Source organism: Pseudoalteromonas sp. GB43 (genome assembly GCF_054923805.1).
The window spans coordinates 3239458-3297128 of record NZ_JBPCHJ010000001.1 but is presented as its reverse complement, the minus strand read 5'-3'; the positions used below and the strand labels follow the sequence as shown (position 1 = coordinate 3297128).

37 protein-coding genes, 10 tRNA genes, 3 rRNA genes and 13 pseudogenes (2 of these 63 only partly in view) are annotated in these 57671 nt (G+C 41.6%); 24 read left to right on the top strand and 39 right to left on the bottom strand.

Features of this window, described 5'->3' with window-relative positions; translation table 11 throughout:
• The 3 genes in view from trpCF to trpA are tightly spaced (at most 7 nt apart) and all read left to right on the top strand, a layout consistent with a single transcriptional unit that may run on beyond the window.
• Positions 1–671: the 3' portion of a bifunctional indole-3-glycerol-phosphate synthase TrpC/phosphoribosylanthranilate isomerase TrpF gene (gene trpCF / locus ACRWSG_RS15715; protein WP_462166677.1), read on the top strand. Its footprint begins 694 nt before the window's first position; only the last 671 of its 1365 coding nucleotides appear in the window; its start codon lies off the left edge, out of view; its stop codon occupies positions 669–671.
• A 7-nt stretch (positions 672–678) separates the two neighbouring features.
• Positions 679–1863, top strand: coding sequence for a tryptophan synthase subunit beta (gene trpB / locus ACRWSG_RS15710; protein WP_138619900.1), 1185 nt, complete (start codon positions 679–681; stop codon positions 1861–1863).
• Positions 1860–2672 (top strand): tryptophan synthase subunit alpha, encoded by an 813-nt coding sequence (gene trpA, locus ACRWSG_RS15705; protein WP_058584766.1) that lies wholly within the window; start codon positions 1860–1862, stop codon positions 2670–2672. Before trpB ends, trpA begins: the two co-directional genes overlap by 4 nt.
• A gap of 60 nt (positions 2673–2732) precedes the next feature.
• Here trpA and ACRWSG_RS15700 read toward each other — a convergent pair.
• Positions 2733–3304: pseudogene (locus ACRWSG_RS15700) on the bottom strand (type 1 glutamine amidotransferase domain-containing protein).
• Positions 3305–3441: 137 nt separating this feature from the next.
• Positions 3442–3711: an HU family DNA-binding protein gene (locus tag ACRWSG_RS15695; RefSeq protein ID WP_054561225.1), complete on the bottom strand. Its 270-nt coding sequence runs from the start codon at positions 3709–3711 to the stop codon at positions 3442–3444.
• Between the two features lie 194 nt (positions 3712–3905).
• Between ACRWSG_RS15695 and ACRWSG_RS15690 the strand changes: the two genes are divergently transcribed.
• Positions 3906–4493: an inner membrane-spanning protein YciB gene (locus ACRWSG_RS15690; protein WP_054552912.1), complete on the top strand. Its 588-nt coding sequence runs from the start codon at positions 3906–3908 to the stop codon at positions 4491–4493.
• Positions 4494–4551: 58 nt separating this feature from the next.
• Positions 4552–5190 (top strand): CPBP family glutamic-type intramembrane protease, encoded by a 639-nt coding sequence (locus ACRWSG_RS15685; protein ID WP_054552911.1) that lies wholly within the window; start codon positions 4552–4554, stop codon positions 5188–5190.
• A 55-nt stretch (positions 5191–5245) separates the two neighbouring features.
• On the opposite strand, the gene ACRWSG_RS15680 is transcribed toward ACRWSG_RS15685, so the two are convergent.
• Positions 5246–6670 (bottom strand): sodium-dependent transporter, encoded by a 1425-nt coding sequence (locus tag ACRWSG_RS15680; protein WP_462166676.1) that lies wholly within the window; start codon positions 6668–6670, stop codon positions 5246–5248.
• Positions 6671–6846: 176 nt separating this feature from the next.
• Here ACRWSG_RS15680 and ACRWSG_RS15675 point away from each other — a divergent pair, with 176 nt between their 5' ends.
• The 5 genes and pseudogenes from ACRWSG_RS15675 (at position 6847) to ACRWSG_RS15655 (ending at position 9959) form a co-directional block, all read left to right on the top strand.
• Positions 6847–7146 carry a YciI family protein gene (locus ACRWSG_RS15675; RefSeq protein ID WP_054552909.1) on the top strand — a complete coding sequence of 100 codons (300 nt, stop codon included), beginning with the start codon at positions 6847–6849 and terminating at the stop codon, positions 7144–7146.
• A 151-nt stretch (positions 7147–7297) separates the two neighbouring features.
• On the top strand, positions 7298–7549 hold the full coding sequence (locus tag ACRWSG_RS15670) for a PepSY domain-containing protein (RefSeq protein WP_054552908.1): 252 nt from the start codon (positions 7298–7300) through the stop codon (positions 7547–7549).
• A 2-nt stretch (positions 7550–7551) separates the two neighbouring features.
• Entirely contained in the window at positions 7552–8226 is a 675-nt protein-coding gene (locus tag ACRWSG_RS15665; RefSeq protein ID WP_054552907.1) for a response regulator transcription factor, read from the top strand.
• Positions 8220–9556, top strand: a pseudogene (locus ACRWSG_RS15660) (ATP-binding protein). Before ACRWSG_RS15665 ends, ACRWSG_RS15660 begins: the two are co-directional and overlap by 7 nt.
• Positions 9543–9959, top strand: a complete 417-nt coding sequence (locus ACRWSG_RS15655) for a hypothetical protein (protein ID WP_054552905.1) — start codon at positions 9543–9545, stop codon at positions 9957–9959. The pseudogene ACRWSG_RS15660 and the gene ACRWSG_RS15655 overlap by 14 nt, the downstream one beginning before the upstream one ends.
• Positions 9960–10169: 210 nt before the next feature.
• Here ACRWSG_RS15655 and ACRWSG_RS15650 read toward each other — a convergent pair whose 3' ends face one another.
• Positions 10170–11207, bottom strand: a complete 1038-nt coding sequence (locus ACRWSG_RS15650; RefSeq protein ID WP_462166674.1) for an AI-2E family transporter — start codon at positions 11205–11207, stop codon at positions 10170–10172.
• Between the two features lie 152 nt (positions 11208–11359).
• Here ACRWSG_RS15650 and ACRWSG_RS15645 point away from each other — a divergent pair, with 152 nt between their 5' ends.
• From ACRWSG_RS15645 to ACRWSG_RS15635, 3 genes are all read left to right on the top strand, one after another.
• Complete coding sequence (locus tag ACRWSG_RS15645; protein WP_462166673.1) at positions 11360–11950, top strand: hypothetical protein; 591 nt, start codon at positions 11360–11362, stop codon at positions 11948–11950.
• A gap of 63 nt (positions 11951–12013) precedes the next feature.
• Positions 12014–12919: a M14 family metallopeptidase gene (locus ACRWSG_RS15640; protein ID WP_194442429.1), complete on the top strand. Its 906-nt coding sequence runs from the start codon at positions 12014–12016 to the stop codon at positions 12917–12919.
• A gap of 185 nt (positions 12920–13104) precedes the next feature.
• Positions 13105–13521 (top strand): hypothetical protein, encoded by a 417-nt coding sequence (locus ACRWSG_RS15635; protein WP_054552903.1) that lies wholly within the window; start codon positions 13105–13107, stop codon positions 13519–13521.
• A gap of 37 nt (positions 13522–13558) precedes the next feature.
• On the opposite strand, the pseudogene ccoG reads toward ACRWSG_RS15635, so the two are convergent.
• From ccoG to ACRWSG_RS15590, 9 genes and pseudogenes are all read right to left on the bottom strand, one after another.
• Positions 13559–14940 (bottom strand): annotated as a pseudogene (gene ccoG / locus ACRWSG_RS15630) (cytochrome c oxidase accessory protein CcoG).
• A gap of 151 nt (positions 14941–15091) precedes the next feature.
• Positions 15092–16499: pseudogene (locus ACRWSG_RS15625) on the bottom strand (sigma-54 interaction domain-containing protein).
• A 111-nt stretch (positions 16500–16610) separates the two neighbouring features.
• Positions 16611–17167, bottom strand: a pseudogene (locus tag ACRWSG_RS15620) (DUF1439 domain-containing protein).
• 54 nt (positions 17168–17221) lie between these two features.
• Positions 17222–19903: a DUF349 domain-containing protein gene (locus tag ACRWSG_RS15615; protein WP_462166672.1), complete on the bottom strand. Its 2682-nt coding sequence runs from the start codon at positions 19901–19903 to the stop codon at positions 17222–17224.
• Positions 19893–20174 carry a YeaC family protein gene (locus tag ACRWSG_RS15610; protein ID WP_054552899.1) on the bottom strand — a complete coding sequence of 94 codons (282 nt, stop codon included), beginning with the start codon at positions 20172–20174 and terminating at the stop codon, positions 19893–19895. The genes ACRWSG_RS15615 and ACRWSG_RS15610 overlap by 11 nt, the downstream gene beginning before the upstream one ends.
• Position 20175: 1 nt before the next feature.
• A complete protein-coding gene (locus ACRWSG_RS15605; protein ID WP_054553080.1) occupies positions 20176–20502 on the bottom strand; it encodes a hypothetical protein in 327 nt (108 codons plus the stop codon).
• 163 nt (positions 20503–20665) lie between these two features.
• A pseudogene (locus ACRWSG_RS15600) lies at positions 20666–22029 on the bottom strand (alanine/glycine:cation symporter family protein).
• A 453-nt stretch (positions 22030–22482) separates the two neighbouring features.
• Positions 22483–23612, bottom strand: a pseudogene (locus ACRWSG_RS15595) (M14 family metallopeptidase).
• A 202-nt stretch (positions 23613–23814) separates the two neighbouring features.
• Positions 23815–25257, bottom strand: a complete 1443-nt coding sequence (locus tag ACRWSG_RS15590) for a glyceraldehyde-3-phosphate dehydrogenase (RefSeq protein ID WP_054552896.1) — start codon at positions 25255–25257, stop codon at positions 23815–23817.
• A gap of 174 nt (positions 25258–25431) precedes the next feature.
• Between ACRWSG_RS15590 and ACRWSG_RS15585 the strand changes: the two are divergent.
• Positions 25432–26237, top strand: a pseudogene (locus ACRWSG_RS15585) (DUF2989 domain-containing protein).
• A gap of 64 nt (positions 26238–26301) precedes the next feature.
• On the opposite strand, the gene ihfA reads toward ACRWSG_RS15585, so the two are convergent.
• From ihfA to ACRWSG_RS15545, 8 genes and pseudogenes are all read right to left on the bottom strand, one after another.
• Positions 26302–26601, bottom strand: coding sequence for an integration host factor subunit alpha (ihfA, locus tag ACRWSG_RS15580; protein WP_002960690.1), 300 nt, complete (start codon positions 26599–26601; stop codon positions 26302–26304).
• 2 nt (positions 26602–26603) lie between these two features.
• Entirely contained in the window at positions 26604–28991 is a 2388-nt protein-coding gene (gene pheT, locus ACRWSG_RS15575; RefSeq protein ID WP_462166671.1) for a phenylalanine--tRNA ligase subunit beta, read from the bottom strand.
• Positions 28992–29006: 15 nt separating this feature from the next.
• Positions 29007–29987, bottom strand: coding sequence for a phenylalanine--tRNA ligase subunit alpha (gene pheS / locus ACRWSG_RS15570; RefSeq protein ID WP_062568835.1), 981 nt, complete (start codon positions 29985–29987; stop codon positions 29007–29009).
• Between the two features lie 77 nt (positions 29988–30064).
• Positions 30065–30776, bottom strand: a pseudogene (hda, locus tag ACRWSG_RS15565) (DnaA regulatory inactivator Hda).
• Positions 30776–31831, bottom strand: a complete 1056-nt coding sequence (locus ACRWSG_RS15560; protein WP_138618828.1) for a DUF2066 domain-containing protein — start codon at positions 31829–31831, stop codon at positions 30776–30778. Before ACRWSG_RS15560 ends, hda begins: the two are co-directional and overlap by 1 nt.
• Before the next feature lie 618 nt (positions 31832–32449).
• Positions 32450–32564, bottom strand: a 5S ribosomal RNA gene (gene rrf / locus ACRWSG_RS15555).
• A gap of 157 nt (positions 32565–32721) precedes the next feature.
• A 23S ribosomal RNA gene (locus ACRWSG_RS15550) occupies positions 32722–35700 on the bottom strand.
• A gap of 282 nt (positions 35701–35982) precedes the next feature.
• A 16S ribosomal RNA gene (locus ACRWSG_RS15545) occupies positions 35983–37523 on the bottom strand.
• The 16S, 23S and 5S rRNA genes sit together here, the layout of an rRNA operon.
• A gap of 576 nt (positions 37524–38099) precedes the next feature.
• Between ACRWSG_RS15545 and ACRWSG_RS15540 the strand changes: the two genes are divergently transcribed.
• Positions 38100–39518, top strand: a complete 1419-nt coding sequence (locus ACRWSG_RS15540) for an alanine/glycine:cation symporter family protein (protein ID WP_462166670.1) — start codon at positions 38100–38102, stop codon at positions 39516–39518.
• A gap of 17 nt (positions 39519–39535) precedes the next feature.
• Here ACRWSG_RS15540 and ACRWSG_RS15535 read toward each other — a convergent pair whose 3' ends face one another.
• From ACRWSG_RS15535 to ACRWSG_RS15475, 13 genes and pseudogenes are all read right to left on the bottom strand, one after another.
• The gene (locus ACRWSG_RS15535; RefSeq protein ID WP_462166669.1) at positions 39536–39982 is read right to left on the bottom strand and encodes a hypothetical protein; all 447 of its coding nucleotides are present in this window, start codon (positions 39980–39982) and stop codon (positions 39536–39538) included.
• Positions 39983–40154: 172 nt separating this feature from the next.
• Positions 40155–40241: transfer RNA gene (locus ACRWSG_RS15530), tRNA-Leu, on the bottom strand.
• Between the two features lie 35 nt (positions 40242–40276).
• Positions 40277–40350: transfer RNA gene (locus ACRWSG_RS15525), tRNA-Cys, on the bottom strand.
• A gap of 18 nt (positions 40351–40368) precedes the next feature.
• Positions 40369–40444: transfer RNA gene (locus ACRWSG_RS15520), tRNA-Gly, on the bottom strand.
• Between the two features lie 104 nt (positions 40445–40548).
• Positions 40549–40635: transfer RNA gene (locus ACRWSG_RS15515), tRNA-Leu, on the bottom strand.
• 39 nt (positions 40636–40674) lie between these two features.
• A tRNA-Gly gene (locus ACRWSG_RS15510) sits at positions 40675–40750 on the bottom strand.
• Between the two features lie 59 nt (positions 40751–40809).
• Positions 40810–40896, bottom strand: a tRNA-Leu gene (locus tag ACRWSG_RS15505).
• A gap of 34 nt (positions 40897–40930) precedes the next feature.
• Positions 40931–41004 (bottom strand) — tRNA-Cys (locus ACRWSG_RS15500).
• A 12-nt stretch (positions 41005–41016) separates the two neighbouring features.
• Positions 41017–41092: transfer RNA gene (locus ACRWSG_RS15495), tRNA-Gly, on the bottom strand.
• A gap of 139 nt (positions 41093–41231) precedes the next feature.
• Complete coding sequence (pgsA, locus tag ACRWSG_RS15490) at positions 41232–41777, bottom strand: CDP-diacylglycerol--glycerol-3-phosphate 3-phosphatidyltransferase (RefSeq protein ID WP_062566986.1); 546 nt, start codon at positions 41775–41777, stop codon at positions 41232–41234.
• Positions 41778–41819: 42 nt separating this feature from the next.
• Positions 41820–43642: pseudogene (gene uvrC / locus ACRWSG_RS15485) on the bottom strand (excinuclease ABC subunit UvrC).
• A gap of 8 nt (positions 43643–43650) precedes the next feature.
• Positions 43651–44301: a UvrY/SirA/GacA family response regulator transcription factor gene (gene uvrY / locus ACRWSG_RS15480; RefSeq protein WP_054553647.1), complete on the bottom strand. Its 651-nt coding sequence runs from the start codon at positions 44299–44301 to the stop codon at positions 43651–43653.
• A gap of 107 nt (positions 44302–44408) precedes the next feature.
• Positions 44409–45562: pseudogene (locus ACRWSG_RS15475) on the bottom strand (dicarboxylate/amino acid:cation symporter).
• A 214-nt stretch (positions 45563–45776) separates the two neighbouring features.
• On the opposite strand from ACRWSG_RS15475, the gene ACRWSG_RS15470 reads away from it, so the two are divergent.
• The 4 genes and pseudogenes from ACRWSG_RS15470 (at position 45777) to ACRWSG_RS15455 (ending at position 49866) form a co-directional block, all read left to right on the top strand.
• The gene (locus ACRWSG_RS15470; protein ID WP_462166668.1) at positions 45777–47573 is read left to right on the top strand and encodes a carbohydrate binding family 9 domain-containing protein; all 1797 of its coding nucleotides are present in this window, start codon (positions 45777–45779) and stop codon (positions 47571–47573) included.
• A gap of 20 nt (positions 47574–47593) precedes the next feature.
• On the top strand, positions 47594–48109 hold the full coding sequence (locus ACRWSG_RS15465; RefSeq protein ID WP_462166667.1) for a hypothetical protein: 516 nt from the start codon (positions 47594–47596) through the stop codon (positions 48107–48109).
• A 194-nt stretch (positions 48110–48303) separates the two neighbouring features.
• A pseudogene (gene cysK / locus ACRWSG_RS15460) lies at positions 48304–49271 on the top strand (cysteine synthase A).
• Between the two features lie 154 nt (positions 49272–49425).
• Positions 49426–49866 carry a hypothetical protein gene (locus ACRWSG_RS15455; RefSeq protein WP_138618601.1) on the top strand — a complete coding sequence of 147 codons (441 nt, stop codon included), beginning with the start codon at positions 49426–49428 and terminating at the stop codon, positions 49864–49866.
• A 73-nt stretch (positions 49867–49939) separates the two neighbouring features.
• Here ACRWSG_RS15455 and ACRWSG_RS15450 read toward each other — a convergent pair whose 3' ends face one another.
• Together ACRWSG_RS15450 and ACRWSG_RS15445 are read right to left on the bottom strand one after the other, a co-directional pair.
• Positions 49940–50239, bottom strand: coding sequence for a DUF6172 family protein (locus ACRWSG_RS15450; RefSeq protein WP_054553650.1), 300 nt, complete (start codon positions 50237–50239; stop codon positions 49940–49942).
• Between the two features lie 135 nt (positions 50240–50374).
• Entirely contained in the window at positions 50375–50890 is a 516-nt protein-coding gene (locus ACRWSG_RS15445; protein WP_054553651.1) for a VC2046/SO_2500 family protein, read from the bottom strand.
• A gap of 112 nt (positions 50891–51002) precedes the next feature.
• Between ACRWSG_RS15445 and ACRWSG_RS15440 the strand changes: the two genes are divergently transcribed.
• Positions 51003–51087 (top strand) — tRNA-Tyr (locus tag ACRWSG_RS15440).
• Positions 51088–51136: 49 nt separating this feature from the next.
• Positions 51137–51221 (top strand) — tRNA-Tyr (locus ACRWSG_RS15435).
• Positions 51222–51243: 22 nt separating this feature from the next.
• On the opposite strand, the pseudogene ACRWSG_RS15430 reads toward ACRWSG_RS15435, so the two are convergent.
• The 3 genes and pseudogenes from ACRWSG_RS15430 to ACRWSG_RS15420 all read right to left on the bottom strand — a co-directional run.
• Positions 51244–51468: pseudogene (locus ACRWSG_RS15430) on the bottom strand (pentapeptide repeat-containing protein); the annotation flags it as partial.
• A complete protein-coding gene (locus ACRWSG_RS15425) occupies positions 51469–51792 on the bottom strand; it encodes a M48 metallopeptidase family protein (RefSeq protein WP_462166666.1) in 324 nt (107 codons plus the stop codon).
• Positions 51793–51817: 25 nt separating this feature from the next.
• Positions 51818–52108, bottom strand: a complete 291-nt coding sequence (locus tag ACRWSG_RS15420; protein WP_462166665.1) for a YgjP-like metallopeptidase domain-containing protein — start codon at positions 52106–52108, stop codon at positions 51818–51820.
• Between the two features lie 143 nt (positions 52109–52251).
• Between ACRWSG_RS15420 and ACRWSG_RS15415 the strand changes: the two genes are divergently transcribed.
• The 3 genes from ACRWSG_RS15415 to ACRWSG_RS15405 form a co-directional block, all read left to right on the top strand.
• The gene (locus tag ACRWSG_RS15415) at positions 52252–53232 is read left to right on the top strand and encodes an ion channel (RefSeq protein ID WP_462166664.1); all 981 of its coding nucleotides are present in this window, start codon (positions 52252–52254) and stop codon (positions 53230–53232) included.
• Between the two features lie 161 nt (positions 53233–53393).
• A complete protein-coding gene (locus tag ACRWSG_RS15410) occupies positions 53394–56720 on the top strand; it encodes an MHYT domain-containing protein (protein ID WP_235377613.1) in 3327 nt (1108 codons plus the stop codon).
• Positions 56717–57671: the 5' portion of a response regulator gene (locus tag ACRWSG_RS15405; protein WP_054553654.1), read on the top strand. It continues 35 nt past the right edge of the window; the window shows 955 of its 990 coding nt (coding positions 1–955); the start codon lies at positions 56717–56719; the stop codon falls past the right edge of the window. Before ACRWSG_RS15410 ends, ACRWSG_RS15405 begins: the two co-directional genes overlap by 4 nt.

The window sequence follows — 57671 nt, the reverse complement described above, 5'->3', positions numbered from 1 at the left end:
GCTTTTTAATTGGCAGCTCATTAATGGCTGAGCGCGACTTAGAAGCCGCATGCCGTAAAGTCATTTTAGGTGAGAACAAAGTGTGCGGTTTAACCCGTTCACAAGATGCGATAGCAGCCTACACCAGTGGTGCTGTGTATGGTGGCTTAATTTTTTATCCTAAGTCACCGCGTTATGTCGATATCGACTGTGCCAAGCAAGTTACGCAAAGTGCCCCGCTCGCGTATGTGGGTGTGTTTGTCAATGCACCTCTAGAACAAGTGGTCGATTATGCACAAAGCTTAAAATTAGCTGCAGTGCAATTACATGGTGACGAGAATAGCGAGTATATTCAAAGTCTCAGAAAGCAATTACCGCTTGGCTGTGAAATTTGGAAAGCCCAAGCCGTTAAAGGCGAATTACCCAAACCGCTTGAAGGGGTTGACCGCCATTTGTACGACACTTACAGCAAAAGCCAAAAAGGCGGCACAGGCGAAGCATTTGATTGGTCTGTGCTAGAAACGGCAACCGTGCCGTTTATGTTAGCCGGGGGTTTAAACCCAGAAAATATTCACGCAGCGCTTTATCGCGGTGCTAATGGTCTTGACCTAAATTCTGGCGTTGAAGCGTCAGCGGGTAAAAAGTGCCAAACAAAATTACAAAATGCGTTTTCGCATATCAGAAATTATTGAGGTTAGAATGCAAAATCCAGCTTATTTCGGTGAATTCGGTGGTATGTTTGTACCACAGCTGCTTGTGCCAGCACTCAAGCAACTAGAAGCAGAGTTTAATAAATCGCAAAACGATCCAGCTTTTCAGGCTGAGTTTGAAAAACTATTAAATGAATACGCAGGCCGCCCTACGCCATTAACACTGACACGTAACTTAGTTAAAAACCCTAAGGTAAAACTGTATTTAAAGCGTGAAGATTTACTCCACGGCGGTGCACACAAAACCAATCAAGTACTTGGTCAAGCACTCCTTACCAAACGCATGGGTAAAAAAGAAGTGATTGCAGAAACAGGTGCCGGCCAACACGGTGTTGCAACAGCCCTAGCCTGTGCCTTACTTGGCTTAAAGTGCCGTATTTACATGGGTGCAAAAGACGTTGAACGTCAACAACCAAATGTATTTCGTATGAAATTAATGGGCGCAGAGGTTATTCCTGTCACAGCGGGCTCTGGCACCTTAAAAGATGCCGTAAACGAAGCCCTGCGTGACTGGTCAGCAAATTACAAAGATGCTCACTATCTACTAGGCACTGCAGCAGGCCCTCACCCATTCCCAACCATGGTGCGAGAGTTCCAAAAAATGATTGGTGAAGAAGCAAAACAACAAGTACTGAAAGCTGAAGGCCGCTTACCGGATGCTGTGCTTGCTTGCGTGGGTGGTGGCTCTAACGCCATTGGTATGTTCACAGACTTTATTGATGAGCCAAGCGTAAAATTAATTGGTGTAGAGCCTGCTGGTAAAGGCTTAGATACCCACCAGCATGGTGCAACCTTATGTAAAGGCACCAAAGGCATTTTACACGGTACCTATACCTACATTATGCAAGATGATGATGGCCAAATTGAAGAGTCTTACTCTGTATCAGCAGGTCTTGATTACCCTGCTGTTGGCCCACAACATGCGCACTTACATGAAACTGGCCGTGCTGAGTACGTAGGTATTACCGATACTGAAGCACTTGAAGCATTCCAACTACTGGCTAAGAACGAGGGGATTATTCCAGCGCTTGAATCAAGCCATGCCCTCGCATATGCCCTTAAATATGCCGAGCAACAAACCGAAGACACCATTTTAGTGGTTAACCTAAGCGGCCGAGGCGATAAAGATTTGGCTCACGTACACAGTGTTTTATCAGAAGGAGGCGCACTATGAGCCAGACTAACCGTTACGGACAACTGTTCGCCACATTAAATGAAACAAACCAAGGTGCTTTTGTACCCTTTGTTACGATTGGCGATCCTAATAAAGCACTGAGTGTAGAAATCATCAAAAGCTTAATTGATGGCGGCGCTGATGCCCTTGAGCTAGGTATTCCATTTTCTGATCCGATTGCTGATGGCCCAGTGATCCAAGCTGCCAACATTCGTGCACTTGATGAAAACATTAATACCCAAGATTGCTTTGATATCATCAAACAAGTGCGCCAGTACAATGCCAATATTCCAATTGGCCTATTATTGTATTCAAATCTTGTGTTTAAGCGTGGCATTGAGAAGTTTTATCAAGATGCTAAAGAAGCCGGTGTCGATTCAATTTTAGTGGCTGACGTGCCGCTACATGAATCAAAGCTATTTCGCCAAACAGCAATGAAAAATGGCATTGACCCAATTTTTATTGCTACACCGAATGCTGATGATGACACTTTACGAGAGTGTGCGTCATATGGCCGTGGTTACACATACCTTCTTTCACGCGCAGGTGTAACAGGCACAGAAACCAAGGCACAAATGCCAGCAGATTCATTAGTTAAAAAACTAAAAGACTACCATGCTGCACCGGCATTACTTGGTTTTGGTGTATCAACACCAGAAGATGTTAAGTCAGCACTCGATTCAGGAGCTGCTGGTGCGATTTCAGGCTCTGCGGTTGTTAAAATCATCGAGGCAAATCTTGATGACCAGGCAGCGATGCTAACTGGTTTAAAAGAGTTTGTAGCCAGTATGAAGGCAGCTACAAAGTAACTTATTGTATTGCTTAAAAAAGGGCCATAAAGGCCCTTTTTTAAGCAATACAATTTATGATTAATGATGGCGATGCTCGCCCTCTTTAATTTCTTCTATGAATTTTCGATTAAAAGCCTCTAAGTCGGCTGGGCTTCGGCTTGTAACTATGCCCTCATCAACACACACCTCTTGATCAACCCAATTAGCTCCTGCATTGATTAAATCAGTTTTAATACTTGGGTATGAGGTCACTTTGCGGTCGCGTAGTTTATTAATTTCGGCTAATAACCATGGTCGTGGCAAATCGCGGCGATGGGCTTGTTTTTACCGGCACTGAAAAAACCATCAACAAAGGCTTTTGCTTCGCTATCTTGACGTAACGTATCTGGGTTAAATAAGCCACCAGGCAGAAGTAACGCGTCATACTCAGCAGAGTCTGCTTCGCTGACTACACGGTCAACACTGACTCGCTCACCCCATTGGTTTTCATCCCATGCGGTGATATCGCCACGCTCAAGTGACACAACTTCGACAAGTGCACCCGCTTCTAATAATGCGCTTCGTGGTGACAATAGCTCGCTTTGCTCAAAACCATTGGTTGCAAGAATAGCAATCTTTTTACCATTCAGTTGGCTATTTAAATTTGACATGTTATCTCCTTATTTAGGTAAACCTAAATGATTAACAGCATACAACATGCCAAACTTAATAGATTGAAAATATTGAATAAATTTTCAGGTGTTCTATTTATGCTCTGTAAATACTACAACAGCTTTGCAAATCCTGCTTATAAACCGTCTTTGAGTGCTTTAGCAGGTTTAAAAACTGGCTTGTTAGCGCCTTCTATTTCAATTTCTTCACCGGTTTGTGGGTTGCGTCCTTTGCGTGCTGGGTAATAACTCAGAGCAAACGTACCAAAGCCATTAATTTGCACTTGATCGCCCTCAGAAAGAGACTTTTCGATAGCATTTAACATGCTGGTTAAGGCAGCTTGAGTGTCTTTTTTTGTTAATTCACTGTGGGCAGCCATTTGCGATACTAACGCGGCTTTATTCATAAAAAGTGCTCCAAAATACGCCGCTTAATCATCTGAGGTTAAGCGGAAAAAGATAAGTTAAAACAACCTAAACGCAGGTTTAGGCCAGATTGGCTCGGGAGGCTAAGCTTTCAGGGCTGCTAAGTCAACCTTGTATCTTGCACGATAACTTGATACAACCCAGTATCTTTTTAAATTAGAGCATTTATAAATTTATGCATGCGATTATTGAATACATCCCGCTGATCCTGTTTTTTGCGGTTTTCAAGTTAGTTGATATTTATTGGGCAACAGCCTTGCTGATGCTAACCACCTTAATTCAAGTTGCTTACTGTTATTTTAAAGATGGTAAAGTGCCAACCCGTCACTGGGTGTTTTTTGCCATTGCAGTTGTACTGGGTACGCTCACCTTAGTGTTCCACGACGAGCAGTTCGTAAAATGGAAAGCCACCATTGTGTATGCCATTTTCAGTGTTACTTTGTTAGTAAGCCGCTATATTCTTGGCAAAAACCTAGTGAAAAAAGCACTTAGCTCGATTTTAGAAAATGCCTCTGAGAGTAAACAAGAAATCAACGTACCTGAAGCGCTCTGGAATAAGCTTAACCTATTTTGGGTTGCGGTGACTGCAGGTATCTCGGCGCTGAATATCTACATTGCCTATAACTTCTCGCTCGATTTTTGGGTTAACTTTAAAGTGTTTGGCTTAATGGGCATTACCTTTGTTTGCGTGTTAGCAACAATCATCACCCTATTCAAATACTTACCAGAAGATGACGAAGAGAAAGATCCAAAGCAATCTTAATGTCATAAATCTGTCGTCTTAGCTTGTTAGCGTAAGCAAAAAACACGCTGAGACGACATTGAACGCTAACCAATACCGCTGGCTTGAATTTACCCTCATATTTGTTTCTTTGCCGCTATTAGGCTTCTTTCTTCGTGCCTACCTCGCTAACTGGCTTATTCCTGCCCTTATTATTTTAATGGCCGTGTGCGGCATGTTGCTTTTATCTGATCCCCATTTTAAACGCTTTCGTTTAACAAGCCTTGGGCAATTTAGTGCGGTAAAACGTCGCTTATTTAGTTTCTTCTTTTTAGGGGCGCTATTCTCTGGAATGTTTTACGGGATCATGAATCAAGAAAACTGGTTTTCACTGCCACGAAACTCGTTTAACGATTGGCTAATGTTGTTATTGCTCTACCCTATTTTATCGGTGATGCCGCAAGAGCTGATTTTTAGAACCTACTTTTTCCATCGCTACAAACGCATTATGCCAAGTAAAACGGTGCGTATTATTGTCAGCGCATCAGTGTTTGCATTGGCGCATATTGTCTATGCGAATGTATTGGCCGTACTGTTGGCTTTTTTAGGGGGGCTGCTGTTTTCTTATACTTACGCGCAAAGCCGCTCAACCTTCGTATGTGTGATTGAACACAGCTTATGGGGACTTTGGATGTTTACCCTTGGCTTGGGTGATGTGCTCGATGCGGGGGCCTTTTAATTTAATAGGCATAAAAAAGCCGCGCAAAGTGCGCGGCTAAGTATTGAACTGGTCTTTAAAATCCGAAAATACTAAATGCAAAAAACTTAGTCGCCACCGTATTTACAAAGATTAGTAATAAAATGGCAGGGATAAACGTTGATAACGAGAAGTTCACATACTTCTCTGTGAAGCTGCCAATATAGCCTTCACAGCCTTGGCTTAACTCTGCCGACAAGTTTGCTTTTTTCCAACGATACATAACGAATAAACACACCATTAAACCGTTAAGCGGTAAAATTGTGTCGTAAAACACATCATAAACAATATCAAATAAGCTCTTATCTGCACCGCCATAGCTAACAAACTTTGTAAGCGAGTCAACCATACCAAATGACATTGTACACAGCACAGTTAAAACACCTGTAGATAAAGTTAAGATAGCCAGTGCTTTTTTACGGCTAATACCTTTGCGGTCGCTTAAAGTCGCTGTTGGCACCTCTACAATTGATACAAGTGACGTAATTGCAGCAAAAAAGACAAGTAAGAAAAATACAAACGCAACAATTGATGCACCCACGTAGCCAATATCAGCTTGTAACGCTAATAAAATTTTTGGTAGGTAAACAAAAATCATCGATACTGACGAATCTGATAAATTACTAGGGTCAGTATCTGGGTTAAAACTGAAAATAGCTGGAAGCACCATTAGACCAGCAATAAATGCCACCATCGAGTCAGTAACTGCAACCATTTTTGCACTACCAACAATGTCATCTTTCTTAGAAATATACGATGCATAGGTCATTAAGATACCCATACCCAGTGACAACGAGAAAAACGCTTGAGCTAATGCACCATTTAATACGCTGGCATCCATTTTTGAAAAGTCAGGAACAACATAGTACTTAACACCGGTCATTGCGTTATCAAGAGTTAGTACGTATACAACCAACGCGGTGAGTAGTACAAATAAAGCTGGCATCATAAACTTAGCCGCTTTTTCAATACCTTCTTTAACACCGCCCACTAAAATCAAGTTAACGATGATGGCAACCACGGCCATATAACCAAACACGGTGTAGCTATTGATAAAGGTGCCAAAATTATCCGGCTGCGCCAAGGCATCTAGATTACCAAAAGCGGTTTGCGATAAATAACCGAAAATCCATACCGTGATCACCATGTAAAAAACAGCAATCATAAATGGCGTTAATACAGCTAAAAAGCCAGCAAAGTTCCATTTTGGATCATTACCCGCTAAAAATTTGTATGAACCTAGTGGATCTTTTTGCGCTTTACGACCCATGGCCATTTCAGCCATCATCACTGGCAAACAGATAAAAATGACAAACAATGCATAGACTAAAAGGAAAGCACCACCGCCGTTTTTTGTGGCTGAAACAGGAAAACCTACTAAGTTTCCGATACCTACAGCAGAACCGGCTGCCGCTAAAATAAAACCGAGGCGGGAGCTAAAATGCTCACGTTTTTCGCTCATTTAAAAACCTTATTATTATTTTCTCAACCCAGCGACTCTACCAGTGTTACACCGCGTATTTCAAGCTTTATAAGTTAAAGTTATATGGGTTTGTGTAAAGATTATTACGCGAATAATCTCTCGTCTATTGCTAAGAATATGCTACTATTTTTTAAAAATAACATTGAGAACACACCATGCTGTATATGATTTATTCAACGGATGTTGAAAATAGTTTAGAAGCTCGCAAATCTGCACGTCCTGCTCACTTAGCACGCCTTCAAGAATTAGACGATCAAAACCGTTTATTTACGGCAGGCCCATTGCCAGCCATTGACAGTGAAGATCCAGCTGACGCTGGTTTTACTGGTTCATTAGTGGTTGCTGAGTTTGAGTCATTAGAAGCAGCACGTGAATGGGCAGCAAACGATCCGTATATTGCGGCGGGTGTTTACGACAACTCAGTCGTAAAACCATTTAAGAAAGTATTTGGTTAACCTCTGAACTTAACTGAACCAATAATTCAGTGTTTGTTCACGGCTTATTAACTAAGATTTGGCTATTGAATTACAGAATTTAACGTAATTACTTGAATTTTAGTTAATTGGTTAATTAAACTAAATGGGTCTGGTTTAGGAGTTCCCCGTCATGCGCATATTATTAGCCTTCAGTTTTAGTCTTTTATTTGCATTATCAAGCTTTCATGCTGATGCCAATAAGAAACAAGCCCAAGAGGTGACTAAAAAGCAGGCTGTGACAATCGCCAAAAAGTCTGAAGACGGCCGAACCCTAAAAATCACAGAGCAAGATAAAGTATTTACCGTAAGAATTTTAAAAACGAACGGCCACGTGGTTGATGTCCATGTGAACAAAAAGACTGGCGAAGTGAAAAAGGATTAAGAATGCGAATTTTAGTTATTGAAGATGATTTACACTTAGCAGATAACCTTCGTAATGCCCTAGAAAAAGAGCGTTACAGCGTTGACCTTTGTCACGATGGTGAAGCTGGTTTATTCCATATTACCGAATACCCGCTAGATATGGCGGTAGTCGATTTAGGCTTACCTAAAGTTGATGGTATTGAACTAATTACCAAAGCACGCGCACAAGGTATTACCATTCCTATTTTGATTTTAACGGCACGTGACCGTTGGCAAGATAAAGTAGAAGGCTTAGATGCAGGTGCAGATGACTACCTAACTAAACCTTTCCACGTTGAAGAGCTAATTGCCCGCTGTAATGCGCTTATCCGCCGTAGCGCCGGTAAAGCAAACCCAGAAATGACAGCTGGCCCTATTAAAATTCATACTCGCTCACAGCAAGTATGGGTTAACGATAAAGAACTTAGCTTAACGGCATACGAATACAAAGTTTTAGAATACCTAATGGTTAATCCACAAAAGGTAATTTCTAAATCTGAACTAACTGAGCACATTTACGACCAAGACTTTGACCTTGATTCAAACGTAATCGAAGTTTTCGTATTGCGTTTACGTAAGAAGCTTGACCCTGATGGTACCCTTAACCCTGTTGAAACATTACGCGGCCGTGGTTATAGGCTAAAAAGTCAGTGGTAGCATCGCAAATACCGCTTAAAGTAAGGCAAGGATTTATCCTTGTCTTTGTTTTATTAGTCGCCCTACCAATTCTGTTTTTCTCAATTGGTAAGGCTTACTACGCCTCTTTGGTCGAAGCGACCGAAAAAACCCTCGAAGCTCACTTATATTCATTAATTTCTGAAGTTGATTTCACTGAACGTGGCATTGTTATGCCAAGCACCATCTTAACGCCAGAGCTAAATCGATTAAACTCAGATACCTACGCGATGGTTTATCGCGGTGACTTACCAGTTTGGTATTCTGAATCGGCTACTAATATCAACTTTATTCCTGATAACTTTGAAGCCCCAGCTGGCTCTGCGGATTTTCGTCGGGTTGAATACAACAATACCGTATATTGGCAATTAACCCTTACCGTTATTTTAGAAAACATTGATCAATCTGAGCATGCACGTTTTATCCTATTAAAGCGTAATGATGCCCTACTGAGGTTGATGGATGGCTTTAAGCAGACACTCGTAAATTGGATGTATGTCATGGGAGTGTCCATTGCTGCACTCATGGCGATTGGTTTTGTTTGGAGTGCAAGACCACTGCAACGACTCGATAAAGAAATTAAAGCCATTGAGTCGGGTGATAACCAACAAATTAAAGGTCTTTACCCGGTTGAACTACAAACTATTAAAGCCGATTTAAACTTATTGCTTGAATCGCAGCAACGCCAAAAAGAGCGTTACCGTGCTTCGTTGAGCGACCTTGCTCATGCATTAAAAACGCCTTTGGCAGTGCTTAAATCAAGCCCTTTAGCCAATGATGCGGATGCACAAGAGCAGCTAGACCGAATTAATGTGATGATCGAACACCAGTTAAAGCGCGCTGCAACAGGTGCGTCTGACACATGGAAGAAACAAACTCATATCAAGCCTGTTATTGACTCAATTATAAGCGCGATGAGCAAGGTTTATCGCGACAAAGATATTATATTTACATCAGAGGTTAGTGAAAAAGACTATTTCTTGGGTGATAAAACAGATTTGATGGAACTACTTGGTAATTTAATCGATAATGCCTGTAAAGCTTGCCGTTCACAGGTCGATATAAAGGTTAAGCAGAACAAAAAGTTAACCCTCAGTATAAGTGATGATGTCCAGGTGTCCCTGAGCACAAGCGTGAATCATTACTGACTCGCGGTACCAGACTCGATACCTATGAAAGTGGCCACGGTGTCGGCATGGCTATCGTGTCGGATTTAGTCAACTCGTATAATGGCACCTTAACCATTAAAGATGCAGAGAAACTAGCCGGTGCTGAGTTTATATTAGAGTTTAATTACCATGATAAAAAATAAAACATCAACACTCGTTAAGGGCAGCTTTCTAGCTTTAATTGCGAGTGCATCGCATGCTCAAGCAGAGCAAACGTGTGAGCTTGCTAGCAACAATACCGATGACACCAAACGCTATATTCAATGTCTTGATCAAGTTATCGCCGATCTGCAGCGTGACCAAAAGATGTGGATTAATAAGCTCACTATGGATCTTGAGAAAATCAAAGAGGATAGCGGTAACAGCCAATTGCTACCGATTTTTAATCGCAGCATCAAGAACCAAGAGCGTTATTTAGAAGACAGCTGTCGTTGGCGTTATCTACAAAAAATGCCAAATAGTACGAAAGCCGCTATTGCCTACAAGCAATGTGAAATTGAGATCCTAAAAAACCATGTGCAGGTTTTACAGCGACCTCTAAAGTAATAGCAACTCACAGATTTTCATGGACAAAAAGGCGCTTAAGCGCCTTTTTATACCAATTCGCTTAATTAAGTGGTCTATTTTGAGGCAAGAAAACCTCGTTGATAGCAAGGCAAAAATTTCGTTATTTAGTTGTTCTAAATAAGAAATTTTTAACGCAGATAGCGACAGGTTTAATCCCTCAAAATGATTAAGTATTAATGCGGATTGGTATTACTCTTCAAGTTTTAGCTCTTCGCCATTGCCAAGCAAGGTAGCTAACCATCGCCCTTCTTGACTAGTCTCTAAGGCTATTTTAACTATCATGGTTAATGGGACTGACAACAACATGCCCACGGTCCCCATCAGCCAGCCCCAGAATATTAACGATAAAAACACCACCAGCGTCGATAAACCCAACCCTTTACCCATAAAGCGCGGTTCAACAATGTTACCCATGACGGTGTTAATAACCAAATATCCGCCAGCAATAAACCCTGCAACCAGTGGGCCTTGAGTTATCAAAGCAAGTAACACAGGAGGCACGGCAGCAATGATAGAGCCTATGTTTGGAATGTAATTAAGCATGAACGCCACTACACCCCAAAGTACAAAGTAATCAACATCAAGTGCCCACAGCATAAAGCCTGCAAGCATACCTGTGCCTAAGCTAACCAGCGTTTTAATAGCCAGGTAAGAATTAATTGAATCTAAAAAGCGATCAACCTGCTGCATTTTCATTTCAGGATCATCAAGTGCTAAATGCACTTTTTTACTCAGCATAGGTCCTTCAAACAACATGAATACCACGGTTAGGATGATCAAAAACAGATTCGCCATCACGCCACCGAGGCCTGTGAGCATGTTGGTTGCAACATCAATCATTTTGCCCGGATCGAATAAAGAAATAATCTGTTCTTTATCAATCAGGATGTTATAACTCGCTGCAACATTAACCACCCAGACAAATTCTTCTTTTAGTTGTGCTTTGTACTCAGGCAGCTTTTCAGAGAAATCGGTCATCGATTGCCCAACCAACCCGGCAAGGCTTATCCCTACACCGACAATCATCAACATCACAAATACAACAGCAATGCCTTTAGGGATACCGTATTTGGCAAAGACACGAATTAAGGGATTACAAATAATGGCAATAAAGGCTGCCAATACAAATGGGATAACAATCACACTTGCAGCTTTAATACCCGCTAAAACAACGACTAAAGCAGCAAATATCACTAAACTTTTATTTACACCAGTCAGGCTCGACAAAATAAAATCCTTGTTAGTTTTTTTATCAGTGTAAGTGAAATACGTCGCAAAATAAATCACAAAGCTGCTGGCACAATTAATGCTCTTTATACGTGCATAATTTGAACAATTTATGATACATATAACTAAGCGTGCTTTAAAAGGAGCTTTATATGGCACATTTATCCGAACAAGAACTCACTTTTTTCAACCGTTTATTCGAGGCAGAACGGACTGATAGCAATCCAACCGATACAAAAATGTCTGTTAGGCTTAATTTGCCTGATAAATTAAATGGTTTACTTACCAATGCCAAACTGACACTACTGGCTGAAGTAGGGATTTATCAGTTGTGGTTTCCGCTTGAATTTACCAAGGACGAGAATGGCCAACTGATCCCTGTACTTAGCGCACCAGAAGTAATAGATACCAAAGGCATTGAGCGCAGCTGGCGTACGCCTGATCTCGAAATACACACAGAACAATTTCAGATACTGTCTTTATCAAGTACGGGCGTGTTACTCAAGCCAAAGCGTCAAACTCCTATTCTCAATAAAGAAATACTGTTGGCATTTAATTTACCGAGTGAAGAACAGGTTATTCTTAGCGTAAAGCCAATAAGAACGACCAGCAAAGGAATTGCCGGAAAAATAGTGAAAGTGTGTCAGGGTGAAGATGCACTTCGTAATTACTTATTTGAGACCCATAAGCACCATCATGCAAAGCTATACGAGCAAGGTAACTTTACTACTGAGCTTATCTAGTTGCAGCAGCTTAACAGCTTAGATAAGCTTGGCGTTTTGCAGCAAGTCACAACAAGGTATTTTATGAGTTACCCTATAGGAACCCCTGGTAAGCCGTGGAACAAAGAAGATAAGAAAGCATGGTTTGAATTACAGTCAGTAAAGCGTAGCTATTTAGATGATGTTGTATCGCAACTAGACTCTTTAACAAGCGATTTCAATATTGAGCAATATGGCGCATTAAGTTACGACAGCGACAAATACCCTCTTTACATTTTAAAGAGCAAACAATGGCAAGCTGATAAACCTGTTGTGCTGGTTACCGGTGGTGTTCATGGTTATGAAACAAGTGGCGTGCATGGTGCTTTAGCGTTTGCTAAGAGAAGTGCCAAAGACTACTTTGCTGATTTTAATATTTTACTGGCTCCGTGTATCAGCCCTTGGGGATATGAAACGATTAACCGCTGGAATCCAAATGCCACGGATCCAAATCGCTCTTTCTATGCAGGTAGCCCCGCTGAAGAGTCTGCAGCAATTATGCAATATTTAGCCGATAACACTATTTCACCTTATGTGCATATTGACCTACATGAAACGACAGACACTGATAATAGTGAGTTTCGCCCTGCTCTAGCTGCTCGTGATGCAACGACCCACGATAACTGGAATATCCCAGATGGCTTTTATCTTGTCGCTGATAGTGAGCGTCCGCATGATGCATTTCAGGCAGCGATTATAAAATCAGTTGGAAAAGTAACCCACATCGCACCAAGTGATGAGAATAACCAATTGATTGGCGTACCACAAACCCAATTCGGTGTAATTAATTACCAAGCGAAAAAGCTTGGTTTATGTATGGGTTTAACTGATGCAGAATTTGTCACAACAACAGAGGTTTACCCTGATAGTCCACAAGCAAATGATGACATTTGTATTGATGCACAAGTAGCCTCAATTACCGGTGCTCTAAATTACATTGTTAACAAATAGTTAGCTATACTTTAAAAAGGGAGTGGATTATTTATTCACTCCAATGCAAAATAATTAGATAGGATTCACATAAAAATAAAATTAATGAAAAAGTTATGTTTTTTGAAATTTGTATACTAAATAACTAGACACATACATAGAATTGTATAAAATTCGCGCTCTTTTTAAGTTCAAAAGGAAGCAAATTGGAATTTAAGAATCACTATGGCAGTGTCAGGATTATTACTGAAGGTCCAATTGTTATTGGGCAGTTTTCTGGCAATATTAACGCTCGTTTAGTCAATGACTTTGCAATCAATTTAAAAAAGCATATTACTGCTTTCGCTGGAAAGCCGTGGGCGTATATTAGTCATTCTACCCATTTACTTGCTACCACCCCTGATGCAGAACGTGGTTTTACTCAATTATTCCGTGCCCTGCAAGGCACTAACTGTATAGCAACCGCTTATATGTTTAGCTCGTCTATTGTGCTTAATCAAATGAAACGCATCATTGCACAAGCACAATCTCCAATTCAAATAATGGACTGTTTATTTGATGATTTAGACAGCGCTAAAGCTTATGTGCTAAAGCAGCTAGAATTTGCAGAAATGGCTTGTTAAAAACAAGCCATTTTCGTTTCTATAGCCGTGATTGAGGTTAATCTCGGTAAAACTTAGTTTCTTTAGTTATTGCGATATCAGCATCTTCTAATGCTTGAATGTGAAAACTAATAGGCGTTACTTTTGACTTTAACTCGTAGCCATCAGCAACCACAGTGACAGGCACACGTTTCATCTGACCTGCTTCAACAGTTATCTTTTCCGGCACCTGTAAACTTGCTTCTGCAATACCAGTGATACCGATTGAATAGCTCAAGCTATGTTGTGTTTTGTTGATAATTGATAAGGTATATGGGTTTTCTACTAAACCTTCAAAATTAACGCGGTACAGGGCATTACGGTCACGAATGACAGAGTATCAATAGGTGTTCGCATTGCCATCCACACAACCATGCCCACGACAAACAGCGCCGTTAAACCACCATAGCCAAGCAGTTTTAACCTAAATGGGTTGGTCGTTTTGCCTTCCATTTGTTTTTCTGAGGCGTATTTGATCAGTCCTTTTTGATAGTTGAACTTTTCCATAGTGCTATCACATGCATCGATACATAAGCCACAGTTTATGCATTCATACTGCAAGCCATTACGAATATCGATACCCGCCGGACATACTTCGACACATAGGTTACAGTCTACGCAGTCACCTAAGCCTAATTCTTTAGGGTCGGCTTTACGCTTACGCGCACCACGAGACTCCCCTCGCGCTTGATCATAGGTAACAACTAACGTGTCTTTATCAAACATCACTGATTGAAAACGCGAATATGGGCACGCCACTGTACACATTTTTTCACGTAAGAATCCCGCATTACCATAGGTACAAAACGCGAACAAGAATACCCAAAAGCTGACGATACCAGACATTTCTAGGGTAAATAAGCTCATGTATAGAGACTTAGCGGGGATGAAATAAGCCATAAATGACATAGATGTAATCAATGAGATCACCAGCCAAGCTGCATGCTTAGTAATTTTCTTTTGCCATTTACTCACTGACCATTCAGCTTTATCAAGTTTAATACGCTGATTACGGTTACCTTCAACTTTGTGTTCGACCCAAGTAAACATCAGCATCCAAATTGTTTGAGGGCAAGTGTAACCACACCAAACACGCCCTAACCAATTAGTGACGAAAAACAATGCAAACGCCCCTGTCATAAATAACATAGCTAAGATCATAAAATCTTGTGGTAACAGCGTTAAACCAAACAGGGTAAATTTTTGGCTGGCTACATCGAGTAATACGGCTTGGCGGCCATCATAGGGGATCCACGGAATGGCGATGAACGTCAGCATCAGCACCCAGCCTAAGTAACGGCGGATACGTTGGAAATACCCCTTTTGCTCACGAATATAAATTGGCCCTTCTTGGTTGTAGGGCTTGATGATTAAGTCTTGCTCTTTAATATCAAATTTCATTTTGCTACTTACTTTTGTGTCGGTAATAACCTGACAGAGCAACAATCAGGCCAAGAAAAATTAAAAATAAGTTATTGATATTAAATGATTAAATTTATATTTGAACGCTCAAAAGCACGATATATCGCGAATGATCGCGATATATCACGAACTAACGCTTTATCGCTAGCTTTTTCATTTTTGATCTAAGGGTACTTTCGGGAAGTCCCAGCAAGGTTGCAGCACCATTTTCACCTGATATTTGCCCGTTACAGCGTTTTAGCACCTCACAAATATGCTGCTTTTGAACAGCATCAAGAGAAACCACCTGCTCATTTGATTGCTCGTTACTCAAAGGTGCTGAAAGCTGTAATACAGCTTGCTTAGACAAAATAGCTTCACGCTCAAGGATATTTTGTAGCTCACGAATATTGCCTGGGTTAATCATAATTCGCCAGTTTGGTGAGTGTTGCTTTGCTTAGCCCTTTTAACTGTTTACCTAAGCGCTTGTTTAACTGCGTTATAATATTTGCTGCGAGGAGTGGAATATCTTCCTTGCGTTCACGAAGCGCAGGCACTCGAATAGGAAACACATTTAAGCGATAATACAAGTCCATTCGAAAGCTGCCCTGCTCAACCATTTGCCACAAGTTACGATTTGTTGCAGCTAACACTCGGATATCGACTTTTAAAGTTTGACTGCCCCCGACGCGCTCAAACTCTTGCTCTTGTAGTACCCGCAGTAATTTACTTTGCGCCTCTAATGGCAGCTCTGCCACTTCATCTAAAAATAAAGTGCCTTTATCAGCCAGTTCAAAACGCCCTTTTCTGCGTTCATTAGCGCCAGTAAACGCCCCTTTCTCATGACCAAATAACTCAGATTCAATTAAGTTGGCGGAAAACGCCGCGCAGTTTACTTTTATGAAAGGTTGCTCAGCACGATTGCTCAAGCGGTGAAGGTTTCGTGCCACCAGCTCTTTACCCGTGCCGTTTTCACCTAAAATCAAAACCGTACTATTGGTTTGGCTTACCAAGGTAATTTGCTCGAGCATACTTTGAAATGAATGACTTTGCCCAACTAAGCCAGAGTCTTGCCAATCTTCGTTTAACTCTGAAATAAGGTAAGCATTTTCAGCTTGTAGCTGCTCAGATAAGTGCTGAACTTGTGCTAAGGCATCACGTAACGCCACTTCTGTTTGCTGTTGTTTGGATACATCGCGAAAAATCGCGACTGCCCCAATCAGGGCACCGTTTTTGTACACTGGTGTTGATGTATATTCAACAGCAAAATAACTACCATCTTTACGCCAGAATACCTCATCGTTTACATGACGGTGTTTGCCATCGAACATGGTGCAATATATTTGGCATTCATCTGCGGGATATGGCGAGCCATCTTTACGAGTATGGTGATGATATTGATGTATTTTTTTACCAAGGAGTTCGTCTGCTTTCCAGCCTGTCATGCGCTCAGCGGCAGGGTTTACAAAAACCGCATTACCCGATAAATCGAAGCCATAAATTCCCTCGCCAACGGCGTTTAGCAATAACGTGGGGTCGTTTAAAAATTCCTTGATCATAGTAATCACTCAATTCGCGAAATATCACGAGCAATTATGACAAGGTTGAACATGCTTAACAAGCAATCATAAAAAAAGCGACTAGAAGCCGCTTTAATATATCGTATGGGTTTACAGTGTAGGCACTAAGATAATTTCGCCCTGAGATACTTTCATATCTAATGGTAATTTGCTCAATAGTGCAACTTTAGGGTCGTTCATATTTAACTTATAGACAGGGTTAACCGCTAAAAAGCCGTTAATCACTTGCATTGCCTGATCATCTAATAAGTTTAAGCTGCCCTTGAAACCCGCGGTGTCGATTGTTGTATCAACCAGTTTTACATTACGTAAAAAGACCGCTTTTTTCTCGCTGTCATAAAATGGGCTACCTTCGATTTGTAGCTTTAAGCGTACTGGATACTTAAGCGCAAACGCTTTGATGACGGCACTAGAATCGGCCCCTAAAACCACCACATCACGTTTATCTGGATAACATTGACACTCAGGTCGTTTACCGCAAAATCAACTGGTAAGCCCATCAGCTTAATCTGTTCACTTAGTTTTGGTAATTGATTAGCAAGGGCTGCTTCAATTTCAGAATTGCTAAACGAGTAAACAGACATCCCTTGATCTGTCGTTTTACATGCCCCTAAAAATAAACAGGTAAGTAGTAATAAAATTCTCATTGTTTTCCTCAAAAACACACGGAAAAAAACCGCTTTAAAAAGCGGTTTTATTCGTTAAATTGCAAATATTGCTTTAAGCCTTGCTAGTGTGTCAGCTGAAACTGAACCCTCACTGACTGCAAGTAATTGCTTTAAGTAGTAATAAACATCTGCTTGTTCGCCACGGTGTTTATCATCTAACATCGCAACTTGCTCTGTCATACGTAACTGACTATCAGCCGATTCTACGCCTGCCAGAATTTCGATACGGGTTAACAGCTGCGCAGCGTTTAGCTTAGTTGTTAATGAAGCTTGAAACTGCGAAGGCAGTTCGCTGTTGCTTTCAAGAGCAGCAAATAAAGCCGTTAATTTAGACTGCTCTGCTTGCTTACTAATTAGCGCTGATTTTGCACTAATCGCTGCCTCTAACTGAGTCACGCGTGCCGATAACGCTTTTGAGTATTCAAGCTCTGCTAGCTTCACTGTTAAATCTTTAAGCTGTGCAAGATGCATCACGGTCTCAAGTGCAGACTCAAGCTCACTTAACTGCTGTGCGGCAACTTCGTCATTTTGTTGCTGTACTTGCTTTTGCTGTTCAAACTCGGCACTGCGCTTAGCAAAAGTCTCGTCATTAACTCGTCTGAATTGCTGCCATAAGGTGTTTTCAGCTTTCATTCCTGCAAAGCCAATAGTCTGCCAAGTTTGTTGAAGCGCTTTTAAATCTTGGCACGCAGCAGCTAAATCATCACTTTGTGATAACTGTGTTGCTTGCTCAACAAGTGCTGCTTTTTGTTCAGCATTTGCTTTATGAAATGCAGCAAGTTGACCTTGTACTTGTGATTGTGCAGCTTTGAATTGCGCTTGTAGTTCACGGTATGTTTTAGGATCGACGTTACCTGCAGAGCGCCACGCTTTCGCGGTACGGTTGAACTTGCTTTCAAACTGCTTCCAATCAAACTCATTAGAAGAGCTATCAAGCTCTGTTAACTGCTGCATTTGCGAGATTATTTCAACGCGCTGTGCTTTAGCTTGTTCACGTTGTTGCTCTTGCTCTGCGAAATACTCACGACACGGCGCAAACAGTAATTCAATTTGTTGATCGAATAACTCGCCTTGTTGCTTTTCTGCATCAGTATCTAAACGCCCTAACTCATTCCAACGACGACGTAACTGTTTAACATGCTCTGCACGTTGTTTAGGGTCAGTACACTCGGTTGCAACAAGTTCATTTACTTCAACGAGTAGCGCATCACGCTTTGGTGCCGATGCGTATTTTTGCCAATCTTTTGCTTCTGCTAGTTGGGCTTCTAAATCAGCTTTAAGGCTATTTAATGGCTGTTTGTAATAGTCTGTAAGTGTTGCGTATAGCTCTTCAAAACCTTTAAACACACCAAAGGCAACATTAAAGCGACCTTGCTCAATTAAGCGTTTTACATCACGAGCTTTACGCTTAGCTGTTTGTTGATTTTTCTCAAACTTATTCGTCAGCGGTGCCATCGCTTGCTGCCAGCTGTTTACTACTTCAGCTAAATTGGCTTTAAAGCGACCTTGTAAACGACTAGGAATACTTGCCAGCTTTTTACGTGCTAGTTTTTGCTGTTGCTCAAACTGCTGCTTTAACCCGTCAAACTCGCTTTCATCTTCAGTTGTCGCAACGATATTTAATTGTTCAAATGCCTCTTTAAACTCAGCAATCGCGCTAACTAGTTGCGGTAACTGTTCAACTTGCTTAAATAAAGTTGCTAAATGCTGTTTTACATCACTAACATGTTTACTTTCAGATAAGTTCGCCTCTGCTAAGGCATCTTTTGCCTCTACAACTTTTGCCTCTAGCCAATCTTGTTGAATTTGCTCTGGTGTTTCTAAGCCTAATTGCAATGCATTTTCAATTTCTTCGCCAATTGCTTCAAGGCTTGCAAGTGCTAATACCTGACGTTGTTGCTCAGCTAACGCTTGCTGCGCTGCTTCATGCTCTTTACTTAAAACTGCAATATGCGATTCAAGCTTTTGCGTAATCGCTGAATATTTCTTATCTAACGTGCTTACTTGCTCATCGCTCAGCCATTTTAGTTCGATAGCTTGCCACTGCTGTAATAACTCAGCATGTTGCATCGACACTAACTGAAAGTCATTTTTATCACGAAGCGCATTAAGCTTTGCTAATACCACACGTGTATCAGCTTCTACTTTGGCAGGCATTTCTATCGCTAAGCGTTCATTGTCAAGATGAGTCGCCAGTTGGGTATGCGCCTCACCTTTTGCATGCTTTAATAGTGATTTAGCAAGTTGATGATTAATCACAAGCTCAACAAGTTGCAATTGCAGCTCTTCACCGTATTCTTTAAAAGCTTTATCAATTAAGCTTGGGTTTGCTAAACGCTTTAATAACTTAACACGAACTTGAAGTTCTTTTTCTGCAAAGGCGAGTTTCTCAAGAGTTTTGACAGGTGCGTAACGCTCAATAAACTCATTTTTGATATTTGCATCTAGTTGGCTGTCGGTATTTAAAACCGCTTGATTGATATGCTGCTCAGCAAGGTCTTTCAGTGCTTGGTCTTGCTTGTATGCTTGCCACCATAAAACGATATCGTTCACTTTGTTTAATGCTTTTTTGCGGATTTCAGCTGAGCTGTCTTCAAGGGCAATGCTATTTAAGATGCTAAGGTCACGCTCTGTATCAAGACGTTCAACCGCAGCTAAACGGACTTGGTTTTTAGGGTGCTTCCATTTTGGAGTAAACAGGTGTTTAAAGATCATTTTCACTAAACCTAGCTATTTCATTTTCTGATGCGAATTCTTTTTGCAATTGAGCTTTGCTCTTTTGCACCATTTCACCATTTGCGCCAATGGTAAACTGCTCATTGCTTTGCGAAACTTTAGCCTGATAAAGCATCACGAGTTGAACGGTTTGTTGTTTTTGCTCCTCAGTCAAAGGAGTGCCGTCTGGCCACTTACCCGTAGAGGCACCATACTGAAGACGTTCAAATACTTCTGGGGTGATATTTTTAACGATGTGATCAATATTCATGTTACTTTTTCTTTTTTAAAACAACTAAATAGATGCGGCTTACAAGATACCACACAAAACCTACTGCCATTGCCGATGTATAGGCATACCACTCAAGAGACTTTGCTTCGGGGTGCATAAAGTAATAACAGAAAAAGCCCCCTAAAAATAAAATCAGTGCGAGGAAAGACTGATTCATAAACTTTTGTTGTCTACGAATGCGCGTTTCTTTTTGCATTTGCTGCAATTGCTCATTGCTTAGATCGGTGACTTGGCATTCACAATGCGGGCATTGCTTATGTTTGTCAGATATTGATTTTGCACACTGCGGGCAACTAATAATCGCCATATCTTTCTCCATACTACGCATAAAAAAGGCGCCTTTAGGCGCCCTTTATTGTACTTGTTTTATGAGTCGATGTCTTTTTTGAATTTCATTCATTTATGAAGATTCGAAAACCTGCACAACTAAATTCACCGTAAAAACTCAAAAAAACGATTTATTGTTTCTGTTACGCCTTTTCAGCTAGACGCTTTTCCCAGAAAGTCGCATTTTTAATGCCTAATTTAACTGGATCAAAAGTGATTTCACCACCGGCTTTCTTTTGATCTTTCGTAATCACGTAAACAGTTAAGTGCAGGTTTTGCGACAAAGAAAATAGCCAAAATACCCACAATATTGATCCGGTCATTAAGCCTACGCCAATGTCACCAATATTCCAGATGTAACCTGAGTTGTTTACCATACCGTAAGCCACCATAAACATGATGACAAACTTCACAACAACCAACGGAATATTGCCTTTGAAATAACGGTTTAAATAAGCAACGTTCGTTTCAGCAATATAGTAATAAGCAAGAATTGTAGTAAATGCGAAGAAGAATAAAGCAATACCAACGAATGCTTCACCAAAGCCACCAAATACGCTAAATAATGCCATTTGTGTAAAAGCAGCAGAGCCTACTTCAGTTGCAGCATCAACGTTTTGCACAATGAATTGACCTGCAGGTAACTCACCCACAATGTTGTATTGTTTAGTGATTAGAATCATTAACGCAGTTGCTGTACAAACAAAAATGGTATCAACATAAACAGAAAATGCTTGCACTAAGCCTTGTTGAGCTGGGTGATCTACCTCGGCAGCTGATGCTGCATGCGGACCCGTACCTTGCCCTGCTTCGTTTGAGTAAATACCACGTTTAACACCCCAACCAATAGCAGCACCAAAGCCTGCTTGCGCGGTGAATGCATCAGATAAATCATTGAGAAGATACCTGGCACTTTATCTAGGTTTAAGAACACCACGATTAACGCTAACACGATGTAACCTAGCGCCATAAATGGCACCACAATTTGTGTGAAGTTTGCGATACGTTTAATGCCACCAAAGATGATAAATGCAAGCACAATTAAGATGATTGCAAGAGCAACCAACTTAAAGCTACCTACTTCACCAAAGCTGGTGCTAACCAATGTGCCTTCACCAAAAACTTGTGTGAATGCATTACCTACCGCATTCGCTTGAACGCCCGGAAGGAATACACCACAAGCAATAATCGCCGACACTGCAAATAATACGGCTAACCACTTTTGCTGTAAGCAGCGGTCGAAGTAATATGCTGGGCCACCGCGATATTGACCGTCTTCTTCTGATTTATAAATCTGACCAAGTGTTGACTCGGCATATGCAGTACTTGCGCCAAGGAACGCAACTATCCACATCCAGAAAATCGCACCCGGACCACCAAAGCCGATTGCTGCAGCAACCCCGGCAATATTACCTACACCTACACGGCCTGATAACGAAACCGCTAGCGCTTGAAACGAAGAAATACCCGTATCTGAATTATTAGAGCTAAGTAATAATTTACACATTTCTTTAAAATGTCTAACTTGTGCGAATCGGGTTAAAACGGAATAAAACAGACCTGCACCTAGACATAAATAAATGAGTGCATCACTCCAAATTATGTCGTTAACGGCGCTTACTAAAGCTTCCATGGATATCCTCTATGATTATATTTTTTATTGTTAGTTACGATACTCAGCGTGAGCTTGTGAGAATGCGCGACACGATAACTGTGAGAAATAAAAATGAAATTTTGTTACTTCACAGCTGAATATATTGGATATTAACTTAAACCAACCAAGTTTGTTAACAGTTAATTTTCAATATGATAAATGTACCTACTAAATTAACATTCGATGCATCCTGCTCTGCACCGCTGCTTTTTTAACTTTCATACCAATTTGTTTAATTAAGTATTTTTGCAAATTGGTATCAGATACAATTACGGGCATCAGTTTTGCTGATGCCCGTAAGGGTCGTTATCTTAATTTATCAACCACGTTAACAATAGCCGCTAACGTATCTTGACCAAATTGATACGAGCGACAATCTGACCAGCCATAATCTGGATCTGGTAAATCATCGTTATCTTTAAATGGCATCTCTACCGTGTAAGCTAATGCATTAAATTCATGCGCGACAGCAGAAGAACCGACAGTTAAGTTGGCCTAATTTACGGCTCATCTTTTGGGTAACCGTGTTCGTCTTGGAATTCAGGCGTCACAGTTAAAAGCGCAGCTTTAAAGCTATCTTCTAACTCTTTTAAGCGATCATCGTAGCCCGGGATACCTTCACTACCCGCAACAAAGTTATAAGGAATTGCTTCATCGCCATGAATATCTAAATGCATATCAAGGCCCGTTTCACGCATTTTGTTAAGCACTAAGAAAACTTCAGGGCTATTTTCCATGCTCGGTGTTTGCCATTCACGGTTCAAGTTAACGCCTTTAGCGTTAGTACGTAGGTGACCACGCACACTGCCATCTGGGTTCATATTTGGCACGATGTAGAATACCGCTTTAGATAATAGTGCCGCTGCATGTGGGTCTTCATCATCAAGTAATTTATGAAGTAAACCTTCAACGTACCACTCAGCCATAGTTTCGCCTGGGTGCTGGCGCGCCGTGATCCAGATTTTTTTCTTCTCACTGCTAGGAATACCCACACGTAAAACACTCATGTCACGGCCATCAAGGGTTTCGCCTAATGTTTCTAATTCACAGGCATGTTGGCTTTGTGCCCATGCTAGTAAATCTAAGTGACGGTCATAGCTGTATGGCGCAAAGTAAGCAAAGTACATGCTGCCGCACTCAGGCTCTACTTCAAATGATAGTGTGCCGTTTGCGTACTCAGATGGGACACGGAACCAAGTTTGACGGTCGTATGATGCAACCGCATGGTAACCTTCCCAGCCATCAGGGTATGCTGAGTTCTCTAGGTTATTAATGTGTAATTTATGGTTTTGAAACGCAGTTGTTTCAAGACGAAAGTGAAACCACTGGAAAAAATCAGACTGATTGTCTTTATTGATTTCTAATTGAATATTCAGTGGATCAACGGCTTCAATAACCTTGATATTACCACTGTCAAAATTGCTGGTGATTTTCATTCTATAAACCTATTGGTTAAAAATAATTCTTAGCTATTCGCTTGTTAGTTAAGAATTAAGTCAACGCTCTGTAGTTAGAACGTTTTGTTAGTAATATGGTGTAGACCCTTAACAGCCTATCACATGCTGAAAATTTGCAAAAACTTTCACGACTAAAAAAGCCAGCATAATGCTGGCTTCTAGATTCTTTATAACTTAGGTATTAGCGAGGTAAGCTTGGGAAAGTTACTTCAGCCATATCACGCATACAACGTACTACCTGACAGCTATAACCGAACTCGTTATCGTACCAAACGTAAAGTACAACGCGGTTGTCATCTACGATTGTCGCTTGTGAATCAACAACACCTGCGTAACGGCTACCTACTAAGTCAGTCGATACGATTTCAGTAGACGCTGTGTAATCGATTTGATCACGAAGGTCTGAATGAAGTGCTGTTTCACGTAAGAACGCATTTAGTTCTTCAACAGTTGTACCTTTTTCAAGGTTTAAGTTCAAGATAGCCATTGATACGTTTGGCGTAGGAACGCGGATAGCGTTACCAGTTAGTTTACCTTCAAGCTCAGGTAAAGCTTTAGAAACCGCTTTTGCAGCACCTGTTGAAGTGATAACCATGTTAAGTGCAGCAGCACGACCACGACGCTCAGCTTTGTGGTAGTTATCAATTAAGTTTTGGTCATTGGTGTACGAGTGAACAGTTTCAACGTGACCATTTTTGATACCAAACTTATCGTTAAGCGCTTTTAACGTTGGCGTAATAGCATTGGTCGTACAGCTTGCTGCACAGACAATCTTATCTTCAGGTTTGATATCTTGGTTGTTAACACCGTACACGATGTTCTTGATGTTACCTTTAGCTGGTGCAGTTAATAATACTTTTGCTGCGCCTTTCGCTTCTAAGTGCTGACCAAGGCCTGCTTCGTCTTTCCAAATACCTGTGTTATCAACAATAAGCGCATTCTCAATGCCGTAAGCTGTGTAATCAACTTCGCTTGGTGAGTTAGCATAGATAACTTGGATGTAGCTACCGTTAGCTTTAATTGCATTGCGCTCTTTGTCAATTGTAATTGAGCCATTGAATGGACCGTGGATAGAATCACGACGAAGTAAGCTTGCACGCTTTTCTAGGTCACCATCTTTACCACCACGTACAACGATTGCACGTAAACGTAGGTCTGCATAAGGACCTGACTTCTCGATTAAAAGACGCGCTAATAAACGACCGATACGACCGAAACCGTATAACACAACATCACGTGGTTCTTTACGCTCTGAGTTTGCGATTTCTGCTAATTCGTCAGTTAAGTACTCTTCAACTGAGCGACCTTTAGCAGCATCGTTAAACAAATAACCATACGCTAGTTTACCAATATCGATACGTGCTGAGTTTAAGTCCATTTTGCTAATTGCTTCTAAGAAAGGGAAGCTTTCACGTAAACGTAGTTTTGTACCTTCAAACTGAGCAACTGTTTTGTGTGCTTTGATGATATCGATTGTACTGGCATTAACGAGAGGACGGCCATATACAGCGATTTCGATACCACGATTACGGTAAAGTCTACCAATGATAGGTTGCATACTTTCTGCGTAATCTTGACGTTCTTGCCAGCTGCTTGTGTATTCTAACTCGTGAGATGAGGTCATTTTTTTTACCTAATTAAACAATTTTGAACGGATAGCCTTAAAAAATGTGTTGTGATTTGAGAGCAACACATCTCAGGCAGGGGTATTCTAATTTAAACTCGAACGATTCTCCACTGTTACAGAACAAATCATTGCGCTAGAATAAAGTAGTACAAATTAAGTAGAGGTTAAGGAATGTTATTAAGAGCAAGCGTGTTGCTTGGTTTATTGGCATTAGCAGGCTGTGAAGATCCGCTTACACTGGCGAAAGTGTGCGACGAAACACCTGGCTTCTGCAGTGATTTAAATAAAGACAGTCACTGTAAAGAGCAACGTGCCGAGGTCATCATTCAACGTTATGTTGAATATAAGTCGCCAACAGACGAAAACAAATACCAATTATTAAAAGACTTTGAGAAATACGATCAATGTGTATCGCTTGCGATAAGATTGAGCATATAAAACTAAAAGAAAAAACCACCTCTCGCGTTGAAGGTCATTTAACAAGCATTAAAGAAATGACACGTATTTTTCAAGATACCAAAAATACGAACCACCCTGGTTTGTTGTATTACCATTGGTCACGTAATAACGACCAATCAGCGTTAACTAAACTACTCGCCCTTGAAGAAAAGCAAGATAAACGGGTGACCGAAGATGCTGAAATGCAGTTTTTCTTGGCAAGCTACTACGTGAAGTTTGATGATGAAAAAACCATTGATTTGCTATACAAAACGCTCGAGTTAAATAAAGCAGGTGAAACACCTAACCCTGAGATTTACCCTACTCTTGTGAGCTTATTTTACAAACACGAAAAGTATAAGCACGCATACACTTTTGCACGCGTAGCACAATTATCAGGGTATGAAAATGTCGATATTTTACCTATCGAGCATCAACTCGCTGCCGCAGGCAAAAGCCTAGACAGCTTAGATGATTTAGCACAAAAAACCTACGACAGTATCCAAGAAGGAAGCTTCGTATCACCACGCGGGTTTTGATAATTCCAACTCGCTAATGTGCAGTGCTCAGACAAATAAAAAAGGCAGCTAACGCTGCCTTTTCTTATTTTGCTTTGCTTGTGCCAACTTCTACACGAGTTTTTAGCTTTTGACCTGGTCTAAAAGTCACAACTCTGCGCGCCGAAATAGGAATATCTTCACCTGTTTTCGGATTGCGGCCTGGACGTTCTTTTTTATCTCGAAGATCAAAGTTACCAAATCCAGAGAGCTTAACCTGCTCGCCTTTTTCTAGCGCTGAGCGGATTTCTTCAAAAAACGCTTCAACTAAATCTTTGGCATCTTTTTTATTGATCCCGAGTTTTTCAAATAGGTGTTCAGCTATGTCGGCTTTAGTAAGCGCCATATCTAGTCCCTCAACGATGCGTTAAATTGTTCGGCCAGTGCGGCCACCACATTATCAACTACTTGATTGATATCTTTCTCTTCGAGCGTTCTATCAACCGCTTGCAGTGTTAGAGCAATCGCCAAACTCTTATAATTTGGCTCAATACCTTTGCCCTTATACACATCGAATAAGTTTAGGTCAACCAATTGATTTCCGCCAACTTTTTCTATGACATTTAAAATATCGCCAGATTTTACGTGATCTTCCACTAAAATCGCGATATCACGGCGGTTTGACGGGAATTTCGACACTGCCACTGCTTCTGGTAATTTTCTTTTTTCTAGTGCAGACATTTCGATTTCAAACACAAATGCTGTGTTGTTGATATCTAGTGACTTTTGCACCTGTGGGTGCACTGCACCAAAGAAACCTACTTTTTTACCATCAACATAAATAACGGCTGATTGGCCTGGGTGTAAGCCATCAGACTGCTCTGCTTTTATCTCAAAACGTGACGAATCGTTACTAATAGCTAAAAGTGCTTCAACATCACCTTTTAAGTCATAGAAATCAACGCTACGCTTTTCTTGAACCCAATGTTCACCGTGTGCAAGACCTGAAATTACACCACCGATAACAGCAACTTGGTTTACACCGTTTTCAGCATTTTCGTCACGTAAGAATTTTAAGCCGTGCTCAAATAAACGTACACGTGGTTGCTGACGGTTTTGATTATAAACTAGAGACGCTAATAGACCCGGCATCAAGCTCACGCGCATTGCCGACATTTCAACCGAAATTGGGTGTGGCAATACAAGCGCATCACTTTGCGGGTGTAAAATTTCTTGTGCTTTTGGATCAACGAAGCTGTAAGTAATTGCTTCTTGGTAACCACGAGTTACAAGCGTATTGCGGAATTTAGTAACTGCAACATGCGACTCGTCATGGTTAGTCATTTTTAATTTAGCAGTTGGTGCAACGTTAGGAATGCTGTTATAGCCGTAAACACGCGCAACTTCTTCAATTAAATCTTCTTCGATACGAATATCAAAGCGATAGCTAGGTACGTCAGCACTCCATACACCATCAACAACTTTAACGTCTAAACCTAAACGCGTTAGGATGTCAGTTACTTTTGCATCATCAATGTGGTGGCCAATTACACGGTCTAAACGCTCACGACGTAAACGCACTTCTGTTACTTTTGGTAATTTGTCAGTTGCAACTGCTTCAACAACTGGGCCTGCTTCACCGCCAACAATTTCAAGAAGTAATGCTGTCGCACGTTCCATTGCATCTTTTTGCAGTGCAAAATCTACACCACGCTCGTAACGGTGTGACGCATCAGTGTGTAAACCGTAGCTTCGTGCTTGACCCGCAATAGCGACAGGGTTAAAGAACGCACTTTCTAATAAAATATCTGATGTTGCTTCAGTTACACCTGATTTTTCACCACCAAAAATACCTGCTATAGCAAGCGCTTTATTGTGATCAGCAATCACAAGCGTTGACTCGTTTAGTTTTGCAGTGTTGCCATCTAACAGAACTAACTCTTCACCCGCGTTTGCGCTACGTACTTTAATACCACCTTCAATCGCATTTAAATCAAATGCGTGCATTGGGTGGCCTAGCTCTAATAACACGTAGTTTGTTACATCAACAACAGGGTCAATTGAGCGAATACCACTGCGACGCAGTTTTTCTACCATCCAAAGTGGTGTTTCTGCATCAAGGTTAATACCTTTAATTACACGCCCTAAATAACGAGGACACGCTTCATCATTCACAAGCTCAATCGATACTTTGTCATCAATCGTTGCAGCAACTGGTGCGATTTCAAGTGTGTTTACATCAACACTGTTAAGTACACCAACTTCGCGCGCTAGGCCTTTGATACCTAGGCAATCACCACGGTTAGGTGTTAAGTCAACATCAATAATGTTGTCGTCTAGGCTTAAGTACTCACGTAAATCAGTACCGATTGGTGCATCACTTGGTAATTCCATGATGCCATCACCTTCTTCGCTGATACCTAACTCAACGAATGCGCACAGCATACCGTGTGAAGGTTGACCACGAAGTTTGGCTTTTTTGATTTTGAAGTCGCCTGGTAATACAGCGCCAACAGTCGCAACAGCGACTTTTAAACCTTGGCGACAGTTAGGTGCACCACACACGATATCAAGTAGCTCATCACCGCCTACGTTTACTTTAGTTACACGTAACTTATCAGCGTCTGGGTGTTGACCACACTCAACTACTTCACCAACAACAACGCCTGTGAACTCAGCTGCTGCAGGCTCAACACCGTCAACTTCAAGACCAGCCATTGATAACTGTTCCGAAAGAGCCTGTGTGTCGATTGCTGGGTTAACCCACTCTCTTAACCACTTTTCACTAAATTTCATTTTATATCTTCACTCTTAACGGAACTGGTTTAGGAATTTTAAATCGTTTTCGAAAAATGCACGTAAGTCGTTTACGCCGTAACGCAACATCGTCAAGCGCTCAACACCCATACCGAATGCAAAGCCTGTGTATTTTTCTGGATCAATACCCACTGATTTAAGAACGTTAGGGTGAACCATGCCACAGCCTAATACCTCTAACCACTTGCCGTTTTTACCCATAACATCAACCTCAGCTGATGGCTCGGTAAATGGGAAGTAAGAAGGACGGAAACGAATTTCCATATCTTCTTCAAAGAAGTTACGTAAGAAGTCGTGCAGAATACCTTTTAACTCAGTGAAGCTTACATCTGTATCAACCATTAAGCCTTCCACTTGGTGGAACATTGGCGTGTGTGTTTGGTCGTAATCGTTACGATAAACACGACCTGGAGAAATGATGCGCAGTGGTGGCTGCTCAGTTTCCATGGTACGGATTTGTACACCACTTGTTTGTGTACGTAACACAAGCTTAGGGTTGAAATAGAAAGTATCGTGATCAGCACGCGCTGGGTGGTGCTCAGGAATATTTAGCGCATCGAAGTTATGAAAATCATCTTCAACTTCAGGACCTGATTTAACCGCAAAACCTAACTCACCAAAAAAGCTTTCAATACGTTCAATAGTACGAGTTACTGGGTGTAAGCCACCTGTTGGCATAACACGACCCGGTAAAGTTACGTCGATCGTTTCTGCCGCTAGCTTCTCTTCAAGAGCCTTACTTGCTAGTAACTCACGCTTTTCGTTAATGGCTGTTTGTACTTCTTGTTTTGCTTGGTTAATCACTTGACCCGCTTCTTTACGCTCTTCAGGGGCAATCTTGCCTAGCGTTTTAAGTAAGTTGGTGATTTCACCTTTTTTACCAAGGTAATTAACCCTGATATCTTCTAATTGCGCGATTTCGTTCGCACTGGCAACAGCCTCAAGTGCTTGCGCTAAAATATTTTCTAAGTTCATTGAGTACCTGGTCTTTCACAGAAGGATTTTTGTAATAGCTAATGATAACTGAAAGCAAGGACTAGATTCTAGCCCTACTAAAGCTTTAACGTTGATTTTATAAAAGGAATTGTTAATTTTCTTTGTGCAGCCATTGAGGCGTGGTCAAGTTTATCTAAAACGTCTAATAATGCACGCATATCACGGCTTAATCGCGTTAATAAAAAGCGCGCGCATTCATCAGTCAATTCAAACGCCACGCATGTGAGCACGGCGTACGAGCGCTTCGGCTTTGTCATCATCGCTCATTGAACGAATTTGTAACGTTGTGCCCCACTTCAAACGCGAAACTAAATCCGGTAGGTTGATATGCAGCATGTCAGGTAATAAATCAGCTGTGACCACAAGGTATTTACCCGGCTCATTGAAGCGATTGAAAAAGTTAAATAATCCTTTCTCCCATGCATCGTTGCCTGCTACCAAGTGCACGTCATCAATACATAACACGTCAAGGTTTTCGAGACCTTCAAGTACCACAGGGCCGTAGTCAATTACTTCACGCATCGAAAGTAACATGGTTGACAAACCGCGCTCTTGAGCGTGAATACAGGTCGCATACAACAGGTGCGATTTACCTGAATCGCCCAAACCGCATAAATAAGTATATTGAAATTTGTTACTAAGCTTTGTGAACGCATCTTTAAGGTGACTCACTTCAAGCGAGTTTTCGCCACCAAAATAAGAAGTAAATGTTTCATCATCAGGCAAAGTAACTGGTAATGCCATTTGCATTGGTTCTTGCACTGCGATTAAAGCCCCTGCCACTGATATTCAAGCTCATCTTTATTGACTACTTGATAGAAATCACGCGGGTCCTGATACGCTTTAAAGGCACTATCAAGTTCTAACGCTTTTCTAAAATCATTCATGCTGCCAGTGTGATTAACAGTAAATTGAACGCTATCAGGTGTACGCACAGATATTACGGCACGAGTAACAACACTTAAGCTCTCTAAACGGCGTTTAGCAAATTCAATATCAACAAAGTTATTGATACCTTTAAGATAGAAAGTTGCTGTCGCAAGTTGGCCAATCATCGTTGGATCTATTGCGTATTCTGCTGCTAAGCCACCTGCTAAACTATCAATCATATCTGCAACAATTTGCTGCTTATCACCCATCAAACGATTAGTATCGAATAATTCAGCATTAGTGAAACGCCAATCAAGGATCCAGGTTTCTGAATCAGCTTGTTGATACATTCTTGCAGTAATACTGCGCTCAGCACTATAACGGCTTGAAGCTCGCTCTACAGGCTCAGAGAAATTACCCCACACTTCTGGTATCCCAACAATAGCGCGATCTTGTAAATCAAGTAGTGGCACAACGACAGGTAAACCACGACGACTTGCTTTGTCGTATATAAGCTGTTCAAGCTGTGGGTATGATTCTTGAGTAACCAATTCACGGCGCCAGTTATCTTCAATACCTAGCCAGATCGCCACTAAAGGACGACGTGTGCCCCATAATGGCAAGCCAAGATCTTTGATTAATGCATTAATCTTATTGGCTTCGAACTTAACGACCAGATTTAAACTGCCATCTGCTTTTTCGTCATATTCAAATTTGAGCATGTAATCGGAAATGTCGCGGGTGCGTTGTTTAGCAACCGGGTTTTGATCTGCGCTTGTGTCCCCACTTACTTTCACCAACACATTTAGCAGCGCTTCACGGCTTGCTGCCAAACGAGCATCACGTGATTTGTCTGCAACTTTAAGAGTATCTTGATATAAATTAGTCACCTCAACAGCAAAGGTTGAAGCACTCGAAAAAAATAATAATAAACAAATAAGTAATCTAGACACAAACCATTAGTTCTTGCTTTTAAACTGATTTGATCCTAAATCAAAGCCATAAACAAAGCAAAGTTAATTTAATGAACGGCAGCTGAGCGAGTTCGTGAATTACAAGAGTAAAGTTAACGAGGGGAAAGTTGAAGGAGTAAAGGTTTGGAAGTCTGGCGTAGGTTGGGTAGAGCGAAGCGTAACCCAACACATCACAGAGCTATCAGCTTTCAGCCGTCAGCGATCAGCCGCGCGGTGGGGTTGTTTAGGTAATAGCCTCCCTCAGCAATAAAGTCCTGCAAGAGGCACTTCAGAGTTGCCTATTAGCAAGGTAAAGCTTGAAGGTCTGGCGTAGGTTGGGTAGAGCGCAGCGAAACCCAACAGCGTGGTAATTCGTCATGCACAATGAAGAGGTAAAGTTCATTAATAAAAGACGAATTAGCGCAAGGTGAAGTAAGCCATTTTAGAGATCGCCAAGCTGTTAGACCAGTAGAGATTTTAAGAATTTTTAACCATGGAATTATGAAGAGGTTCACATGGATTGTGTTGGGTTTCGCTACGCTCTACCCAACCTACCTAGCTGAAAGCTAAAACGCAAAAAAGCCCGACTCTTTCGAATCGGGCTTTCTTTAATTTGGAGCCTGGCGATGACCTACTTTCACATAGCAGCTGCTACACTATCATCGGCGCTGTTTCGTTTCACTACTGAGTTCGGCATGGGGTCAGGTGGGTCCAAAACGCTATTGTCACCAAGCAAATTTGGTTTTAATTCGCTCTTTTGAGCAAATTAATAAATTCGGAAATCTGATATTTTCTTACAGCTTAAAGCTTATGGCTTACAGCTTCGTAAAATCTACTTTAGTAACTTAACTTCTGTTCGTTACGCTGTCATAAAACGCGTTTGGCGTTGTATGGTTAAGCCTCACGGGTAATTAGTACAGGTTAGCTTAATGGCTCACACCACTTCCACATCCTGCCTATCAACGTTGTAGTCTTCAACGGCCCTTCAGAGACTTTAAAAGTCTAGTGAGAACTCATCTCGAGGCCTGCTTCGCGCTTAGATGCTTTCAGCGCTTATCAGTTCCGAACGTAGCTACCGGGCAGTGCCATTGGCATGACAACCCGAACACCAGCGGTTCGTTCACTCCGGTCCTCTCGTACTAGGAGCAACCCCTCTCAATTCTCAAACGCCCACGGCAGATAGGGACCGAACTGTCTCACGACGTTCTAAACCCAGCTCGCGTACCACTTTAAATGGCGAACAGCCATACCCTTGGGACCGACTTCAGCCCCAGGATGTGATGAGCCGACATCGAGGTGCCAAACACCGCCGTCGATATGAACTCTTGGGCGGTATCAGCCTGTTATCCCCGGAGTACCTTTTATCCGTTGAGCGATGGCCCTTCCATTCAGAACCACCGGATCACTATGACCTACTTTCGTACCTGCTCGACGTGTCTGTCTCGCAGTTAAGCTGGCTTCTACCATTACACTAACCGTACGATGTCCGACCGTACTTAGCCAACCTTCGTGCTCCTCCGTTACTCTTTGGGAGGAGACCGCCCCAGTCAAACTACCCACCAGGCACTGTCCGTAACCCCGATTAGGGGCCAACGTTAGAACATCAACACTACAAGGGTGGTATTTCAAGGACGGCTCCACAAAAACTAGCGTTTCTGCTTCAAAGCCTCCCACCTATCCTACACATGTAGGGTCAATGTTCAGTGCCAAGCTGTAGTAAAGGTTCACGGGGTCTTTCCGTCTAGCCGCGGGTACACAGCATCTTCACTGCGATTTCAATTTCACTGAGTCTCGGGTGGAGACAGCGTGGCCATGGTTACACCATTCGTGCAGGTCGGAACTTACCCGACAAGGAATTTCGCTACCTTAGGACCGTTATAGTTACGGCCGCCGTTTACCGGGGCTTCGATCAAGAGCTTCGTCCGAAAACTAACCCCATCAATTAACCTTCCGGCACCGGGCAGGTGTCACACCGTATACGTCATCTTGCGATTTTGCACAGTGCTGTGTTTTTAATAAACAGTCCCAGCCACCTGGTCACTGCGGCTCCCGTCCGCTTAGAGAGCAAGTCTCATCACAGATAGGAGCGTACCTTCTCCCGAAGTTACGGTACAATTTTGCCTAGTTCCTTCACCCGAGTTCTCTCAAGCGCCTTAGTATTCTCTACCTGACCACCTGTGTCGGTTTGGGGTACGATTCGGTATAATCTGAAGCTTAGAGGCTTTTCCTGGAAGTATGGCATCAACAACTTCACACCCTTGGGTGCTCGTCTCGTGTCTCAGTCTTAGCAACCCGGATTTTCCTAAGTCACCAACCTACTCACTTTCACATGGACAACCAACGCCATGCTTGTTTAGCCTGCTCCGTCCCCCCATCGCAATTATACCAAGTACGGGAATATTAACCCGTTTCCCATCGACTACGCCTTTCGGCCTCGCCTTAGGGGTCGACTTACCCTACCCTGATTAACATGGGATAGGAACCCTTGGTCTTCCGGCGTGCGGGTTTTTCACCCGCATTATCGTTACTCATGTCAGCATTCGCACTTCTGATACCTCCAGCAAACCTCCCGGTTCACCTTCAACGGCTTACAGAACGCTCCCCTACCACTTGAGCATACCCCGAAACTATCTCTACCACCGACTCACGTTCGGGGGCGCTTGAACGTTGGGCGCTTCGCGCTGTCAACGTTAATCAAAATAGCTTGGGTGGTATGCTCAAATCCGCAGCTTCGGTGCATAGTTTAGCCCCGTTACATCTTCCGCGCAGACCGACTCGACCAGTGAGCTATTACGCTTTCTTTAAAGGATGGCTGCTTCTAAGCCAACCTCCTGGCTGTCTGGGCCTTTCCACATCGTTTCCCACTTAACTATGACTTTGGGACCTTAGCTGGCGGTCTGGGTTGTTTCCCTCTTCACGACGGACGTTAGCACCCGCCGTGTGTCTCCCGGATAGTACTTTACGGTATTCGGAGTTTGCAAAGGGTTGGTAAGTCGGGATGACCCCCTAGCCTTAACAGTGCTCTACCCCCGTAAGTATTCGTCCGAGGCTCTACCTAAATAGATTTCGGGGAGAACCAGCTATCTCCCGGTTTGATTAGCCTTTCACTCCTAGCCACAGGTCATCCCCTAACTTTTCAACGTTAGTGGGTTCGGTCCTCCAGTTGATGTTACTCAACCTTCAACCTGCCCATGGCTAGATCACCGGGTTTCGGGTCTATACCTTGCAACTATACGCCCAGTTAAGACTCGGTTTCCCTACGGCTACCCTAATCGGTTAACCTCGCTACAAAATATAAGTCGCTGACCCATTATACAAAAGGTACGCAGTCACCCTCGAAGGGCTCCTACTGCTTGTACGTACACGGTTTCAGGTTCTATTTCACTCCCCTCACAGGGGTTCTTTTCGCCTTTCCCTCACGGTACTGGTTCACTATCGGTCAGTTGGGAGTATTTAGCCTTAGATGATGGTCCACCTATATTCAGTCAAAGTTTCACGTGCTCCGACCTACTCGATTTCACTTAAGATGCATTTTCGTGTACGGGACTATCACCCTGTATCGTCAAACTTTCCAGAATGTTCCACTAACACATAATAAGCTTAAGGGCTGGTCCGGTTTCGCTCGCCGCTACTTCCGGAATCTCGGTTGATTTCTGTTCCTACGGGTACTTAGATGTTTCAGTTCTCCGCGTTCGCCTCTTACACCTATGTATTCAGTGTAAGATACCTGCAAGCAGGTGGGTTTCCCCATTCGGAAATCCTAGTCTCAAGCGCTTTTTACTAGCTTGACTAGGCTTATCGCAAGTTAATACGTCCTTCATCGCCTCCAACTGCCAAGGCATCCACCGTGTACGCTTAGTCACTTAACCATACAACCCAAACGGGTCTTTGTTAGTGACAGCTGTTAACTTCGCCAGAAGTTAATTCATCAAATAATGATGAGAATACTAAAGTAGATACCGATTAATCATTGCTGATTAACTGGCATATTTTTTACTTTTGAAAACTCTTTATAGATACGAATATCTATAAGAATTTTAATATCAGCTTTCCAAATTTTTAAAGAGCATATTAATTAGTTAAACCAAAGTGGTTTAGCTAACTAACAATCATCTGTGTGGACACTACGAACAAATAAGTTCTAAATCGTATAAGGAGGTGATCCAGCCCCAGGTTCCCCTAGGGCTACCTTGTTACGACTTCACCCCAGTCATGAATCACTCCGTGGTGAACGTCCTCCCGAAGGTTAGACTATCCACTTCTGGAGCAACCCACTCCCATGGTGTGACGGGCGGTGTGTACAAGGCCCGGGAACGTATTCACCGCGTCATTCTGATACGCGATTACTAGCGATTCCGACTTCATGGAGTCGAGTTGCAGACTCCAATCCGGACTACGACGCACTTTAAGTGATTCGCTTACCCTCGCAGGTTCGCAGCACTCTGTATGCGCCATTGTAGCACGTGTGTAGCCCTACACGTAAGGGCCATGATGACTTGACGTCGTCCCCACCTTCCTCCGGTTTATCACCGGCAGTCTCCTTAGAGTTCCCGACCGAATCGCTGGCAACTAAGGATAGGGGTTGCGCTCGTTGCGGGACTTAACCCAACATCTCACAACACGAGCTGACGACAGCCATGCAGCACCTGTATCAGAGTTCCCGAAGGCACCAAACCATCTCTGGTAAGTTCTCTGTATGTCAAGTGTAGGTAAGGTTCTTCGCGTTGCATCGAATTAAACCACATGCTCCACCGCTTGTGCGGGCCCCCGTCAATTCATTTGAGTTTTAACCTTGCGGCCGTACTCCCCAGGCGGTCTACTTAATGCGTTAGCTTTGAAAAACAAGTCCGAAGACCCGAGCTTCTAGTAGACATCGTTTACGGCGTGGACTACCAGGGTATCTAATCCTGTTTGCTCCCCACGCTTTCGTACATGAGCGTCAGTGTTGACCCAGGTGGCTGCCTTCGCCATCGGTATTCCTTCAGATCTCTACGCATTTCACCGCTACACCTGAAATTCTACCACCCTCTATCACACTCTAGTTTGCCAGTTCGAAATGCAGTTCCCAGGTTGAGCCCGGGGCTTTCACATCTCGCTTAACAAACCGCCTGCGTACGCTTTACGCCCAGTAATTCCGATTAACGCTCGCACCCTCCGTATTACCGCGGCTGCTGGCACGGAGTTAGCCGGTGCTTCTTCTGTAAGTAACGTCACAGCTAAGTGCTATTAACACTTAACCTTTCCTCCTTACTGAAAGTGCTTTACAACCCGAAGGCCTTCTTCACACACGCGGCATGGCTGCATCAGGCTTGCGCCCATTGTGCAATATTCCCCACTGCTGCCTCCCGTAGGAGTCTGGGCCGTGTCTCAGTCCCAGTGTGGCTGATCATCCTCTCAAACCAGCTAGGGATCGTCGCCTTGGTGAGCCATTACCTCACCAACTAGCTAATCCCACTTGGGCTAATCTTATGGCGTGAGGCCCGAAGGTCCCCCACTTTGGTCCGTAGACATTATGCGGTATTAGCAGTCGTTTCCAACTGTTGTCCCCCACCATAAGGCATATTCCCAAGCATTACTCACCCGTCCGCCGCTCGTCAGCAGAGTAGCAAGCTACTCTCTGTTACCGCTCGACTTGCATGTGTTAGGCCTGCCGCCAGCGTTCAATCTGAGCCATGATCAAACTCTTCAATTAAAAGTTTTTTGTTTGAAGTAAACTTCAAACCATGCTCAATGAATTCTGAATTTTGATATCTTTCGATATCGAATTGACTATGAAGTCACTCAGTTACATTTGAGACTCTAAATTTGTTTGCTCCACTTAGTAAACTAAGCTTCGCTGTTAGAACTCAACCTGTACGAGTGCCCACACAGATGATTGCTTTACATTGTTAAAGAACGTTGCGACGCTGTCGCTAGGGATGCGTATAATACACCCTTAATTTTTCGAGTCAACACTTAATTTTAAACTTTCTTTTTAGACCGTTTTAAACCGAAGTTTTACTTAACTCTGTGTCACTTTGTTCAGCGCTTTTCATTGCTGCCCGCCGTGTCAGTGGATGCGCATTATAGGGATGCGAAGAATTAACGCAAGCACTTTTTGAAGGTTTTTTTGAATATTTTCAAATTAATCACATACCCACCAAATGCAAACAAGTTACCCACAAACCTCTGTGGATAACTGATGTTTTTTAGCAGAATAACTAAACTCTCCTCGCTTGTTATGGTAACTTGCGCCGCAGATTTTCCACTCGCTCACAAGGCAAGAAAAATGACAGACATTATAAATAATATAAGTGGTCTCCTTTGGGGTCACATTCTGGTTTACCTTTTAATATCTGCGGGGCTATTTTTCACTCTTCGACTCGGTTTTATTCAATTCACTCAATTCCCACATATGATCAAAGTGATGTTTCAGAGCCGCCAAGGTTCTGGCGATGGCATTTCTTCATTCCAAGCTTTTTGTACTTCTTTAGCTGCGCGAGTTGGTACGGGTAATATGGCAGGTGTTGCCGTTGCACTTTATTTAGGCGGTGCCGGTGCAATTTTCTGGATGTGGCTTATTGCATTAATAGGTATGGCGACAAGTTTTGCCGAGAGTACCCTTGCTCAGGCATATAAAACGGTCGATGAAGATGGCAACTTTCGTGGTGGCCCTGCTTATTATATGGAATATGGGTTAGGTAAACGCTGGATGGGTGTGATCTTTTCTCTTTGCCTTATTCTTGCTTTTGGCTTGGTATTTAATGCTGTTCAATCAAACTCTATTGCTGCTGCATTTAATGTTGCATTTGGTATTCCAAACTATGTTGTAGGCATCGGCTTAGTATTAGGGTCAGGTATTATCATTTTTGGTGGCTTAAAAACTATTTCACGTTTTGCAGAAATGGTTGTGCCATTTATGGCGCTGGCTTATTTGTTAGTTGCACTTTATGTATGTGCCATAAACTACGATTTATTACCTAATGTATTTATGCATGTTATTAATAGTGCCTTTGGTATCGAGCAAGCGGGTGCGGGTGCAATAGGTTATGGTGTAATGCAGGCCATGATCCAGGGTATTAAGCGTGGCTTATTCTCTAATGAAGCTGGTATGGGTAGCGCTGCAAATGCTGCTGCAACGGCAACACCTAACCCACCGCACCCAGCCTCACAAGGTTATGTACAAATGCTCGGCGTATTTGTAGATACAATTATTATATGTACTGCAACTGCAGCCCTTATTTTATTATCACAACAGCTTATACCTGATTCAGGTGTGACTGGCATTGCGTTAACACAAGCTGCCCTTGAAGAACATGTTGGTAGCTGGGGTGCCACCTTTGTTGCAATTGCAATTTTGTTTTTTGCATTTACCTCGATTGTTGCTAATTATTCTTATGCCGAAACCAATTTATTGTTCTTAGAGCATAACCATGCATCGGGTATGTTGATCTTCCGATTACTGGTACTTGGTATGGTGATGTTTGGTGCGCTTGGAGAATTACCACTAGTATGGACCCTTGCCGATGTCTCTATGGGTCTAATGGCTATCGTTAACGTCATCGCTTTGTTTATGTTATCGGGCGTCGTTATTTGGCTCGCGAAGGATTACAACACCCAACGTAAGGCAGGTAAATTACCTACTTTTGATCCTTCGCAAAACAAAAAGCTAAATCAAACCATTCCTAAAGGCGCATGGCGTAAATAATCTAGTTAAGTAAATTCTTATTTAGGGAGCGTTTGTGCTCCCTTTTTTGTATTTGTTAACTTTTCGAAAACAGACAATATGAATGTAATTTGTTGCTCGTTAAGCTTTGACTCAAGCTTAGTAACAAGCTGATCTTTAATTTGCGCTTTTAATGCTTGTTTTTGCTCTGCGGTTAGGAATGGCTGCGATTGTTGCTGATAAGATTGCACAGCATTAAGCATATCCATCACCACGTCATTATCAAAATCGGTTAGCGCTGCTTTGGCATTACTAATTACTTGTTCTGATTTATCGAAGACCGTCGATACTTTATCAACAAGCACGCTCACCTCATGAATTTTCAGAACGTCGTTAATGTTCGACATAATAATCGCAACAGGAATAAGTACTAACGAGATCGCTAGACAAAGACCAAATACTGCGCCTACCCAGAACTGATTTAAGCCACGTTTAAATTGCTCCATTATCTTTCCTTGATCCTATTTAGTGAATTCAGTAGTGCTGAAAACTTGAAAACGCATTTGCTTATTTAAAAAGACTAAGGAAACTATAGAGCTATTTTGGCAATAAAAAAATAGTTAGATGAGGTTATAAAAAGAAATATAAATGAAATAAAGAAGAGGTATTTTATATAAATGGTGCCCGGGGCCGGACTTGAACCGGCACGCTGTTACCAGCGAGGGATTTTAAATCCCTTGTGTCTACCAATTCCACCACCCGGGCATCGGGTCGCTCGAAAGAGCATGTGGAGTATTATATGGAGGCGGAACCCGGAGTCGAACCGAGGTAGACGGATTTGCAATCCGCTGCATGGCCACTCTGCCATTCCGCCTTATCGCTTCCAAATAATTGGAGCGGCACACGAGGCTCGAACTCGTGACCTCAACCTTGGCAAGGTTGCGCTCTACCAACTGAGCTAGTGCCGCAAATTTGTTTCTGTCAGTATTTTGTCCGTTGGTGCACAACCTTGAGGTTGCGATGATAACGTTCTGGCAACTGAACTAGTGCCGCAAATTTTTCTTTATCAAAATGGTGCCCGGGGCCGGACTTGAACCGGCACGCTGTTACCAGCGAGGGATTTTAAATCCCTTGTGTCTACCAATTCCACCACCCGGGCATCGGGTTTGCTATTTAAAGCAAGTGGATAAAGCTAATATGGAGCGGCACACGAGGCTCGAACTCGTGACCTCAACCTTGGCAAGGTTGCGCTCTACCAACTGAGCTAGTGCCGCATCATATTAACTCTAATATCATTTTTATAACCACATTTGGTACTGTAGTTAACCACAAATGGTGCCCGGGGCCGGACTTGAACCGGCACGCTGTTACCAGCGAGGGATTTTAAATCCCTTGTGTCTACCAATTCCACCACCCGGGCATCGGGTTGCTCATAGAGCGCGTGGAGTGTTGAATGGAGGCGGAACCCGGAGTCGAACCGAGGTAGACGGATTTGCAATCCGCTGCATGGCCACTCTGCCATTCCGCCAAATTAGATAATTGGAGCGGCACACGAGGCTCGAACTCGTGACCTCAACCTTGGCAAGGTTGCGCTCTACCAACTGAGCTAGTGCCGCTTTCTTTATCTTGGGGGCTATGCCCTCTCAACACGGACGCATTCTACAGAGATTATTAAACGCGTCAATATAAAAAATGCTAGTTTTGAACTGTTTGCTTATTTTTTATCTAAAACGGTGTGTAATTAAACGTTTAGGATCAATTTTTGGTCAATTCTGACCATGCTGCCATTAAATACTGCAACATAGAACTAAGCGTTAAGAATGTTGCGACGTACAAAAGGCCATAACTTAAGTAGATCATCCATGTATCAAACTGCCAGATCAAACCAATAATGGCTAGCATTTGTGCCGCAGTTTTAAACTTGCCCATGTTTGATACAGCTACGTTGTCACGTTTACCCTGCTCTGCCATCCATTCGCGTAAGGCAGAGATAACAATTTCACGGCTAATAATCACTAATGCCGGAATAGTCATATACAAACTTTGATAGTGGCTTGATAAAGCAACCAGTGCTGCGCACACCATTACTTTGTCAGCAACCGGATCTAAGAACGCACCAAAAGGCGTTGACTGATTTAAACGACGCGCTAGATAGCCATCAAGGATATCTGTGATTGACGCAAGCCAGAAAACAAACGCAGCTGCAAAAAATGCCCATGAGAAAGGCAAATAAAATATCACCAAAAAAATGGGGATAAGAAAAAGTCTAAAGGTTGTGAGTGTGTTTGGAATATTCCACATAACTACTTGGAGATGTCTTTTTTTACTATATTCGCACGAAGGCTAAGCCTTGTCATGCAAATGATTAAATATCTTTTCAGCCATTTCAGGGCTGATCCCAGGAACTTGTTTTAATTGGTCTATATTAGCAGCTTTTACCCCTTGCATGCCCCCTAAATATTTTAATAATGCTTGTCGGCGTTTTTGTCCTACGCCGGTAATTTCTTCTAACAATGATTGTGTGCGTTGTTTTTGTCGTTTATTACGATGCCCTGCAATAGCAAAACGGTGCGACTCATCACGAATATGCTGAATTAAATGCAGCGCTGGCGCATCTGAATCAAGTGGTATTGTTTTACGTCCGCCATCAATTAATAGCGTTTCTAAACCTGGTTTTCGACTAGTACCTTTTGCAACACCTACCAACAATGGCATTTTATTATGCGGCCAGTTTTCAAAATATTGCTCAGCACGAGATAATTGACCTTTACCACCATCGATAAAGATGACATCTGGAATTTTTTCTTCATCGACAACTTTGTTGTAGCGTTTATTAAGTGCAAATTCCATCGCAGCATAATCATCACCACCTGTGATGCCAGTAACATTAAATCGGCGATATTCTTTATTATTTGGCCCTTGCGAATCAAACACCACACAACTTGCTACCGTGTTTTCACCCATTGTATGGCTGATATCAAAACATTCCATGCGATTAATATCATCTAGACGTAATGTTTCTTTTAATTGTGCGTAACGTTTATTAATGGAGTCTTGGGTACTTTGCTTAACACTAATGCTATTAAGGGCATTTTTATTAGCAAGCTTTAAATACTGTGCCCGCTCACCGCGATTAGCAACTTTTAAACTCACTTTACGTTCAGAGATAGCCGTAAGCGCTTCACTTAATGGCTCACTTTCTTCAATACTGAACGGTAAGATAATTTCTTTGGCAATACGCCCCGTTGCACCGGGTGCTAAATAATATTGACCTAAAAACGAGGTTAGAATTTCTTCTTCACCGGAGTCTTTTGGTACTTTAGGGAAATAAGTTTTACTGCCTAGCACTTTGTGGTCGCGGATCATTAATAAGTGAACCGCATTTAAACCATTTAAATGCGCAAAACCCACTACATCCATTTCGGCATGATTACCTGAAATAGATTGTTGCTCCTGCATTTTTCGAAGCAACATGATTTGGTCACGGACTTGGCCGCAAGCTCAAATTTAAGTTCTTTACTTGCTTGCTCCATCTTTGTGACTAAATCGGCGATAACTTCATGAGATTTACCCAGCAAAAACTTACGGACAAAATCAACTTCTTGTTGGTACTCTTCATCGGAGATTTTATTTACACACGGTGCTGAGCAGCGCTTTAACTGATATTGTAAACAGGGACGGCTTCTCGCTCGATAATAGGCATCTTCACATTGGCGAACCGGAAAAATTTTTTGCATTAAACGCAAACTTTCAGAAACCGCTCCCGCACTTGGGAATGGACCAAAATATTCGCCTTTAATTTTTCGGCTACCACGATGAAAAGCAAGTCGCGGGTGCTTATGATCAGTTAACAGAATATATGGATATGACTTATCATCTCGCAGCAAAATATTATAACGAGGCTGATATTTTTTAATTAGATTGTTTTCGAGTAATAAGGCTTCGGTTTCGGTGTTAGTCAGGGTGACTTCAATACCGCAAATATTACTGACTAAGACACGCGTTTTACTATCAGTTACATTGCTACGGAAGTAACTACTGACACGCTTTTTTAGATTTTTTGCCTTACCGACATAGATAACTTGCCCTTCACTATCAAGCATTCGGTAGACACCGGGCTCACTTGATAGTGTTTTTAAAAAACGGGCTGGTTCGAAATCAGACATTGAGCAAATTAATGCGAGCTATCAATGTCGATCATTTTATGACGAATTGCTAAATGGGTAAGTTCAACATCCCCCCCTACATTTAGCTTTTCAAACATGCGATAGCGATAGCTATTCACCGTTTTTGAACTGAGGTTCAAACGCTCTGCGATGTCTTGCGCTTTCTCACCTTTAGTGATCATCAGCATGATTTGCAGCTCACGCTCGGACAAACTCTGGAAAGGGTTTTCATCTGTTCGCCCACTTACCTGGGCAAGCGCAATTTGCTGCGCAATTTCAGGCGCAATATAACGTTGTCCTGCATTCACTGCACGAATGGCATTAACCATTTCGTCAGAACCGGCACCTTTAGTTAGATAACCGTGTGCACCGATTTGCATTACTTTACTTGGGAATGGGTCTTCACAATGCACAGTAAGCACAATAATTTTTACATCTGGGCAATAACGACAGATTTTCTTTGTCGCTTCTAAACCGCCAATACCTGGCATATTCATGTCCATCAACACGATATCTGGTGAATGTTGACGGCAAAATTGCACCGCTTCTTCACCGGTTTTAGCTTCACCCACCACTTTAAAACCGCGAACATCATCAAGTATACGTCTGATCCCTGTCCGTACAAGTTCATGGTCATCAACTAAAAGTACATTAATCAATGGAACACCCTCAAATAACCAAATAGCTGCTTTCGCACAATTTAATGTGCCACATTAGCACAGAAAAAGTGAAACGATAAATCAAAATATCGTTTCACTAATTAAATTTAAGCTGATGCTTTCTCGCTGAAACAATCAACCCATAGGGCAATGATACCATCACCTGTTACATTACAGGCAGTACCAAAGCTATCTTGTGCTAAATAAAGTGCAATCATTAATGCAACTGCACCTTCATTAAAACCAAGCATACTTGTTAAAAGACCCAATGCCGACATAACTGCCCCACCTGGTGCGCCAGGAGCAGCAATCATTACAACGCCTAGCATCATAATAAATGGCAACATACCAAATAACGATGGTACATCCATATTCGGTGATAAGAACATTACAGCCATTGCACATGTCACAATCGTAATTGTTGAGCCCGATAAATGGATAGTTGCACATAAAGGTACTGTAAAGTTAGCCACATCTTCTTTTACGTTATTTGCTTTGCTTGAGCGAAGTGAAACTGGAATTGTTGCTGCACTCGACATTGTACCTAAAGCAGTAAAATAAGCGGGTAGCATATTTTTTACAAGCTCTAAAGGATTACGCTTTAGTAAAAAACGCCTGTAGATACATATAAAACAGTAAGCCATAGCCAATGCATAATTAATGCAGCTAGCAAAACAATACCAAATGTTTGCAGCGTATCAACCACGGTGCCAGCAACTGTCATTTCCGCGAAAACACCTGCAATGTAGAAAGGTAACGCAGGAATAATTACTTTTGCTAACAAGCCATCAATCACATCACGGCCCTGATCAGATACTTTCTTTAACGTATCAAGCTGTAACTGGCTCATACCAATACCAAAAATAAATGCCGCAGCAAGTGCTGTCATTACACTCATAAGAGGTGGGATTTCTAAATCAATAAAGCTGCCCACTTCGGTAGCAACTTCTGCTTCAAACGTTAAACCGCCATCAAACAATGGGATCATAGCGCTGACAAGTAAAAAAGCTAAGGTTCCAGCAATAACGGTTGAACCATATGCAAAGCCAACTGTTTTTCCTAACAAGTGGCCTGACCCTTTTGGTAAACCAGCAATACCTGATGCGATAAAAAATAAAATAATTAACGGGATGGTAAAGGTGATCAACTGACCTATTATTTCTTTTACTGTGTAAAGGAGTTCAACACCTGTTAGTGGCACATATAAGCCCACTAAAATACCGGCAACAATACCAGCAATTAATTTTAGAATTAAATTCATAACAATCACTTCAATTTTTAGGTGGTAATCTTTTACCACGTTTTAGTTTACTTTTGTTATAAAACAGCCAAATTAACGTTTAACTGCGCAAATTACCACCACAGCTTGTTAGAATCTAATTTGAACGTAAATATATGCGCCCTGTCGCGTTGCATTTGTTAACAAAGTTGCAAATTAATAACATGCTCGCAGTTTTGAATACCATATAGTGCTTATGTATAAATCAATGTTAAGTGCCGCTCTATTAAGCGTGCCTTTTACCAGCTTGGCCACCAGCCAACCTGTCACCCTTCCTTTTATTGCAGAGCAGGCAACAATCGACGGCCAGCTTAATGAACCAAGTTGGCAACGTGCAAAAAAAATTACCATAGGCAACGTTACTTGGCCTTACGAAAACAGTAAAAGCCCCGTCACCACCTACGCTTATGTTTATGAGGATGGCGAAACACTCTATGTAGGCTTTGAAGCGAGAGATCCGATCCCTGAACTTATTCGCGCCTTTTATCGTGATCGTGATGCTGCCTGGGATGATGACTTAGTTGGCCTAAAAATAGATTCATACAATAACTCTCAATTAGCCTATCAATTTTTTATTAATCCTCTTGGCGTACAGCAAGACTCAATAGAAAATGAACTAACCAAGCAAGAAAGCTCATCATGGGATGGTATTTGGGATAGCGTCGGTGTTATTCATGATAAAGGCTATACCGTTGAAGTGGCCATTCCATTACGCGTATTGAATTTTGACGACAGCGTAGCGACTAAAACGATGGCAATGGAGTTTTTACGCTTTTTACCGCGCAGTGAACGGTTACGTATCTCAAATATGCAGATTGACCACGGGAACAATTGTTGGATTTGCCAAATGCCAAGTTACCAAGGCTTTGAACAAGCAAAGCAAGGCAATAACGTAGCGATTATTCCATCTTTGGTGCTTGGCAAAAATGAGACCCGTGATATTGATGGCTCTCAAGTAGCTGATTGGGAGTCAGAGAACAATACTGAAGCCAGCCTAGATGTTAAATGGGGGATCACCCCAGATATCACCTTAAATGCGACGATTAATCCTGACTTTTCTCAGGTTGAAGCAGATGTTGCACAATTGAGTGTGAACAATAATTTCAGTTTGTTCTTCCCTGAAAAGCGCGCGTTCTTTTTAGATAACGCTGACTACTTTGCCTCAACACTTAACCTTATTCATACCCGTAATATTGCCCAGCCAGATTACGGCACGAAAATCACCGGCAGCAAAAATGGCCATACATTTGCCGGTTTCATTGCCAATGACACACAAACAAATGTGTTGATCCCGGGCAATTTAGGTTCATCGCTTGTCGCCCTCGACGAAAAAGGTGAAAACGGTGCCCTGCGTTATCGATACGATTTTGAATCAGGATTATCACTTGGCTCAACGGCAACACACAGACAAAGTGATGACTACAAGAACACGGTTTACAGTATTGATAGTAAATACAAACCAACAGTCAACGATGTTTTTTTAGTGCAAGTATTAAAGTCACAAACGCAATACAGCCAAGACTTCATAGATGAGTTATGTGATGGAGATAACTGCTCACAGCCAGAGCAAGTAAGCTGTGAATTAAATAGTGACTGCGACTACAACGAAGGCGTACTGCGTGTTTTGAGTAAAGAACAGCAATCAGGCACTGGTTACTACGTAAAGTATCAACATGACGAGAAATATTGGCGCGCATTTGCCGATTATAATTATCGCGATGCCGATTTGAGAGCAGACTTAGGTTTTATCTCACAAGTTGATTTTAAGAAGTTTACGACTGGGGGTGAATACCGTTGGTATGGTGATAAAGGTAATTGGTGGAATCGCGCAAACCTTTATGCCGATTGGGATATTACTCACAACGAAAATAATGAACTTCTCGAAAAAGAAGCACAAACCAGCTTTTCAGTCAGCGTCCGTTACAAAGCTTTTTTGAGGTCTCTGTTGAGCATCGTAATCGCACTGGCCTTCGCCACGACAAATCACGTTTAGATATCGACGGCAACACCGACTTGTTTAGCGAAAATGGCGTTGGCTTGTACAGTGACTTTAAACCCAGCGCTGGGGTATTTGCTTCTTTATATATGTACACAGGTAATGCCGTTGATTTAGCTAATAACCGCGTTGGTGATAAGTTCCATATACGCCCTGTGCTGAATATGAACCTTGGTAAGCATTTTGAAGTGCGTTTACGTCATACTTATGAGCAACTTGAAGCCGATGGCAGTGAAGTATTTACCGCCAATTTAAGTGATGTGCGTTTAACTTACCAATTCAACGTGAATAGCTTTTTACGCCTTGCAGTCATTTATACCGATTTAGAACGCAATCAGGCTAATTACATAGATGATGTTGATAGCCAATATAAAAAGTTAGCCACTCAGCTACTGTATTCTTACAAGCTGAACCCGCAAACTGTATTCTTTGCTGGTTACTCTGATAATGGCTATCAAGATGATGAGCTGTCATCAATGACTAAAGAGCAGCGTACGTTATTTGCCAAGTTTAGCTACGCTTGGTTGCTTTAAGACCTTATCAGCGCACCTTTTGGTGCGCGCCCTTCTTTTCCCACCTTATTACTAAATGCTATAAGCCTATTCGCTATATGTTATAGCCAAACTTTACTTTCGTTTTTTATTCACCACAGTAAAGTGTGACTATTACAGATCAATAGCCTAAGCTCATTGATCACGATTGAATAAATTGCTTCCAAGGGAACAGTATGTCTAACATTTTTGAAGATAATTCATTAACGATTGGTAATACACCAATTGTAAAGCTTAACCGCGTAACATCAGGTAATGTTTTTGCTAAAGTAGAATCACGTAACCCAAGCTTCAGTGTTAAATGCCGTATTGGTGCTTCAATGATCTGGGAAGCAGAAAAGTCAGGTGTCTTAACTAAAGACAAAGAGCTAATCGAGCCTACATCTGGTAACACAGGTATTGCGCTTGCATTCGTTGCTGCATCACGTGGTTATAAATTAACACTGACTATGCCTAATACAATGAGCCTTGAGCGTCGTAAATTATTAAAAGCGTTAGGTGCTAACCTAGTTTTAACTGATGGCGCTAAAGGCATGAATGGCGCAATTCAAAAAGCAAAAGAAATTCAAGCAAGTGAGCCTGAAAAGTACATTCTTTTACAACAGTTCGAAAACCCAGCTAACCCAAAAATTCACTTTGAAACAACAGGTCCTGAAATCTTTGAAGCAATGGACGGAAAAATCGACATTTTCGTAGCAGGTGTTGGTACTGGTGGTACTATTACAGGTGTTAGCCGTTACCTTAAACTAGAGAAAGGCTTAAATGTACAATCGGTTGCTGTTGAACCAACTAACTCGCCAGTTATTAGCCAAACTTTAGCTGGTGAAGAAATTAAACCGGATATCATAAAATCCAAGGTATCGGTGCAGGCTTTATCCCAGGCAACCTTGATTTAGAAGTTGTAGATGCTGCAGAGCAAGTATCAAATGAAGATGCCATTGCCATGGCTCATGAACTGATGAAAAACGAAGGCATTTTAGTGGGTATTTCTTCAGGTGCCGCAGTAGTTGCTGCAAAGCGCCTTGCTGAAAAACCTGAAAACGCAGACAAAAACATTGTGGTAATTTTACCAAGTGCAACTGAGCGTTACTTATCAAGCCCATTATTTGCTGAAGAGTTCAGCGATAAAGAGCTTGTTCAGTAATCACCAAGAATCTCTTAGTTTTTAAAAAGGATGCAAACATGCATCCTTTTTTATTATCCAAAATAAATAAAACTATTAATTTTACCGAGTTAACTTTACATCATGCTCATTTAGTCACACACTTTATTTTAAGTTCACTCGAAAAACTACAACAATGAAAAATATACTTTTAATTTTTATCCTTTTAAGTAGCAGCATTCTTTCCGGTTGCGGCTCTGAAGATGCACCAAAAGGTGAAAAAAACACCCCTGGTAACGTAGCGACCCTCTATTTTGATGCTTTGTATAACCAAAACGATTTAAATAAAGCGATGGAATACGCCACGCCGAAAATGGCGCGAATTATGAAATCTTATGGTACCGCTGGGCAGTTCGCTCGCAACTTAGTCAATATGCAATACGATGAAGTGGTGATTGAAGTCGATATGACTAACATGAGCTTGCGCGAACAGTATGGCGATAAAGCCAACATCAATTTGATTTTTACGGGTTATTTTAATGGTAAGAAAATTGATGATATGCGCAGTGTGAAAATGATGCGTAAAAAAGGCAATTGGTACATAGAAAAAATAAATGCCGATCCGTTTGCGCGATAATTGATTACTAAAACTAAAAAGGGCCTGATGGCCCTTTTTTGTTTTAGAGTATTACTGCGAACTGATATTCGTATTACTCTTCGTCAAACTCTTGATGTTGACGCTGTGCAGGACGCGCTAAGATTTCGACATAAAACGATGTAAGCTCTTTTGCTTCAATATCGCTAATACATTTATTAATCTCTGCCACGTGAACGACATTGGCCTCATCCGCTGATTCACCAAACTTACAGTCAAACGCCCAATAGTCGGCACCTGCTGGGAGTGTTTTATTACGCTCACGTTTCAAGTATTTTTTTACTTCGTGCTTGGCTGCATCAACCATACGAGGGTATTTAATTTTCTCGTGGTTTAGCGTGAATGTTTTCTTCATTATAGTCCTAGTAACTTGGTTCAATGACAATGGCATTAAGCCATAGACTGCTATTATAACAAGCGCATCTTAATTTAGCTGTACTTTTTATTAAGTTTATTCATAGTCTATGACAATTCGATTAAGCCTCGAATGCTAAGCTGTCGCCAAATGCAGAGGTTGATGTATCGCCTCATTAGTAAGACTATCATAAAATGCGGCAGCGTCGATTTGTGGGCGCTCAACGGGTTTGTTTTTTTCATAAAAGCGTTTTCTAACTGCTGGCTCACAGTTATCAATCACTTCTAGCGGCACATGTTGCTTATCATCACGAACATTCAAAGGCTCTGGATTTAAGCAATGACGTAATTTTATATCTGATAAACCACCTTGCAATAGTCTAAATGCATTTTCTTGCCCAATTAGCATATCAAACTGTTCGGGAGCTAATGGTTGTGTAGGACCAGCACCTAATTCAGTACGCAGAGCAGACTCAGATACTTCAGGATTGCTTAATTCAGTTTTTGGTAGGTGGAACTGGCTAAAATCGAGCGCATCATGAGAAAGCATTGCGAGTAATAAAGCAAACTCTCCAGAGCGGTGCTCGTGAACACTTTTATTTAGACGATTATCGAGTTGACTCTCTGTGAGCAACAAACCATCAATTTGCATAGTCTTTAGCCAAATAGTTTCTTGATTAACCAGTTATCGGCATTTATGCATTTTTCTTTAGTTTTTTTCTTTACTTAAATAATCAGTTTGCTATTATCAGCGCCGTTGCATTGGAGGGGTTCCCGAGCGGCCAAAGGGATCAGACTGTAAATCTGACGGCTCAGCCTTCGCTGGTTCGAATCCAGCTCCCTCCACCACTTTTCTTCTCAGTGAAGTGGGGCCAAATGCAATAGTAAAAATTTGTGTGGAGGGGTTCCCGAGCGGCCAAAGGGATCAGACTGTAAATCTGACGGCTCAGCCTTCGCTGGTTCGAATCCAGCTCCCTCCACCACTCTTACTCTTTCTAGCTTTACTCTTTCTAGCTTTACTCTTTCTAGCTTTACTCTTTCTAGCTTTACTCTTTCTAGCTTTACTCTTTCTAGCTTTACTCTTTCTAGCTTTACTCTTTCTAGCTTTACTCTTTCTAGCTTTACTCTTTCTAGCTTTACTCTTTCTAGCTTTACTCTTTCTAGCTTTACTCTTTCTAGCTTTACTCTTTCTAGCTTTACTCTTTCTAGCTTTACTCTCGCTAACTTAATCTACCAACTCAAACTGCTCCCATTCGCTTTTAACCATTGCTCTGCTTTTTTATAGTCTGGATAAAACTGGCTCACACGTTGCCAAAACTTAGCGCTATGATTCATATGTAAAAGATGCGCAAGCTCATGGACAACTACATAATCAATCACCCAGGTTGGCGCACTTGCTAAATGTAAATTAAAAGTCAGCTCACGGCGTTTGTTACAACTGCCCCAGCGACGTTTATAATGTTGAATTTTAAGCTTTGTAGGCAACGTCTCAGACATTTGCAAGCAGTAATCATGCACTCGCATTTCGATATAGCTCTCAAGCTTTTCATGCATAAACTGCTCAAGCAAAGCGAGGTAGTTAGCCTCTTGATGTTTGACACGTGATGATATTAGTAAGGTAAGCTGAGGCCGCGCATCTTGTTGCCAAGTGTTTTTGGACCTTGCCGAATACTATTGGGACGTTTTGCCCAAACAACTTAATAGTGGCGTTTACTAATGGCAATTGGCGACGCTCAGCTTGCATAGATTGCTTTGCTATTTGTTCAGCGACCCAATCTTGCTTAGTGTTTAGCCAGGCATCTATTTCAGTTTGTGGAACATAAAAAGGCGCATACACAGTAAGTTTCTGCTCAGCAACTTTAATTGCCACGGTTGTTCTGCGTTTACTGCGCTTTAGGGTGTAATCCAACAAAAGTAAGCCAATTCAATTAATAAAAAAATGAGAGATTCCATTTTACCCTGCTAAATAGCTGCTAATCTATAAAGATGACTCACAAATAAGTTTTCATCCTTATGCCTGACAAACCATGTTGTAGTTATACCTCACCAACAGGTAACAAGTGCCAAGAAACAGATATGGGCTCTGGATTTTGCTTTTGGCATGATAGTAAATTTGATAAATCAGGGCTAAATCTAACCCAAAAATTAGAACGCTATGCCAAAAAAGGAGGCTTACTAGAAGGGTTACAATTAAAGCGAGCAAATCTTTCTGGGCTTAACTTAATCAAACAGGATGATGAAGAGGGCTATAACCTTTCTTACTGCAACTTCTATCGAGCAAATTTAACGGGCGCTCATTTATTTAATAATAAGATTGCTAATGCCTCACTAATGAAAGCTAACCTTCACAGTGCTAGTTTGCATTACTGTGACTTAAGAAATACCAACTTGTTAGGTATCAAACTCAACGACAGCAGAATTGATAATATCGAGCTAGGCGACCAATTACTGCAAGAAACGGCGGCCATTAAAGCCCGCAAGAATAAGCACAACTCAGAAGCACGAGACTTATTCGAACAATCTGAAGAAATATACCGTAATTTAAGAAAAGCTTCTGAAAATCAAGGACTATTTGAGCTTGCTGGTAACTTTACTTATAAAGAATTGCGCATGCGTCATGCACAATACCCTAAAGGTTCAAGTAAACAAATAACTTCAAGCTTTATCGATATGTTATGCGGCTATGGCGAAAAGCCTGAGAATGTCATTCGTTTTAGTTTGTCGCTTATTATTTGTTGTGCACTCTGTTATTTTTTATTTGGGGTGAATTATCAAGATACGCTAATAAGATTAGATTTTTCTAACTCTATTGAAGACAATTTATTTGCATTTCTAAATAGCATTTATTTTAGTGTTGTTACCTTTACGACTCTAGGTTACGGTGACATAACACCTATTGGTTTCTCTCGATTTATTGCAGCAGTTGAAGCATTTTGTGGGAGCTTTTCACTGGCTTTATTCGTTGTCGTATTCGTCAAACGCATGACGCGTTAACAGTATCTAGTGATAAAAAGTTATGGATAAAAAATATGAATTTAAAACTAAGCATTTATAGCTAATATAAAATAATTAAATTCATTAATTTCACATCTTTTACTCTTAATAAATTTTAAATTGTATTAGACTGAAAGCACATGCAGCCTTTAACTTATTCTATGCTAGCAGAATTTTTTCTTACTGATCAAAGTTCAGATTTATTAATAAACGGTACCTACGACCCGACTCTAGTCCTTTTGTCGATTACCACGGCCGTCTTTGCCGCTTATTTTTCTTTACACCTTATTGATCTTGCAAATAAAACTAACTTTAATTCTTACCGTCAACTCGCCAATGGTACTGGCGCACTGGTTTTATCTGGTGGTATTTGGAGTATGCACTTCATTGGCATGCTGGCATTTTCACTATGCACAACAATTAACTACGATCCGACTTTAACATTCTTTTCGTTTGTACCGGCATTTTTCGCGTGTTTAACAGCATTTTCTTTTCTTCGGCGCAAGGGTAATACCCAGATCCCAAAAACGTTAAAGCTTCTAGTCAGTTCTGTATTATTAGGTGCAGGTATTGGCACCATGCATTATACAGGCATGGGTGCGATGCAAATGAGTCCATTGTTACGTTATGACCCTTGGTGGTTCGCTGCATCTATTGTTGTCGCTGTTGGCCTGTCATTCATAGGCTTATACACTCGCTTTCATTTGAGTGACCATTTTAAGCGTTTATCTAACTTTCAAAGTAGAATAATTTGCAGCATTATTCTCGGTTTTGCCGTTGCCGGTATGCATTACATGGGAATGGCTGCGACTCGCTTTGTTGCGACTTCGCCCCTCTTATCCGATAACGTTGATACATCACATATTGAACTTATTGCTATTTGCGTCGCGTTTGCCACCGTTTTATTAACTGCACTCGTAGGCATTATCAATGGAATGGTTCGCTATCGTATGCTGTTGGTGGAGAAATCTGCCGAAGAATCTCGTTTAGATGCTATTTTAAGTACAGCTATTGATGGCATTGTGACTATTAACATTAAAGGAAAAATTTTAAGCTTTAATAAATCTGCAGAAGCTATTTTTGGCTGGCAGCAACAGGAAGTTCTCGGACAAAACGTTAAAATTCTAATGAACGACGAAATTGCTGCACATCATGATGATTACTTATTAAATAGTGGCAATCATGAGCTTAAAAAAGTAATTGGCATCAACAGAGATGTTTGCGCAAAACATAAAGATGGCCATTTATTTCCTATTCGTCTTGGCCTTGGAGAAGTGAAACAACCAGGTGAAGAGACTCTATTTGTAGGGTTTATTACTGATTTAACTCAGCAACGCGCCCTGCAACAGAGTCTAGAAGAAAAAGAACTACAATATCGTACCTTGATGAATAATACACCTGGTGCTGTATTTCGTTGTTTACTTGATAAAAACTGGACGATGCTGTTTATTAGCCCACGAGTCTTTGAATTAACCGGTTACACAGCACAGGAGTTCACATCAAACGAAGTAGCATTTGCAGATATCATAAATTCCAAGGATGAGCAGCACATAGCAGATGCCCTAGACGACGCCATCTCAAATTCTAACCAATACGCTGTTGAATATAGAATTAAACACCGTAATGGCCAAACAGTTTGGGTACTAGATCAAGGCACAGTTAACCATAATCCAGATACCAACGACAAATGGATAGATGGCGTGCTAGTCGACATAACCTCACGTCATGAATATGAGGAGTCGTTAAAGACAGCCAAGCAAGAAGCTGAAGCCGCTGCACAAGCCAAACAAGCATTTATGGCGAATATGAGTCATGAAATCCGCACACCAATGAACGCTATAATTGGCTTTAGTGATATTTTGATGGATAGCCCGCTTAGCAAAGAACAACAAAAGCATATAATTACTGTGAATAGTTCGGCCAGGTCATTATTGCATTTATTAAATGATGTACTCGACTCCGCAAAGCTAGAAAAAGGTAAATTAGATATCACGCTTGAACACTTTAATTTGCAGGCTCTACTAGATAATATCGTTTCAACCTTTTGGCTTGAAGCGAAACGAAAAAACTTACTTCTCGATTTAAAAATAGCCGAAAATGTTGCGCCAATATACATTGGAGATGATTCGCGTATTCGCCAAGTATTAAACAACCTAATTGGTAATGCGATTAAATTTACTGAAACAGGCTCTGTGACAATTAGTATCAGTAAAACGCAAAACAACCAGTTGTTTTTTGAAGTGCAAGATACAGGCATTGGTATCGCAAAACATAGACTAAAAGCAATTTTCCAGCCATTTGAGCAAGCTGATGGAACTATGACTCGCCGTTTTGGTGGCACAGGGTTAGGAACAACGATTAGTAAGCAACTGGTAGAGTTAATGGGTGGCAGCATTAGTGCTGTGAGCACAGAAAACAAAGGAAGTTGTTTCTTTTTCTCTTTACCTCTAAAAGAAGGTGATATTAATAAAGTTGATAAATTAAGTAATAATATCTTAAACCTGCCGCCTCTGAGAGTTCTAGTTGTTGACGATATAGAACAAAACCTCGAGTTACTGAATATTTTACTTTCTCAAGCTGGTCATGTTGTTACAAAAGCGAAGAATGGCTTAGAGGCTATCAGCGCCTTCGAAAAAAATAGCTTTGATGTAATTTTAATGGATATACACATGCCAGAGTGCGACGGGATTACAGCGTGTAAAGTGATTCGAGAAAAAGAGCAGCAACAACAACTTAAAAAAACCCCTATCATTGCCCTAACTGCCAGTGTTTTACAGCAAGACAAATTAACCGCAAAACAAGCCGGTATGAATGGCTTCGCTAATAAGCCCGTTGATATTCAGCAAGTTAACCATGAAATAGCAAAGGTTTTAGGGTTAGAAGTTAATACAATATCTCAACAACAGCCAGATAAATCTAAGCAGCATATCAACTATGCAAAAGGCCTGAAAATGTGGGGAAGTAGCGAAAAACTAAACTCAGAAATAGCAGCGTTTTTATCTGATCATTATGCCAATATGATTCGTTTAAAAGAGCTTAATACTGATAGTTCTGAGGTGAAAACAATTTTGCACACTTTAAAAGGCGTTGCCGGGAATTTAGCGCTAGGAAAACTGCTACATTTACTTTCTCAAGCAGAGAATGAACTAAGAGGGACTCGTTTTATTTCACTCATCCATGCATGTGAAGATGAATGGCATTTTTTACGCTCAAAAATAGCCGAAACAAAAACTCAAGAGGAACAAACATCAGTTACTATGATGCCTACGAGTGAGCTAAATAAAGCCTTAGACACACTGCTAGAGCACGCAAAACATGCCGAAATTGACGATGACTTTTTGGCTCAAGTGGCGTCGAACACCCAGCCTGCTTTTAAATCGCAAATAAATGAAATTTGTGAACATTTTGACAATTTTGATTTTAATGCTGCACAGGAAGCGATTGAAAAATTGCAACGTGAAATAACTGCAAGTGAGGAGAAATCATGAGCGAACTTATTGAGCGCGAAAGAATTCTTATCGTAGATGATGAACCCGCTAACCTTAAAGTAATGCGTGAAGTATTAGGCAATGACTACCGCTTATCATTTGCGAAATCAGGTGAACTTGCATTGCAACTTATTAAGAATGAGCCGCCAAGATTAATTCTATTAGATGTGATGATGCCAGATATGAATGGCTTTGAAGTCTGTGAAATACTGAAATCTACACCAGAAACCGCTCATATTCCGATTATTTTTGTGACGGCTTTATCACATGAACAAGATGAATCAGAAGGCTTTGCGCTAGGTGCGGTAGACTACATTACAAAACCCATCAGCCCTGCAATTGTCCGAGCACGTGTTAAAACTCATTTATCATTAGTGCAAGCACAGCAATTACAGCTCGCTCATATTGATTTGATAAACCGTTTAGGACGTGCAGCAGAATACAAAGACACAGATACTGGTGAACACATTGCGCGTATGAGCCGTTACAGTAAAGTACTTGCACTTGCCTACGGAATGACTGAATTTCAAGCTGAGCAACTAAGACAAGCAGCACCGATGCATGATGTTGGTAAAATCGGTATTCCTGACGCCGTGCTTCTGAAGCCTGGGCGCTTGGATGAAAATGAATTCGAGCATATGAAGCAACATGCAACAATCGGGGCGAAGATTTTAGAAAACTCTAGTTCGCCTTTATTACAGCTAGCACACAAGCTGGCACTTGAGCACCATGAAAAATGGGATGGAAGCGGCTACCCTTATGGACTAAAAGGTGAAGAGATTAGTATTGAAGGCCGGATAGTGAGTATTGCCGACGTGTTCGACGCACTAACCTCAACAAGGCCATATAAAAAAGCATGGTCTGTTGACCAAGCTGTCGAACTTCTCAAATCTGAATCTGGTAAGCACTTTGATCCGCAGTTAGTCGACTTATTTATAGGTCAGCTGGATG

Excerpts from the sequence above, each read along its gene's own strand:
- trpB (WP_138619900.1), top strand. The coding sequence starts at position 679 with ATGCAAAATCCAGCTTATTTCGGTGAATTCGGTGGTATGTTTGTACCA.
- trpA (WP_058584766.1), top strand. The coding sequence starts at position 1,860 with ATGAGCCAGACTAACCGTTACGGACAACTGTTCGCCACATTAAATGAA.
- ACRWSG_RS15695 (WP_054561225.1), bottom strand. The coding sequence starts at position 3,711 with ATGAATAAAGCCGCGTTAGTATCGCAAATGGCTGCCCACAGTGAATTA.
- ACRWSG_RS15690 (WP_054552912.1), top strand. The coding sequence starts at position 3,906 with ATGCATGCGATTATTGAATACATCCCGCTGATCCTGTTTTTTGCGGTT.
- ACRWSG_RS15680 (WP_462166676.1), bottom strand. The coding sequence starts at position 6,670 with ATGAGCGAAAAACGTGAGCATTTTAGCTCCCGCCTCGGTTTTATTTTA.
- ACRWSG_RS15675 (WP_054552909.1), top strand. The coding sequence starts at position 6,847 with ATGCTGTATATGATTTATTCAACGGATGTTGAAAATAGTTTAGAAGCT.
- ACRWSG_RS15670 (WP_054552908.1), top strand. The coding sequence starts at position 7,298 with ATGCGCATATTATTAGCCTTCAGTTTTAGTCTTTTATTTGCATTATCA.
- ACRWSG_RS15665 (WP_054552907.1), top strand. The coding sequence starts at position 7,552 with ATGCGAATTTTAGTTATTGAAGATGATTTACACTTAGCAGATAACCTT.
- ACRWSG_RS15655 (WP_054552905.1), top strand. The coding sequence starts at position 9,543 with ATGATAAAAAATAAAACATCAACACTCGTTAAGGGCAGCTTTCTAGCT.
- ACRWSG_RS15645 (WP_462166673.1), top strand. The coding sequence starts at position 11,360 with ATGGCACATTTATCCGAACAAGAACTCACTTTTTTCAACCGTTTATTC.
- ACRWSG_RS15640 (WP_194442429.1), top strand. The coding sequence starts at position 12,014 with ATGAGTTACCCTATAGGAACCCCTGGTAAGCCGTGGAACAAAGAAGAT.
- ACRWSG_RS15615 (WP_462166672.1), bottom strand. The coding sequence starts at position 19,903 with ATGATCTTTAAACACCTGTTTACTCCAAAATGGAAGCACCCTAAAAAC.
- ACRWSG_RS15610 (WP_054552899.1), bottom strand. The coding sequence starts at position 20,174 with ATGAATATTGATCACATCGTTAAAAATATCACCCCAGAAGTATTTGAA.
- ACRWSG_RS15605 (WP_054553080.1), bottom strand. The coding sequence starts at position 20,502 with ATGGCGATTATTAGTTGCCCGCAGTGTGCAAAATCAATATCTGACAAA.
- ACRWSG_RS15590 (WP_054552896.1), bottom strand. The coding sequence starts at position 25,257 with ATGACCTCATCTCACGAGTTAGAATACACAAGCAGCTGGCAAGAACGT.
- ihfA (WP_002960690.1), bottom strand. The coding sequence starts at position 26,601 with ATGGCGCTTACTAAAGCCGACATAGCTGAACACCTATTTGAAAAACTC.
- pheT (WP_462166671.1), bottom strand. The coding sequence starts at position 28,991 with ATGAAATTTAGTGAAAAGTGGTTAAGAGAGTGGGTTAACCCAGCAATC.
- pheS (WP_062568835.1), bottom strand. The coding sequence starts at position 29,987 with ATGAACTTAGAAAATATTTTAGCGCAAGCACTTGAGGCTGTTGCCAGT.
- ACRWSG_RS15540 (WP_462166670.1), top strand. The coding sequence starts at position 38,100 with ATGACAGACATTATAAATAATATAAGTGGTCTCCTTTGGGGTCACATT.
- ACRWSG_RS15535 (WP_462166669.1), bottom strand. The coding sequence starts at position 39,982 with ATGGAGCAATTTAAACGTGGCTTAAATCAGTTCTGGGTAGGCGCAGTA.
- pgsA (WP_062566986.1), bottom strand. The coding sequence starts at position 41,777 with ATGTGGAATATTCCAAACACACTCACAACCTTTAGACTTTTTCTTATC.
- ACRWSG_RS15470 (WP_462166668.1), top strand. The coding sequence starts at position 45,777 with ATGTATAAATCAATGTTAAGTGCCGCTCTATTAAGCGTGCCTTTTACC.
- ACRWSG_RS15455 (WP_138618601.1), top strand. The coding sequence starts at position 49,426 with ATGAAAAATATACTTTTAATTTTTATCCTTTTAAGTAGCAGCATTCTT.
- ACRWSG_RS15450 (WP_054553650.1), bottom strand. The coding sequence starts at position 50,239 with ATGAAGAAAACATTCACGCTAAACCACGAGAAAATTAAATACCCTCGT.
- ACRWSG_RS15445 (WP_054553651.1), bottom strand. The coding sequence starts at position 50,890 with ATGCAAATTGATGGTTTGTTGCTCACAGAGAGTCAACTCGATAATCGT.
- ACRWSG_RS15425 (WP_462166666.1), bottom strand. The coding sequence starts at position 51,792 with ATGCATGAAAAGCTTGAGAGCTATATCGAAATGCGAGTGCATGATTAC.
- ACRWSG_RS15415 (WP_462166664.1), top strand. The coding sequence starts at position 52,252 with ATGCCTGACAAACCATGTTGTAGTTATACCTCACCAACAGGTAACAAG.
- ACRWSG_RS15410 (WP_235377613.1), top strand. The coding sequence starts at position 53,394 with ATGCTAGCAGAATTTTTTCTTACTGATCAAAGTTCAGATTTATTAATA.